Below are 50205 nucleotides of genomic sequence, written 5' to 3'. Positions count from 1 at the left end.
GGGAACGCGCATTCCTCTCCTACTTACTTTCTTTGGTCGTTGAAGTGGGAGTCTTCTGCGCGAAATAGGATGAAAGGGGATGGGAATGATGGTTGTGTTGACCGGACATACATTGACGATTGATGAGGTAAGACGTGTTGTCTATGAGCGGGAGAGGGTGGCGGCTGCGGAGGAAAGCATGAGGGCGGTCGCGAAAAGCCGCGCGGCAGTGGAACAAGCGATCTCCAATGGACGGACGATCTATGGCGTGAATACGGGTTTTGGCAAACTCGCCGATGTGCGCATTGAAGGAAGCGACCTTGAACAGCTGCAAATCAATCTTCTTCGCTCGCACGCCTGCGCGGTCGGCGAGCCATTTGCCGAAGATGTCGTGAGGGCGATGCTTCTTTTGCGGGCGAATGCGTTGTTGAAAGGGTATTCCGGCGTGCGTCCGGCGGTCATTGAGCAGCTGCTCGCGTTTTTGAACGCCGGCATCCATCCGATCGTGCCGCAGCAAGGTTCCCTCGGCGCGAGCGGCGATTTAGCGCCGCTCGCCCATTTGGCGCTGGCGCTGGTCGGCGAGGGTGACGTGATGTACGAAGGGCGGCGGATGTCTGCTCATCAGGCGCTCTCAAAAGCAGGGATTTCGCCGCTTTCTTTGCAAGCGAAGGAAGGGCTGGCGCTTATTAACGGCACGCAGGCGATGACGGCCGTCGGAGCCCTTGCTTACTTAGAGGCGGAACAACTGGCGTATGACAGTGAATGGATCGCGGCGCTGACGACTGAGGCGCTTTATGGCATTGTGGACGCGTTTGACGCCCGCATCCACGCAGCCCGCGGGTTTCAGGAACAGGCCGAGGTGGCGGAACGGCTGCGCCGCTACTTAGCTGGCAGCCAACTCACAACAAGGCAAGGGGAGCGGCGCGTGCAAGATGCGTACTCCATCCGCTGCCTCCCGCAAGTGCACGGAGCGTCGCTTAGGGCGCTTCGTTATGTGAAGGAAACGCTTGAAATCGAAATGAACGCTGCTACGGACAATCCGCTTATTTTTGCGGACGGGACGGTGCTCTCTGGCGGCAACTTTCACGGCCAGCCCGTTGCGATCGCCATGGATTTGTTGAAAATCGCGGTGGCGGAGCTGGCCAACATCAGCGAACGCCGCATCGAACGGCTCGTCAATCCGCAGCTTAGCGAAGGCTTGCCGCCGTTTTTAAGCCCACAGCCTGGCTTGCAGTCGGGAGCAATGATTATGCAATATGTCGCCGCTTCGCTCGTATCGGAAAACAAGACGCTCGCCCATCCGGCCAGCGTCGATTCGATTCCGTCATCGGCCAACCAGGAAGACCATGTCAGCATGGGAACGACCGCCGCCCGCCATGCGCACATGATCGTGCAAAACGCTCGAAAAGTGTTGGCGATTGAGCTCATTTGCGCTTTGCAGGCGGTGGAGGAACGCGGCATCGAGCGCATGGCCCCGTCAACGCGGCGGTTTTACCATGAGGCGCGCCGCATGGTTTCCTCCATTACAGCTGACCGCGTCTTTTCCAATGACATTGAAGCGGTGGCTGCGTGGTTGAGCGAAAGGGCAAAACATCACTCCCTCCGCGATGAAGCGAAAGCTTAGAAGTCTAGTGAGAAAGAGCCAGGAAGTTGTGGGGTTGCAAGGTTTTTCAACTTGAGAAATACTGTTGGGGGACAGCATTTCCCCTTGAATCACCAGCTTTTTCAAGAAGGGCAAAGCATAGTGGGCGTAGAGGCATGGGAGCGTTCAAGGATAGGTGTTTGAAAAAATGGCAGTGATATAGACCTTTTCCGCTAGAGATAGGGAAGCAGTCATCAGTGAAGATGGTTTGCCTCCTTTACTTTTTCTGCGAAGTTCGGACGATGCAGAGAGCCTTTCCCATATTGGTTAGGGCGAGAGCATGGACAGACTATTCGACAGTTGTCCCCCAGTCGAATTTGCAGTATGATGAAGAAGAAAGGCAAAGGGGAGGGGGGCTTTTGTTGACCATTTCTGCCGCGGCGCTGTTGGCGTTATGGAAGATTATTGCAATTGATATCATTTTGTCGGGGGATAATGCGGTCGTCATTGCGATGGCGACGCGCCGGCTGCCAAAAGACCAGCAAAACAAGGCGATCTTTTGGGGAACGGCCGGGGCAGTGATGCTGCGCATTTTGTTTGCGGCGGTCATCGTCTTTTTGCTCAACATCCCGTTCGTTCACTTCGCCGGAGGGTTGCTGCTTGTCTGGATCGCCTATAAAGTGCTTGTTGAGCGGGAGGAGGAGGCCAACGTTCGAGCGGCAGACCGGTTGTTGAAAGCCATCATGACGATCGTCATCGCCGATGCGGTCATGAGCTTGGACAATGTCGTCGCCGTCGCCGGGGCGGCGGAAGGGCATCTGGGTATGCTTGCGCTTGGGGTCGCCATCAGCATCCCGATCATGATTTTTGGCTCAAAAGCGATCGTGCGTCTTATGGAAAAACACCGCTGGATCGCGTATGTCGGCTCCGGCATTTTGGCGTGGACGGCCGGAAAGATGATGGCGGGGGATGAAGGGGTGCTTCATTGGCTTCATCTTTCTTACGGCCCGTTCGTTTATGTGGTTGCCGCCGGCGTGACAATTGTGGTATTGGCGGCCGGCTATATCACGAATAAAAGAGCTGAGCGTGAGGAAGGTACATTGATTTGAACGGTTGAGGGGTGGTTTGACGTCATGGACATCCAACGCATTCTTGTGACAGGAAGGCTTTATGCCGAGCTTGCCGCCCTTCTTCCGGACAAGCGGCCCGATAAAGCGTTTCGCTTTGTGGCGGAAGAAGAATTGACGGCCAATGATTTCGCCTGGGCGGATGCGTACGTCGGCTTTCGTCCGGCCGGGCCGTTTTCGCTCGCCTCGCTCCGCTGGGTGCATTCCCTCGGCGCGGGTGTTGACGCGTTTTTGTGGAGGCGACAATGGAAGACGGACGTGCTGTTGACGCGGACGGTCGGCTCGTTCGGCGAGCAGATCGCCGAATATTGTCTCAGCTACTTGCTGCGCGACGCCCAATGCCATGACGTGTATGCATGGCATCAAGAGCAGCGGCAATGGAAGCCGTTCGCTCCGAAGCGGCTTGGCGAACAGCGGGTTGTCATTTACGGGACAGGCGAAATCGGCCGGCGCATCGCGGAAACGCTTCGTTTATTTGGGGTTTCCCCGATCGGCGTCTCGCGAAGCGGCCGAGACACGCCGCCGTTTTCGGTTGTTTACCGCCATGAAGAGGCGGGGGAAGCGCTTGCCCGTGCTGATTGGGTGATCGCGGCCCTTCCACTCACCAAGGAAACGCATCATCTCTTTGACGAGACGTTTTTTGCCTGTTTGCACAACGCGGGCTTTATCAATGTTGGGCGTGGGGCGACGGTTGATGAGACGGCGCTTGTCGGCGCGTTGGAAAACCGAAATGTGCGCCTCGCCGTGCTCGATGTGTTTGAAGAAGAGCCGCTTCCGCCGCACTCGCCGCTATGGGCCCATCCAAACGCCATCATCACCCCGCATATCGCGGCGCTCACGTCAGCCGAAGACGCCGCCCAAAGCATTTTAGACACGCTCCGTTGCATCGAAACCGGCGAACCGCTTGCCAATGCGGTCGATGTCAGCCGGCAATATTGAAGGAAAAAGGTGTCTCAAAAACAATGGGACGCCTTTTTTCTATAGCATCATTGTGAAAAGAAGAAGGAATGTTAGAAATCCTGTTGAAATTTACAGAAAAAGCCATCTAAAAACCTACGGTTTCAATCGAGGGATGAAAGCCGGCATTGCTCGGCAATCCCTCAAGAGGATGGCTTCGAGCCACCATTTTTCTCTTTCGGTGTGGAATCTCAAAAGAAAAGGGGGCGAAGCCATGCCCACGATTACACTCAGGCTGGAGCGGCACAACCTAACGAAAGTTGCCAAATTTGTTCATGCAATAAAGACATTGCCAAAAAACATCACACGAGCCAACGAACGATAGAAAGACGCTTATCGCGCATCTTCACGAAGCTGCATGTATCTTCGAGGGTAGAAGCCGTGGAAAAAGCAAAACAATTAGGGTTCATTCCAGAACTTCATATGTTGTTAACGTCTTCATCTGATAGGTGAGGGAGTTTTCTTTTTGAAGTCCGCCATTTCGTGTCGGTATTCCGCCAAAAAATGGCGGGGTTCCGACACAAATTGGCGGTGAAAAAATGATCGTGTTGATTTATATTAAAAATTAAACCACTAAGGAAGGGGGATCGATAAATTAGGGTGACTTCGAGATATCTTTTTTATAAACTGACTTGGTGTTGATATGGTGATGAAAAATGGTGTAGAGGGGGAGAGTGAAGGTTATGTTTCACCCATTACACTTGAAACGATTGGTCATTTCACTGATTGTGTTCGTAGGAGGACTAACGAGTCTGTTCATTTCAGGAGGCAGCTTGGCTGGAGCTGCTAACTTAGTGGTAAATCCTTCAAATGATAGTGATCTTGCTGCTGTGAAGCAGAAGGTTGTCCATGCTTTAGAGGCTCGATGGCAGTTGATGATTGATCCGCAAGTGAACGTGAAACGGTTTTATGATCCGAGTGTTTCCGAACAAGAGGAAAGCCGTGAGCGTGCTTACGTAAGAAGGCACTACTTGGAACCTGCTTATCGTGCTGGATTTCGATATTCAAATGTGGAGGTTCACCCTGTTTTTGAAAGTGTTGAGATCAATGGTAAAATGGCTAAGGTCCGGGCCCTGGTTTCTGTTGAGTATGAGTCCGTGTTTCCGGGATCGAATGAATCTGTGATCACCAAAGAGGCTAACATTCCTTATTCGGCTACATTGATCAAACGTGATGGAGATTGGCTGATTGTTGGGATGAACTACCAAGATACGTATTCGAAAAGAGGACAGGAAAACGTGCGGAAGGTTGGGGCATCGGGTTCAGAGACTCCACCTATCTCAATCGCTGGAGGCGATGTTGTCATTCAAGGTTTTTACACCTACTACTCTCGCCAAGGAGCTGTCAACTACGCGAATCGATGGTGGAATGGGCGTAACCCGAAATACCGATCTTTTTCGAATGACTGCGCTAATTTCGTGTCTCAGTCGTTCTACGAAGGAGGCTCCGCTCGGCAAGCTTGGGCGGAACCGTATGTTTGGTGGTACAATACCAAAGGAACTTCAGGGACCGGGGATGACGCATGGACTTACAGCTGGTCCGTGGCCCACGATCAAGCGTATCATCTTTCCCGCAACAATGAGACAGATGAGCATCGCGGCACATACGTTTCCAGGGCAACTGATTTGCAATTGGGTGACAGCATATATTACGATTTTGACGGTGATGGCATCTTGGACCACAGCGCGATTGTCGTTGAGATCAGGAATGGTCAACCGTATGTCAACTATCATACCAATGATACGTACCATCGCTATTGGGATTTGGGGGCCAAGACGACCCGGTTCCTCCATGTGACAGATTACTATTGGGTGAACTAAATGGGAAATCGCGATGGATGATCAATCCATTTGGCCGTCAACGGGCTAATTCCAAAGCTAGTATTCTACGGGAGGGGATGAAGTGCGTATAGGCATCCCGCTAGTTTTGCTCCTTGTCATGATTTTCTTTTCAGGTTGTGAGCAACAACAGACGGTCCCAGGGTATGACGATATTCCCCTGCACCCAAAGGCGAGTGACATTCGTTCGGTGGATGAACGGGTGGAGTTTGTTGTTGCGTCTTCTTCGGCGGAGGAAGTGGCTGACTATTATCTTGACGAATTGGAGAAACGTCAATGGACTCAAGTTGACCGGTGGGGGTCAGCTTTTGTGTATGAGAAGAAGGGAAGGCTGATTTTGCTGGTCGTTACGGATGTGAAAAATCACGCGAAAGTGTCTGTCAGTCCGTTCCATCCGAATTGATCAAGACGTCAAACCGTTGCGAACAACCATTTTCGCTGCATCGAAACCGGCGAACCGCTTGCCAATGCGGTCGATGTCAGCCGGCAATATTGAAGAAAAAACGGTGCCCCATGATCAAGAAAGGGCACCGTTTCGTTTTGGTCAGCGGTCGGTGACGACGATATACGCCGCTTTCATCGGGCCGTGGACGCCGACGACTAAGTTCATTTCAATGTCAGCCGAGTTGCTCGGCCCGGTGATGAAGTTGATGCACGACGGGACGAGGCCGCCTTTTTCAATTTGTTCATGAATGGCCGCCGCCGCTTGCGTCATGCGCGGCACGACCGTGCTTTTCGGGACGATGGCGATATATGTTTTCGGCAAAAAGTGAATGGCCCGCCCTTGTTCATTGCGCGAAAACAAAACGACTGTCCCTGATTCCGCCAGCGTGATGTCGCTGAAGGCGATGCCGACGTTCGCCTGCTCGGCGGCGTCAATGTTTTGGCGGCCGAGCGCCGGATTCCACGTATGGACGGCGGTTTGCTCGGCGGGCCATTCGTCTTGAAGCAGAGCGGACAGCCCATACTCGGCAAAGCGCGGGTCATCCGGCACGATGACCGGGCCGCCGCCGTAGGCGGCCACTTGCCGCCTCAGCGCGCCGGCAAGTTCGGCGCTTGTCGTTTCGATATAATCGGTATGGATCAATCCGCATTGTTTTTGCAGCACGTTCAGCAAGTCGTCTTGGCTATAGCCGGCAAACACTGTCCATTGCGGCGCACAGTCCCATTGCGGCCGGGAGACGCCGGACAGGCGCGGGGCTCTTCCAAGGCGCTCGGCGATGGTTTGCAAAAACGCATCGCGGTTTTGAATGGTGCCACGCGTCATGATGGATTCCCTCCTTTTTGGCGTGTTTGGAACCAGTCACGGAACCGTTCTTTGCTCGGCGCCGGAAATTCGCGGCTTTCCGTCCATGCTTTCAGCGGCCCGGGTCCTTTTGTGACGCGCCCGTCCTCTACAAACGGAGCGAAGGCGCTCGGTGCGAATTTCGTGCCGAAGCGGTAGAGCGACGATGAGGCTGTCCCGAGGCGGAACGCTTTCATCGCCAGTTTTTCTGCGACCGGCGCTTTTCCTTCCCGCTCGACGATGATTTGGCGATGCTTGATGAGCAGCTCGTGAAGCGGGATTTTCACCGGGCACGCCTCGGTACAGGCGGCGCACAGCGAGGAGGCGTACGGAAGCTCCTTGTAGTCGTCGTAGCCGCCCAACAGCGGCGACAATACCGCGCCGATCGGGCCGGAGTAAATCGAGCCGTACGAATGGCCGCCGATATGGCGATATACTGGACAAACGTTGACGCAAGCCGCGCAGCGGATGCATTGCAATATGGGCTGGAATTCCGTCCCTAAAATCGAGGAGCGTCCGTTGTCAACGATGACGAGATGGAATTCTTCCGGACCGTCAGCGTCTCCTTCGTCGCGCGGACCGGTGAGAACGGTGATGTAGCTCGTCAGTTTTTGCCCGACGGCGCTGCGTGTCAACATACTCACAAGCACTTCCATCTCCTCAAACGTCGGAACGATCCGCTCCATCCCCATGACGGTAATTTGCGTTTTCGGCAATGCGGTCACCAAGTCGGCGTTGCCTTCGTTCGTGACGAGCGTGATCGAGCCCGATTCGGCGATGGCGAAGTTGCACCCGGTGATGCCGATGTCAGCGGTCAAATAGTCGCGCCGCAGCATCTCACGGGCATGGCGGGCGAGTTCAACCGGATCGGACGACTTCGTATAGCCGAGCTTGCGGCGGAAGACGTCGCGGATTTGCTCTTTGTTTTTATGGAGCGCTGGACCCACGATATGCGACGGCGGGTCATGGTCATCGATTTGCAAAATGTATTCGCCAAGGTCCGTTTCGACCACTTGGCAGCCGATGGCTTCGAGCACCGGGTTTAAGTTGATTTCTTCGGTCACCATCGATTTTGATTTGACGATTTTTTTCGCCTGTTTTTCCAAGGCGATGCGGCGGATGTAGTCGTTCGCTTCTTCAGCCGTCTGGGCGAAAAAAACGTGGCCGCCTCGTTTGGCAACGTTTTCACTGAGCTGCATTAAATAATAGTCCAAGTTTTCCAGCGTATGCTTTCGGATTTGTTCGGCGAGCGAGCGCCACTCCTCCCAATGGCCGAGCTCTTCGATGACGCCAAGCCGCCGCACATAGCCGCGGTCTTGCATGCCGGCGACCGCCCCGCGCATAAAATCATTTTGCAAGTTTTCCTCGACCCGCTTCCAAAACGGACCGTTTTCAATTTTCATCGGCATGTCCGAGTCCCCCTCTCTTACTTTTGTTGATTGAGCACTTCGGCGATATGCATGACGCGAATCGGTTTGCCAAGCCGCCCGATGCGGCCGCCGATGTTCATTAAACAGCCGCAGTCGGCGCCGATTAAATAGTCTGCTTCCACCTCTTCGATATGCCCGATCTTTTCATCGACCATTTGTTCGGAAATCGGCCCCATTTTGACAGAAAATGTGCCGCCAAACCCGCAGCACTGGTGGGCGTTCGGCAGCGGAACGAGCTCAAGCCCTTTGACATGTTCCAACAGCCGGAGCGGTGCGTCTTTCACGCCAAGAAGGCGGGTCATATGGCAAGACGTATGGTACGTCGCCCGCCCGTGAAGCGAGGCGCCGACATCTTCGACTTTCAGGACGTCAACGAGAAATTGCGTCAGCTCGTACGTTTTCGCTGCGAGCCGTTTCGCCTCCGCTTCCCATTCCGGGTCGCCGTGGAAAATGTGCGGATATTCTTTTAACATCGCCGCGCACGAGCCGGATGGGGTGACGACGTAATCAGCGTGGGCGAACGCGCGCATCATCTGTTTCATGGCTTCTTTTGACTCTTTGACATAACCGCTGTTATACGCGGGCTGGCCGCAGCACGTTTGCGCCTCCGGAAAATCAACCTCGCAGCCGAGCCGCTCGAGCAGTTCGACGGTCGCTTTGCCGGCATTCGTGTAAAAGAGGTCGATGAGGCAAGTGACAAACAACGATACTTTCACTTCTTCTCCCTCCTGTTTTTTGGGGATGGGTGAGCAGGTCATCTGATGACTATATGTCTATTATAAACCATTTTTTCAGATTCGTAGCTCTTTTTTGCAAAAAACGCACTCAGTTTGGCTGCTGAGTGCGAATGTAGCGGCGCAATACGTTTTCGACATTGGTCAAATGTTCAAGCATGCGCGCCCGGGCGGCGTCCGGATTTTGGTCGCGAATGGCTTCGAAAATCGCTTGGTGTTCGGCAAGCAGCTTTTCGGTCGTCGTTTGTTTCGAAAACAGCCAAATGCGGCGCGTTTCCCGCATCGTTTCAACGATCATGCCGGAGACGCTGTTCATGATGCTTGTGAGCATCGGATTTTGCGACGCCTCGGCGATGGCCATATGAAACGCCCAATCGGCCTTCTCCCCAAGCTCACCGCTGCCGATGCCTTCTTTCATTTGCCGAAGCGCTTGTGCCATCGCCTCAAGGTCGCGCTCTGTCCGTTTGGAGGCGGCGAGCGAGGCGGCTCCTGCCTCAAGCAGCTTGCGCACTTCAAGCAAATGCCAAATATCTTCTTTGTTCATTAAGACCGCCATGGATAACGGAAACGTCATCATCGTCGGATCGAACTCACGGACGTACGTCCCCTCTCCTTGCCGCAGTTCGATCAACCCCATTGCTTTCAAGGCAGTGAGCGCCTCGCGAATGGCGGCGCGCCCAACTTGAAATTGCTCAGCGAGCTGCTGGACGGAATCAAGTTTGTCACCGGGTTTCAGCTCGCCGTTTTTGATCATATCAAAAATCGCTTCGGCCACTTCTTCATAGATTTTTTTTCGTTTTGATTCGTTTAAATGCCAATGGTTCCACCTCAATGTTCGGAAGAATGGATTTCCCGTTTTCAAAAGCAATGCATCCGCACTGTCTATTATGATACAGCATAAAGGGGAAGGACAAGCGCTTTTTTGCGGACGGAAAGGAGAAGGGGATAAGAGAAAAAGTTAGAAAAATGAAAAAATACTATTGTCTTTTTTGTTGAGTACTTTTATAATGTGAGACAGACGGCGTTTCTTATCCGGTCATCTGATGACTAGAAGACTAGAATGAAAAGGATGGGCGGACGATCTCGCAAACGCCGCGAAGTCAGGCGCAAAGGGGAGGAGAAAACCGCATGTGGAAGCAGGACTTCACGCCAATCGCCGACCAGCTTTGGTTATCGGCCATTGTTGCACTCATTCCGATTTTGTATTTCTTTTGGGCGCTGGCTGTCAAGCGGATGAAAGGGCATGTCGCCGGGCTGACGACGTTGCTGCTTGCTTTGGTGTTGGCTGTAATCGCTTACAGGATGCCGGCCGGCAAAGCGGTCATGTCGGTGACGCAAGGGGCGGTGTACGGGCTGCTCCCGATCGGCTGGATCATCATCACCTCTGTCTTTTTATACAAGCTGACGGTGAAAACAGGCCACTTTGACATTATCCGCAATTCGGTTGTCTCGCTCACCGAAGACCGGCGGCTGCAGGCGCTGCTGATTGCCTTTTCGTTTGGCGCCTTTTTGGAAGGAGCAGCTGGGTTTGGCGCCCCGGTGGCGATTTCAGCGGCGCTTCTTGCCGGGTTGGGGTTCAACCCGCTGTATGCCGCGGGCATTTGCTTGATCGCCAACACAGCGCCGGTGGCGTTCGGGGCGGTCGGGATTCCGATCATCTCGATGGAAGGGCCGACCGGTGTGCCGGCGATGGAAATTTCGAAAATGGTCGGGCGGCAGCTGCCGTTTTTATCGGTGTTCATTCCGTTCTATCTCGTTTTGATTATGGCAGGATGGAAAAAGACAGTCGAAGTGTTGCCGGCCATTATCGTCTCCGGCGTTTCGTTTGCGCTGACGCAATATTTCACCTCGAACTTTTTAGGACCGGAGCTGCCGGACATTTTGTCCTCGCTCGTTTCGATCGTCGCGTTGGCTGTCTTTTTGAAATATTGGAAGCCGAAAAGCACATTCCGCTTTGCAACGGAGTCGGAAGTGGCGGCCGCTGGTCAAATGGCTCGCATTTCGCATCGCGGCGGGGAAGTATTCCGCGCTTGGTCGCCGTTTCTTGTGCTGACGGCCTTGATCTCGCTTTGGGGCATCCCGCAAGTGAAAGCGGCGCTCACCGGCCATTATGAAGGGACAAACGGCTTGTTGAAGTTGGTCAACGCTATCGGCGTCCACTTGACGTTTATGCCGCCGGTGCCGGGGCTCAACAACCAAATTTTGAACCCAAGCGGCCAACCGATCGCTGCGGTGTATAAGCTTGAGCTGCTCGGCGCGGCTGGGACGGCGATTTTGCTGGCGGCGGTCGTCACCAAGTTCATCATCGGCATCTCGTGGAAAGAGTGGGGCCGCACGTTTGTGGAAACGCTTAACGAATTGAAATATCCGATTGTGACGATCGCTTCGGTCGTCGGCTTTGCCTACATTGCCAACTCGTCAGGCATGAGCACGACGCTTGGGATGGCGTTGGCCAAAACAGGCCCGTTGTTCCCGTTCTTCTCGCCGATTTTAGGCTGGCTCGGCGTGTTTATCACCGGTTCCGACACGTCGTCGAACTTGTTGTTCGGCAACCTGCAAAAAGTGACGGCGGCATCGATCGGCATGGATCCGGTGCTGGCGTTGGCGGCCAACTCATCAGGCGGCGTTGTCGGGAAAATGATTTCGCCGCAATCGATCGCGGTCGCCTGTGCGGCCGTCGGTTTGACCGGCAAAGAATCCGACTTGTTCCGCTTCACGGTCAAACATAGCGTGTTCTTAATCATCTTGATTGGCATTCTTGTTTACTTGCAATCGACGGTATTGTCGTGGATGATTCCGTAACGGCAACGAAGGGGGGACGAGGCTTGGCCGGGATGGAAACGGGCGCCAAGCCCGGCCCCTTTTCCACTGTCGACGAATGCAGACGATGTGGAAAGGGTGAGACCATTGATTCCAAATGAGGCGAAAAAACGGTTGATTCAAGTCGTGGGAGCTGAAAACTACGATGACACGAAAACGGGGCGGCTCGTCTATTCGTATGATGCCACGCCGCAGTTTCAGTCGCTCCCCGATGCGGTCATTGCGCCGCGAACTACCCAGGAAGTGGCGGAAATCGCGAAAATTTGCAACGAGTATCGCATCCCGATCGTGCCGCGCGGGTCGGGCACGAACCTTTGCGCCGGCACGTGTCCGGTCGAAGGCGGGATCGTTCTTCTGTTTAACCATATGAACCGCATTTTGGAAATTGATGAGGAAAACTTAACCGCGACTGTTCAGCCGGGAGTGGTGACGCTTGATTTGGCGAAAGCCGTTGAAGAAAAAGGATTGTTTTATCCGCCGGACCCGGGGTCGATGAAAATTTCAACGATTGGCGGCAACATCAGCGAAAACTCAGGCGGCTTGCGCGGTCTGAAATACGGGGTGACGCGCGACTATGTGCTCGGGTTGGAAGTCGTCCTAGCGAACGGCGATGTCATCCGCACCGGTGGCAAGCTGGCAAAAGATGTAGCTGGCTATGACTTAACCCGTCTGTTTGTCGGATCGGAAGGAACGCTTGGCATTGTCACCGAAGCGACGTTAAAACTTATTCCGATGCCAGAGACGAAGCAGACGATGCTCGCTCTTTATCAAGATTTGGAGGCGGCCGCCCGTTCGGTGTCGAAAATCATCGCCAACAAGATCATTCCAGCGACGCTCGAGTTTTTGGACCAGCCGACATTGGAAGTGGTCGAAGATTTTGCCCGCATCGGCTTGCCGACCAATGTCAAGGCCGTGCTGCTGATTGAGCAGGATGGACCGAAGGAAGTGTAGAGCGCGATATGAAAAAGATGGCCGATATTTGCCGGGCCGAGCAGGCGGTGTCCGTTCAGCTCGCCCGCTCGGAGGAAGAAGCAGAGGCGCTGCGGACGGCGCGGCGGGCGGCGCTGTCGGCGCTGGCGCGTTTGAAACCGACGACGATTTTAGAGGACGCAACCGTGCCGCGCTCGGAAATCGCCAAAATGGTCAAAGCGATCAACGAAATTGCCGAGAAGTATCAAGTAAAGATCTGTACGTTCGGCCATGCCGGCGACGGCAACTTGCACCCGACCTGTCCGACCGACGCCCGCAATCGTGAAGAAATGGAGCAGGTGGAACGAGCGTTTGAAGAAATTTTCGCCAAAGCGATTGAATTGGGTGGCACGATTACCGGCGAACACGGCGTCGGGGTGATGAAAGCGCCGTATTTGGAATGGAAGCTCGGTCCGGCCGGCATCGCTGCCATGAAAGCGGTCAAGCAGGCGCTCGACCCGAACAATATTATGAATCCGGGCAAAGTGTTCGCCAAAAGCACGAGAAAACGGGTGGTGGTGACACGATGACAACGAAGATAGAACGAGCGCTCATTCAGAAAGCGTTTCAAGAACGGATGGATGAGGATGAACTGATGAACTGTATGCGCTGTGGCTTTTGCCTGCCATCATGTCCGACGTACATCGAATCGGGGCGGCAAGAAGCCCAATCGCCGCGCGGGCGGATTGCGTTGATGAAAGCGGTCGTGGACGGTTTGATTGAACCGGACGAGGAAGTGGAACGAGCGCTCCACTTATGTTTAGGATGCCGGGCGTGCGAACCAGTCTGTCCGTCCGGCGTCCGCTACGGCCATCTGTTGGAAGAGGCGCGTGACATTATCGCCCAGCATAAAAAAATGCCGCTTCCGGTTCGCCTCATCCGCAAGCTTGTGTTTGCCGGACTGTTTCCGCATCAAGAACGGATGCGGAAGGCGACGGCGCTTCTCGGTTGGTATCAGCGCTCCGGCTTGCGGACGCTTGCCCGCAAAACCGGGCTGCTTCGCCTGCTTCCGGCCTCGTTCCGGCAAATGGAGCGCGTGTTGCCGGACGTGCCGACCGCAAAAGAGATGAAAAACCGGCCGCATCGCTTCAACCCAGATGATGCGGTGAAAAAACGGGTCGCCTTTTTCGCCGGCTGCTTGATGGATACGATGTTTATGGCGACAAACGATGCGACGCTGCGTCTGTTGCAGCTCGCCGGCTGCGAAGTCATCATTCCGCCGTCCCAAGGGTGCTGCGGAGCATTGCATGGGCATGGCGGGGAGAAGGAGATGGCGAAAGAGCTGGCAAAGCGAAACATTGCCGCTTTTGAGCAGCTCGACGTCGACTACATTGTGACGAACGCCGGCGGCTGCGGGGCGTTTTTGTTGGAATATGAACATTTGCTAAAAGACGATCCCGAATGGCGCGGACGGGCGGCGGCGTTTGCGGCGAAAGTGAAAGATATTTCCGAAGTGCTTGTCGAGCTGGGATTTCATCAACGGCCGCTCCGCGTGGCGCCGCAAACGGTCACCTACCAAGATTCGTGCCATTTGCGCAACGTTATGAAAACAGCGGCAGCCCCGCGCCGTTTGTTGCGGGCGATTGACGGCGTCGAGTTCCGCGAGATGAAAGATGCTGACCGCTGCTGTGGATCGGCCGGCATTTACAACCTTGTGGAACCGGAGATGTCAATGCAAATTTTAGACTACAAAATGGAAATGGCGAAACAAACGAAAGCGACGACGATCGTGACGGCGAACCCAGGCTGCTTGCTGCAAATGAAACTTGGCATTGAACGGGCCGGGCTGTCAGGAAGCGTCCGCGCCGTCCATATTGTGGACTTGCTGCTTGAGGCCGCCGAGGGAGCACAGGCAGCGCAAGGGGAGGAGCGCATTTGGCAGACGTCCTAACACCACAGTGAGCGGCCTCTTGCGCGCCAGGGATGTCCATAGCCGGTCTAACAAGAACCCCCGCGATGACGCGGGGGCTTTGAGTTGCTTCCATGATTGGGAGTTGGAAATAAGCTACAGCGCTGCATCGAGGCGCTTTGGCATCGCCCGAAGCGCCTTCCCTGTGCCGATGGCGACCGCTTCAGCCGGATTGGGCGCGACATGCACGGGCACGTGCAGTTCCGTGCTCAGCCATTGCTCGATGCCATGCAGCAAGGCGCCTCCGCCGGTGAGCACGACGCCGCGGTCGATGATGTCGCCGCTCAGTTCGGCCGGGCATTCTTCAAGAACAGCGCGAATGGCTTCGGCGATTTGCCAAAGCGATTCTTTGATGGCCGTTTGCACTTCGGTTGGGTCCAAGGACACCGCTTTGAGGAAGCCGGTGACAAAATCGCGGCCATGGATCGTCACCGACTGTTCCATGACCGTTCCCGGGGCGCTGCCGATTTCGATTTTCACTTGTTCGGCCGTCTGTTCGCCGATTAGCAAACTGTAGTGCTGGCGGACATATTGCATAATGTCTTCGTCAAGCTGGTTGCCGCCGATGCGAAGCGAGCGGCAGGCAACAACGCCGCCAAACGAGATAATCGCGGCTTCTGTTTTGCCGGCCCCTAAATGGACGACGACATTCGCGACTGGCTCGCCGACCGGCAAATCTGCGCCGATGGCGGCTGCGACGGGTTCCTCAATAAACTGAATATGCTTTGCTCCGCAATGTTTGGCGATTTCGTAAAAAGAGCGGCGCTCGACGGAGGTGGCGTGGAATGGGACGCTCATGACGACGTCTGGTTTTTTGAAAGCGAGGCCGAGCTGTTTGCTTGATTGTTTAAAGACTTGCTGCAACAGCGCCTTGGCGCGGTCAAAATCAGCGATCACGCCGTTTCGCAATGGATACGTCACTTCAACATGGGGCGGAGTTTTGCCGATCATTTGTTTTGCCTTTTGGCCGATTGCCATGAGCTTGTCCGCCTGGCGGTTATAGGCGACTGTTGCTGGTTCGTCAAACAGAAGCCCTTTCGTCTGGCTGAACAGCCTGACATTCATCGTCCCTAAATCAACGCCCAGCTGTGAGGAAGCGAACAACGGAAACACCTGCCTTTGTCAAAAATCGATGAACGGACAACCAGTCATCATCTATACCATTCGACAAGAACGGCGGTTTTATGTCCACATTGTCGAAACGAGAGGGAGAAGCTGTTGCGGCTGGGGATCATAAAAAATTTTTTTGTTTTCATGTATAAAAGACGAAAAGGGAGGAAATGAATAATAGCGTAACGTTTTCCAAGTATTCCCCCGATCCCCTATGAATATATATTGGGCCCTTCGGTTTCGGAGGGCCGCTTTTTTTTTTTGCATAATAAAAACCCCCTGCCTATTAAGCGCGCTTAATATGACAGAGAGCTTTTGCAATGAACCGCTACAGACGCTTGGCTCCGACATATCTTGTTTTCCAATAGCTGCTGTTTAAGCTGTCGATTTTGACACCGCGGGAAACGGCATGAATCACTTGGTTGTTGCCAATATAGATCGCGACGTGGGAGACCCCTTTCGTCTGTTTGGAAGTGTCGAAAAACACTAAATCTCCCGGCTGCAATTGGGACTTATGTACGTATGCACCTTCTTTGTACATTTCTCGCGAAGTACGAGGCAACGTGACGCCGACTTTTTTATGGGTATAGTAAACAAATCCCGAGCAGTCAAATCCTTTTGGCGTTGTGCCACCATACCGATACGGAGTGCCGACCAGTTTTTTGGCCTCGGCGATCAGCCTCGTCTTGTTGGCGGCTGCGTCAGAACTGGAAGTGCTTACAAAGAAGGAGGAAAATAGAACGATCATGGATACGAACAGGAGAGAATACCATTTTTTCATTTCCCCTAACCCCCGACAAAATCTTTTCCGATTCGACGTCTCTCAACTAGAGTATAGCAGAGGAAACTAGACTTGTTTTTTACAGTTGGATTAAATAATGTTACAGCGCCGTTACAAATATAGCACCTCGTCCTAAAGGCTTATACCAATAGATAGATCTTTTCGTTTCGGCCGACCTGGCTTTATGGTCGTAAGCGTGGAAACGGTGTCTCATACCCGAGTCCTATGACCGGTAGATGAATGTCGTAAGCTGTCGAACAAATAGGAACGGTGGAGGGAGGCAGAGCGAAGAATGGTCGTCTTATAATGAAAGCAAAGCGTCGAAGAATCGATGACGGTGATGGAGGATGTCGAATCAACTGGAATATATCTTGTATATTTTTGGCCTTTTTTTAACGGTCGGCGGTGTCTATGTATACGGCCATTGGATGGCAAAACGGCACTGGGGAGGCATCCCATGGCTGGCGGCGCCGAGACTGACTGTTGTGTTTGCCACCGTTTCCTTGCTTTTTTTAGGGGCAGGGATGATCTATATCCATTATGCTGAAAAACAAGAACATCGTGAATATGAGGAAGCCACAAAGCAAATCGCCGGCATGATCGCCGGCGATTTGGCCGCCATGGGGCACGAACGGCTCGATGAAAGGGCGGAACATCTGCCTGCGTATCACACGGTGATGGCGGTGCTGGAGCGTTGGCAACATTATGGCCGCGTGTTGAGCGTGTATACGTTAAAAAAGAATGAACACGGTGAGCTATATTTCGTGGCAGCGCCAGCGACTGACTACAATCGGAACGGCCGCATCGACGGCGAAACGGAACAAGCGGTTCCACCTGGGACAGTTTACCGCCGCCATTTTCCAGAGATCGAAGAGGCGTTCCACGGCCGGTTTGCGATGGAACAGCATCCGATAACGGATGAATGGGGAAGGAGCATCAGCGCGTTTATGCCGATTCGTCAATCGGACGGGACAGTGGATGCGGTTGTTGGCATCGATTTTGATGCCAAAACGTATGAGCAACATTTGCAACGAGGACGGAAAAAGGCCCTGTGGACGATGATGGCCATGTTTTTGGCGTCAGCGGTTGCCTATTTGCTCGCTTTGCATCAACAAATGGAACGGAAGGCGTTGGCTGTCTATAAAAAAACGCTCGCATCCAACGAGCATCGACTGCGGAGGCTGGCGGAAATGACGATGGAAGGCTTGATCGTCTATGCGGGCGGCAAAATTATCGAAGTCAATGAGGCGGCGTGTCGCTTGCTTGGTTATACAGAAAGTGAATTGGTTCATTTGCCTGTAGATGATCTTGTAGTTCAAGGGTCGATGACAGAAGCTCGCTCGGATGGGGAGCGCAAGCGGTTTGAAATCGAACTGCGCCGAAAGGATGGAACGGTGTTTCCGGCGGAAGTGTTGCAGCGCCGTTACGATTACGAATGGCAAAATGTGATGGTTGCTGCCGTCCGCGACTTGACCGAGCAGAAGCAAAACGAAAGGCGGCTGCAATACTTTGCCAGCCATGATGAACTGACCGGTCTCCCGAACAAGGAAGCGATGTATAAACAGATCGAACAATGCCTCGCCGGCGCTAAACGGAATGGCCAAGAAGCGGCTGTCATGTTTTTGGAAGTGAGCGGCATTAAGACGATCAACGATTTTTACGGCTATGCTGTTGGAGATGAGGTCTTGCTCCAGCTGGCCCGCCTTTGGCGAGAACAGAAAGGAATTATGGTTGGACGTTGGAGCGGAAATGAATTTATCGCTGTGCTGCCGGATAGCGCCAATGAAAAAGCGGAGGAAGCAGCGAAACGGTTGATTGAAGCTGCTGACGAACCGATCGTTGTCAACGGCCTTGAGCTATATGTGACCGTGAACATCGGCATCAGCGTCTACCCAAAAGATGGGGAGGATGCAAAAACGTTGATTCGCAAGGCGGATATTGCCCGCTACGAGGCGCGAAAAAAAGCGGCGAGCGATTTTCTCTTTTTCACGGAGCCGATGGCGATTCGTCTCAATGAAAAGATGGCGATGGAACGCGACTTGCGGCGTGCGCTTGAACATGAGGAATTTGAATTGTACTATCAGCCGCAAATTCGGCTTCACGACCGGCAAGTGATCGGCATGGAGGCGTTGATTCGCTGGCGCCATCCGGAAAAAGGGATGGTTTCGCCGTCATTGTTTATCCCGGTTGCCGAACAGACCGGCATGATCATTCCGATCAATGAATGGGTCATCCGCACGGCTTGCCGGCAAACAAAACAGCTGCTTGACCGGTTTCCGCACTTGTCTGTCTCGGTAAATTTGTCGCCATACGAGTTTGAAAGCCGCCGATTTGTGGATAAGCTCGCCGGCCTGCTCGCCGACACCGGGCTGCCGCCGCACCATTTAGATCTGGAAATTACGGAACGAATGACAATGGATACGGAGCGTGCGCTCGATATTTTGTCAAAGCTGAAGGGGCTTGGTGTGACGATCAGCATGGATGATTTCGGCACTGGTTACAGTTCGCTCAGCTACTTGACGGATTTGCCGATCGATCGGCTGAAGATCGACCGTTCGTTTGTTCAGCATATTCAAGGAAAAAAAGATGTCATCTTGCCGGCGATCATCCGACTCGGGCATAATATAGGTGTAAAGGTGCTGGCTGAAGGGGTCGAAACGGAGACCGAAGCGGCTTATTTGCAAGGAAAACGGTGCGATGAGGCGCAAGGCTATTATTTTTCCCCGCCGCTTCCGTATGACGAGCTCGTCCGGTTCTTAAACGAGCAGCGCGTGAGGCGGCAGGCGCAGGAGCTGAGGTAACATGGACGGATTTTGGCGCATCGCCGAGGAGAAAATTCGCGAGGCGATGAAAAACGGCGAGTTCGACAACTTGCCCGGCTTCGGCAAACCGCTTGAGATTGAAGACCTTTCCCGCATTCCAGAGGAGCTGCGGCTCGGGTATTTGTTGCTGAAAAACGCCGGCTATGTGAGGGAAGAAGCGGAGTTGCGCAAAGAACTTTTGACGCTCGAGGACTTGCTTCGTTGCTGCGAGGATGATGAGGAAAAACGGGAGCTGGAGAAAAAGCGGACGGAAAAACAGCTTCGGTTTGCGGAACTGATGAAGAAACGGGGGCAGACAAACTCGAAGGCATTGCGCGACTACGGGCGGCGCATTGAAGAGAAATTTCGCTAGACGATTCCTTCATATCTTGAGGAAACACGATTGTTTTGCGGGTTTCCTCATTTTTTATGCAAAGATGTCCAAAAAACGGGGAAAATAAGGAAGGAGTAAATGATCGGAAAGGAGGCAGCGCAAAGGAGGGAAAATAAAGAATGATTGATCCCAGCTGTCTAGTCGTTGATGGATCGTGAACGAAATGAAAAAAGGAGTGCACATGATGAGAAAATTATGGGTTGCCTTTTTTGCTTCTCTCGTTCTGGCGATGCCGTCATGGGTGTCTGCTCGAAGCCATGCAGGCGGGGGGGCCGATGTGCATTTGCCGGTCGGCCATATGTGGAAGCATGAGGGACTTGACGAGCAAAAGTGGATGGAGATGGTCCAAAAATATACGCCTGAGCAGGAAGAAGAATGGAAAAAAGTGCTGGATGAGCGGAACGCGTTGCGTCAGCAGTTGAACGATGAAAATGTGAAACAGGCCATCAAAGAAAAGTGCAAAAAGATGAAAAAAGAGCGCGAAGCAGCGCTTGACCGGCTCATCGACCAGCTGGCCAATAAAAAAATCACCAAAGAACAGTTTAAACAAGAGCTGAAACAGTTGCATAAAAAGAAACGGTGGATGACGAAAGAAGAAAAACAACAGCTTCACCAGCTTCATGAACAAACGAGGCAAGCGATGGAGAACAACGACCAGGAGGCGATGAAAAAGCTGCTTCCGCAATGGCTTGAGCATATGAAAAAGAAAAATGAACGGTTGGCGAAATGGCTTCAGGAAGTGAAACAAGGATGATATAATGAAGAAAAAGGCCGTGTTCAATGCACGGCTTCTTTTTTTACATTTTGGTTGGAAACGCCTTTTGGTTGTCTGCCAAGGCAGGCAGTCCGGGAAGATTGCGCCTGTTTTTGCGCAGAAACCGACTCAGTCTGCCTGATGCTGGAATGGGAGGGTTGCGCCGTGGGGTATCCGATTGTTCTTCATGTGCGCGGCCGCCGCGCGGTCGTTGTCGGCGGCGGGAAGGTGGCGGCAAGGAAAATTCATGGATTGTTAGAGGCAGGGGCGGAAATCGTGATGATTGCGCCTGAAGCGGAGCCGGAGCTTCAAGCGTTGGCCGCGGGGGGGATGATCGTTTGGAAGAAAAAGCGGTTTGACCCAGACGATTTGGCGGAGGCCTTTTTGGTGATTGCCGCGACGAATGATCGCAAGGTGAATGAAGCGGTGGCGCAAGCAGCAACACCCGGTCAACTCGTAAATGTCGTGGACGACCCGGAGCGATGCGATTTTCACGTTCCCGCTGTTGTCCGCCGCGGTCCGCTTACCATTGCCGTGTCGACCGGGGGGGCAAGTCCGGCGGTGGCCCGCCGCATTCGCCGCCAGCTTGAGGAGAAGTATGGCGAAGAGTATGGGCCGTATCTTCAGTTTTTGCAGCGGGCCCGCGACGTTGTATTGCGCGAAGTGGAGGACGCTGAGGGACGGAAGCTGCTGTTTCAGGCGCTCGCTGCTGATTCTTTCCGGCAGCGCGGCCGATGGGATGAAGAGTTGGCCCAGCTATTGGCGAACGAAAAAGAACGAAATGGGGAAAGAGGGAAAGAGCTATGAACATTCCGATGTATATTGTCGATGCGTTCACTGACCGGCCGTTTGCCGGCAACCCGGCGGCCGTCTGCTTGTTGCCGCAGCCGGCCCGTGATGAGTGGATGCAGCGTGTTGCCGCAGAAATGAATTTGTCTGAGACGGCTTTTTTAGTTCCACATGAGGGCGGCTATCGTCTGCGTTGGTTTACTCCTAAAGCAGAGGTTGACTTGTGCGGCCATGCAACGTTGGCGAGCGCCCATGTGCTGTGGGAGCGCGGGGAACACCGCCGAGATGAAGCGATTGCCTTTTTCACGAACAGCGGGGTGTTAACGGCTGTCAACAACGATGGCTGGATTCGGCTTGATTTTCCGAATGAAGCGCCAATGTTGGACGAGTCGCCTCCTGCCGTGCTCACCGACGCTTGGCGGTAAAGCCGCTGTTTATCGGACGAAACCGGTTTGACTATTTAGTGGAAGTTGATTCAGAACGAATCGTGCATGAGCTGCAGCCGGATTTTCACTTGCTTCAACAAGTGGATGCCCTCGGTGTGATCGTAACAAGCCGCTCGATGACGGAGGGAGTAGACTTTGTATCGCGGGCTTTTTTTCCAACTATTGGTGTTCCTGAAGATCCAGTCACCGGCTCGGCGCACTGCTGCCTTGGGCCGTATTGGGCGGACAAGCTTGGGAAAACGACGTTAGTCGGCTACCAAGCTTCAGCCCGCGGCGGCATTGTGCGGGTGACGATGGCGGGGGAGAGAGTGCATCTGGAAGGAAAAGCGGTCACTGTGCTGAAGGGGGAATTGGCCGAAGAAGCGTATGTTTGGCTATAGATGAAGATAGCAGCTGCCTGGCCGGACAGCGATGTTTGCATGCGTTTGGACAATGGGATCGCACCCAATAGGAAAATAGGGGGGCGGAACAAAGCGCCCCCACCCAAATCGGTGTCCGACCGCTTAATCATCCCACCGATACGTCCAAAACCGCTCCGTTTTCAGCCAGGCAAGCGCATCGCCGCGCTTGGAGGCTGCCTGCATCAGCCCTTCGGTTTGCGAACGGTGGGCGCGAATGGCGGCCAGCTTCGTCTCGATCACCGAGCTGACATCGCGCACGACATCCGGCTGGCCAAGGTCTTGTTCGCAGTTTTTCGCAAACGCAACGCAATGGACGGTTGGCCGTTCTTCTTTCGGCCAGCGCTTTAAGGCGCGGATGACAGCGGCTCCACACGCGTCATGATCGGGATGGACGCTGTAGCCGGGGTAAAACGTAATGACAAGCGATGGATTCGTTTCCGCCACGATGGCGGCGATCCGGTCAGCCAGCTCTTCTTCATCCTCAAACTCGACCGTCTTGTCGCGATAGCCGAGCAGGCGCAAATCATGAATGCCAAGAATGCGGCATGCTTCCTCCAGTTCTTGCTTGCGGATGTGTGGAAGCGTTTCGCGGTTGGCAAACGGAGGCACGCCCATATTGCGCCCCATTTCGCCGAGCGTTAAGCAAACGTATGTCACCGGCGTGCTGTTTTGCGCATGCTCGGCAATCGTTCCCGACACGCCGAACGCTTCATCGTCCGGGTGGGGAAAAACAACGAGCACATGTCGTTCATTCAACGGAACTCCCTCCTTACACAAACGGTTCGTTGCTTAGTTCGAGAGCCACGGCCAATTTCCCTTGATCATCATGGCCTGCTAGCAGCAACTGTCCTTTTTCTGTCCATTCCCAATGGGTCAGCCCTTCGGCGTACACCCAGCCAAGATCAAGCTTCAGTCCGACGCGATATGGCCCAGGGCCGGTAATCTTGCCGCGGGTGAAGCGAATGCAGGCGTTGCGGATGTAGGCGCCGACGGAATAAAAGCCATCGTTATGATGGGAGGCGTATGCTCCGTTCGTCGTTTCCAAATGAATATATACGTCGCGATTGGCAAAACGATTCAGCGCCTCTTGTACGGCGGCCGTGTCGATCGGTTGCAAGCGGCTCCCTCCTTGCTGTTTGTTTTTCTATTATTGTACATGACCGAGGCGTGTGAGCGGAACTATTTCGACTTCTATTGTATAATAAAAAAAGAGACACATCTTGGACTCATCCGCACCTACAAAGCGTTGAATGATGATTCAACGAAAGAAGGGTGATGATCGATGGGGTTTCAAGGCAATGGTGTCACGGTGTTGAATTTTGACGGCGTGTACCGGCCGCAAAAGCGGCTGTTTCAGTTCCCGCACGAATGGGTCGATCTCGCCGACGTGCCGGAGACGAATTTGTATTGCAGCGAAGCGGCGCTTGCTGAAATTGAGCGGCGGCTTGAGCGGCGGCGGAAGCGCGGGGCGGTGCTGATCGGCAGCGGCAACTACCATTATGTCACGTATTTATTGCTTAAAGAAATCAACGAACCGTTTACGCTTGTGCTTTTTGACCGCCATACGGATGCTGAAGGAGGGGATGATGTCATTTCGTGCGGCTCATGGGTCTCCTATGCACTTAAGCATCCGCGGCTGCAAAAAGTCGTGATCGTTGGCCCAACTGCTTCTTCGCATCAACTCCGTTTATCTCCGAAAATGACTGTTCTTCCATTTGATGATCATGATGAATGGCCAAAAGCGCTCATCGAGGCCATCCCGACCGGAAGCATCTATATCAGCATCGATAAAGACGCTCTTCGTCGCGAAGACGCGGTCACGAACTGGGATCAAGGAGTGATTCCGCTATCCCGGTTGCTCGCCTGCCTGCGGTTGCTTTTATTCCATAAAAAAGTGCTCGGCGTGGACATATGCGGCGAATACCCGCCCTCCGCTGTCGACATGTTCGACCCGCTTTGTCGCGAAGCGCGGGGAAAAAATGAGCAGGCGAACATGGCCATCTTGGAGACATATTTCCACTATGCGGCGCCGCATTTGCGGCCGACGTAATCGAGCGGCGAGAAGCGTGGGAAAGGCAGAACCGCTTTTGGTTTGGCGATCAGAAAAGCAAGGAAGACGCTGTCCCTTCGGATTTTGGCAAGCGAGCCGGCGCTTCTGCCGGCTCGATGGCCGAAAAAGCCGGGAAGGCCGCTGCTTGAGGGGATGAGCCTAGTTGTCAAAAGCCGCTCCCGTACATAATGCGAAATTGTTTTTCATCGGAGCGGACATCGCGCGGCTCGATGTGCATGCGGGCGACTTTGGCAAACATCGTTCCGGCTTCAATGGTGTCCAAAAAGAGTTGAAGGGCGCTTTCATCCCCCTGAACTTCCATTTCCACTGTTCCGTCATCATTGTTTTTCACCCAACCGGTCAGCTGCCGTTTTAGCGCTTCGTGTTGGACGAAGTATCGAAACCCGACGCCTTGCACGCGCCCTTCCACGATGACATGAACTCTTTTCACGCCGATGAGTCCTCCTTCATCACGGTTGTTCTGTTTCCATCATATAATAGATGAGGCGGAAAGTACATGAAAAGAGGAGCTTGATGGTTCAAGCTCCTTTTTTTACGGATGATAGCGATAATACTTGTTGTTGAATGAGCAGCACAAGCCGCGGGTGATCGCCTAGGTAAGAGCATAAATGCCACTCTTTGTCGGAAACAGAGAACCCCTGCAACTTCCGTTCGATCGTTTTCATTAAGACGCCGGTAAACAATAAGTACGGGACGACAAACACACGCCGATACGCCGATGCATGGGCCCGTTGGAGCCCTTCATCAAGCGTCGGGCGGATGGCAGCGAGAAAACAAACGTCCACGTGCGGCACGTTCGTTTTTTCTTTTAAAAGCGCAGCGATGGCGGACATGTCGCGCTTCGTGTCTGGATCACTGCTGCCGCGGCCGACAAGAAGGATCATCGATTCGCCGTCAAGCGGTGCGGACTGTTCGCTGATGCGGTCGATCACGATGTCGATCATCGCTTCATGGACGCCGAACGGAGCGCCGCAGAGGATATCAACGGACGGATGGCGCCGTCTCGCGATGTCCAATGCCGCTGGAATATCGTGTTTGGCATGCCCTGCAGAAAGAAGGAGAAGCGGAACGACGATGACGCGTGTCGCCCCTTGGGCGACACAACGGTCAACGCCGGTGACAATGTCCGGTTCCGCGAGCTCGACAAAGCATAGCTCTTGAATCGGAATATCGATGACCCTCCGGCACTGTTCGACGAAACGCGCCGCTTCATGGCGCGCGGCGGCAATGCGGCTGCCGTGGCTGACATATAAAACAGCTTCCATCGCCATCGCCTCACGATGTTGCCTCAGCGGCTGCCGATGACGCAAGCAACCGTTCGAACCATTGAATGTTGGCCCGCAGCCGGACGACGTCTCCGATCATGATCATGCTCGGATTTTGGATGTTTTCTTTGGCGGCGATTCCGGCGATCGTCGCGAGTGTGCCGGTGACGGTGCGCTGAGCCGTTGTCGTTCCCCATTCGATGACCGCCGCCGGCGTCTCCGGCGCTTTGCCGTATTTCATCAGCTGGCCGCAAATGTATGGCAAGTGATGAACCCCCATGTAAATGGCGATCGTATCGATGCCTTTGGCGAGGCTTTCCCATTTGATCTCGTCACGACTTCCGTCGCGCCGATGCCCGGTGACAAAGGCGACGCTTGAGCTGAACGCGCGATGGGTGACAGGGATGCCGGCGTAAGCCGCCGCCGCGATGGCGGAGGTGATGCCGGGAACGATCTCAAATTCGATCCCATGTTTGGCCAGCGCCTCGGCCTCTTCGCCGCCGCGCCCGAACACGAACGGATCGCCGCCCTTTAAGCGGACGACCGTTTTTCCTTTTTTGGCATGCCAGACGAGCGCATGGTTGATCGTTTCCTGCTGCATGGCATGGAAGCCGGGCAGCTTGCCGCAAAAGATGAGTTCGGCGTCCGGCTTGGCATATGAAAGCAACTCTTCATTGATGAGACGGTCGTACAAAATGACATCCGCCTGCTGGATGCATTTTAATCCTTTGACGGTAATGAGTTCCGGGTCGCCGGGGCCGGCGCCGACAAGATATACTTTGCCCATCGTTGTTTCAGCCCCTTCGTGCATGATTCAGCCAGCCGCCGGAAAACGGCATGGATGCTCGGCTGCTTTTATTGTAAATGGTCTGCCTTGGGATGAAAACGACCTTGTCAAATGACCTCCCGTTCTTTTTTGGCAGAGGACGGGGGAATCAGTCTGTTTTCGCATCCGGGATCATTCCTCGCTCGCGCAGGTAGGCGAGCACTTGCTCGACACATTCGTCAACCGAATAACGGTGTGTTTCGATCGTCAGCTCCGGTGCTTCCGGCGCTTCGTACGGCGAGTCGATGCCCGTAAATTCACGGATTTCCCCGCGGCGAGCTTTTTGATACAGCCCTTTCGGATCGCGCTTTTCGCATTCTTCAAGCGGGCAGTTGACGTAAATTTCGATAAACTCGTCTTCTTCGACTAAGCGGCGGACGAGCGCCCGGTCTTCGGCAAACGGCGAGATGAACGCCGTCAGCACAAACTGGCCGCTGTCGACAAACAGCTTTGCCACTTCGCCGATGCGGCGGATGTTTTCCGTCCGGTCGGCGGCGGAAAAGCCGAGATCTTTATTGAGCCCGTGCCGGATGTTGTCGCCGTCTAAGACATAATTCTGAATGCCGAGCTCAAACAGTCGTCTGGAGACGGCATTGGCCACCGTCGATTTGCCGGAGCCGGACAGCCCGGTGAACCAAAGGATGGCGCTATGATGGCCGTTGCGCTTGCGACGATCTTCTTTTGTGACCGATGTGTGATGCCAAACGATGTTCGTGCTCATCGCCATCCTCCTTTAGCGCGCTGACGGGGCGACCGTTTCGCGTTCTTGCAGCCCTTTGATCAAGACGGCGGCCACTTCCGGGCGGCTGAACGTGCTCGGCGGCACTTGGCCGTTGCGCAGCATTTCACGAACTTTCGTGCCGGAAAGGACGACATGGTATTTCGCGTCATGCGGACACGTTTTTGTCGATGCCATCCCTTCGCATTTCGTGCAGTAAAAGCTATGTTCGAAAAAGAGCGGCGTAATGCCAAGCTCTTCAGCCGTAAAGTTCAAGAAGATTTTTTGCGCATCATACGTACCGTAATAATTGCCGACACCAGCGTGGTCGCGGCCGACGATGAAGTGCGTGCAGCCGAAATTTTTGCGCACCATTGCGTGGAAAATGGCTTCACGCGGACCGGCATAGCGCATCGCAGCTTGGAAGACGCCGAGGAAAACGCGGTCTTTCGGGTAATAGTTTTCCAGCAGCACTTGATAGCTTTCCATCCGGATGTCAGCCGGAATATCGTCCGCTTTCGTTTCGCCGACGAGTGGGTTTAAAAACAGGCCATCAACGATCTCGAGCGCGCATTTTTGAATGTATTCATGGGCGCGGTGAACCGGATTGCGCGTTTGGAAGCCGACAACGGTGTTCCAGCCAAACTCAGCAAACTTTTTCCGCGTTTCCGCTGGATCAAAATAAAACGCGGCGAATTGGCCTTTGTCGGTCCGTTTGACAAGCGTAATCTCCCCGCCGACATACACATCCGGCTTTTCAAACAGTTTGCGCACGCCTGGGTGGGCAAGTTCATCCGTTTTATAAACGAGCTTCGCTTCTTTCGTTTTGTCCGGGCGGTAAATGTCAGCAATCTCAATGACGCCGTAGACGTCGCCACGATAAACGAGTTTCGCCTTATCGCCGACGGCGAGCTCTTTCGCTTTTTCTTCTGTTACCGCGAGCGTGATCGGAATGCTCCAGACGGTGCCGTCAGAAAGACGCATGGTTTCAACAACCGCGTCGTAATCCGTTTTCGTTAAAAAACCAGTGAGGGGGCTGTAGGCGCCCGTTCCGATCAGCTCCAAGTCGCTCAGTTCGGCTTTGGAGAGCTCGATCGTTTTGGTCGCCTCATCAAGCGGATAGTCCGGATTCCAACGATTGATCAATGTGCCGCCATGCGGGATGCTTACGCTCATGTTCATAACCTCCTAGATTGATAGATGTTGTGAAATGCCGCTGCCATGTTCATGAGGCAAGCGCTCTTTTTTTAGGCTAATGACGCCAAGCAGACGCTCAAGATGGCGATGACCGTATAGACGTCGCTGTCAAACAGTAGCTTGACGATTCGGAATGGCGTCCGATTCATCAGCGACGCCTATCGAGGCCGCCGCGCCGCTTGCCCCGATGTTCATGGCGAAGAAAAAGGATGCGATCAAAGCAATGGCAAGGAGCATGTCAATGTTCTCTCCTTAGGCGAGATGGAGACCGCATTCCGTCTTTCCTTGGCCAGCCCAGCGCCCGGAGCGCAAGTCGTTCGGATCTGTAGCCGGAGCGGTGCACGGGGCGCAACCGATGCTCGGGTAGCCGCGGTCGTGGAGCACGTTGTACGGAAGGCCGTGTTTATACACGTAATTCCAAACGTCTTTCCACGTCCAGTGAATGAGCGGACAAACTTTAATCGAACGGAACTTGTCGTCTTTGTTAATGTACTCGACATGCCGCCGCGTCGGCGATTGCTCGCGGCGCAAGCCGGAAATCCACGCCGTCACCCCGGTCAGCACCTCGCGCAGCGGAATGACTTTGCGCAGCTCACAGCATTTGTTCGGGTCGCGTTTCCATAACTCGTCGCCAAACTGCGCCTTCTGTTCTTCCAACGTCAAGCGCGGCTGCTTCATCACGATGCGAAGCGACGGATATTTTTCTTTCACTTTCGCGATCGTATCGTATGTCTCTGGAAAATGCAGACCGGTATCCAAAAAGACAATTTCGGCGTTCGGTTTGACCCGAGAGATGAGATCAATCAGCACAATCCCCTCGATGCCGAAGCTGCACGCGTATACGATCTCATCGCCGTATTCGCGATACGCCCAGGCCAGGACGTCAAGCGCCCCTTTTGTTTCATTATCGGACGGAAAAGACGGTTTTTCCGCCGTTTCCCACTGATCATACGTGAGCATCGGTTTCTCCTCCTCACAAAATCAAAGAAAATCCACGTAATTAGTCGGATATATAGCGGCCAAACGGCAATTCGGCGGCAAAAATCCTTCCTTGCATGAATCAGAAAGAGCGGGAGAAAGGGAGCCCCTTATTTTACTAAAGATCTTCTTTAGCTGGAATTGGCACTTTGCTATAGGCGGCAGGTTGTCGGAGTTCATTGAGCCCATTCCTCCCTCACTCTCGAGCAACGTATGCAACGCATGTCATTTAATTGATTAAAATTTTAGCACAATTGACGATAATGTCAATCATAGTTTTTCGATAGGAATTGTTTTTATACGAAACAGCTGCATTGCCTGCCTAACAGCAGATGGGAGCGTTATTTTTTGCGCAGGCTTCCGAGCTCTTCGACAATCGCCTGCATTTCGCTTGGGCTGAACGTCTCGCGTTTCATCACCATCTCGTAAATGTCTCTCAACTCATCGTACCATTCCTCGGAAAAATGGGACGGCTTGATGGCATCCAAGTTCAGCACTTTCAACTTTTGCTTCAACTGTTCGATCATGTAGGCGACGTTTTCCGCCGACCGTTTTGATAAATCCATTCGTTTACTCCTTTCATGGCAAGTTACTATGTATTGTACCATAGGTGCAGGAAGAATGGGGAGAGATTGCATGGCTTGCTTTTCTGATGAAAAACGGATGATGTGGTAAAATGTAGGTGCACATGCATAGTGCCAGTCTAAAAGGTTGGTGAAACACCGCGTTTTCTTCAAAATGGTTGTCGTGAACGCGCGCAAGAGTTGTTGGCCCATTCGCACACGCTCCCCCGCTGGAGTTGTTTTGTCGTGACATCCCCGTCCTTTTAGGGCCAAAAAGGGCTAGATGAAAAGAAATGAAGGAAAACTAACGGTGGAAAGCACCGTGGACATAGAGAGAGGGGTGGCTGTTTGGATGATTAAAGTGCTGTTTGTTTGTCTTGGAAACATTTGTCGTTCGCCGATGGCGGAAGCGGTCTTCCGTCATTTGGTGAAAGAGCGGGGGCTTGACGGTCTGATTGCCGTTGATTCGGCGGGAACAGGCAGCTGGCATGTCGGTGAGCCGCCGCATGTGGGGACAAGAAGGGTTTTGACGGAAAATAAGATCGACTACTCCGGCATCCGCGCCCGGCAAGTGAACCATCGTGACTTGGAAGAATTTGATTACATCATCGCCATGGACGCAGCCAACTTGAACGATTTGCGCCGATTGGCTGGCTCCCGTTCGAAAGCGGTGCTCGCCCGGTTGCTTGACTTTGTTCCCGACCGGGAAAAAGACGATGTGCCTGATCCGTATTATACCGGGAATTTTGCCGAAGTGTATCGCCTCGTCCGCTCAGGGTGCGAGCATTTGCTTGAGAGGATCATCCGCGACCATCGACTTGGTGTGGAGGAAACAAAATGACTTTGAGGGCGGCGCACCCGTCTAGGGAAAAACGGGGAAGGAGGACAGCCGATGGTCGTAAATTTGGCGTTCATCCGTGAGTTGGCCCGCCGTTTTACGGAAGATGAAATCCCGCGCTTGTCGGCGGAATTGGCATATTACTTTCTTCTGTCGCTCTTTCCGTTTTTGCTGTTTTTAATGACGCTGTTGGCGTATTTGCCGATTCCGCATGAAGATGTGCTTGCGCTCGTGCGGCAATACGCCCCGAAAGAGGCGCTTCACCTCATTGAGACGAACGTTCATCGCCTCATCGATGAGCAAAACGGAGGATTGTTGTCGTTTAGCATCATCGCAGCGATTTGGTCAGCGTCTAATGGCATGAGTGCCATTATGAGGGCATTCAACCGCGCTTATGATGTGCAAGAAGACCGGCCGTTTTGGATCGTACGCGGGCTGTCGATTGTGTTGACGCTCGGCATGATCATGGTCATCATCGTTGCCCTCGTGCTTCCGGTCTTCGGGCGGATAATCGGGCTGTTTTTGTTCTCTGCTCTCGGGTTGTCGCAACAGTTTTTGAATGTTTGGAATGCATTTCGTTGGGTGACGAGTTCGCTGTTATTGTTTGCTGTCTTTACTGCCCTTTATTATTTCGCGCCGAACAAACAGCTTCGTTGCGTCAACGTCGTGCGCGGTGCGCTGTTTGCCACCGCCGGCTGGATTGCGGCGTCGCTGGCGTTCGCGTATTATGTCAACAACTTTGCCGATTACACGGCGATGTACGGCAGCCTTGGCGGGATGATCGTGTTGATGGTTTGGTTTTATTTGTCCGGCATGATTCTTGTCTTAGGCGGGGAACTCAACGCCATGTTTGACTGTGAGCGCGAAGGGAAAAGACGGCAGCGTTAGCGTGCATAAACGGTGCCGAGGCGGGATATCGTAACAATGCAAGGGATCTTGGCATAGGGGGGATCAAGATGACGAAACATACGAAAAAAGACGGGGGCACGAAGCAAAAAGGAAAAAACAGACCAAAGCATAAGACGAGTGGCAGCGCCAACGGCCAAAACGGCTATCATTGAAAGAAGCTGTCTCAAAAGGTGGTTCTTCGTTCAACATACCACAACATATTGTAATATTGTGCCCCGGCGGTCGTTTTATGTGTATAGATGGAAATCAAAAAAAGGTGCCCTTCCTTTTTTGAGGGCACCTTTCCTTTCATGCAAACACAGGCACATCGAGCCGCTGCCGCTTTATTCAACGATTTCTTCGTGATGGTGGTAATAGCGCTCATAAATGTATTCAATTTCTGCATCAGTCATATAGGCGAGTTCCTCGCGCGACAATCCCCGCACTTTTTCGATAAACTCGATCATATTTTTCCGTTCCGTTCTGCTCATGATCGCCACTCCTTTATACTGTTTTAAAACAGAAACTTGATATCTTGGTTTTATTATATAACAGAGGGAACAAAATGGTCAACGATTTTTTTGAAAAAATAAAAAATAAAAAACAAAAAAACGGTCAAGCCGCTGTTTCCTGTTCCCGGCGGCTGACGAGGCAAATGGCCGGAACGAGGAGGACAGCGCTGACCGCAAGGAAAAAGGCGCGACTAGAGAGATCCACCACGCTGCCGGCAAGCGGCGGGCCTGTCATGCTGCCGAGACTGTATAGCATCCCGCACAACAAATTGCCGGCGGGAAGCAGTTCTTTCGGCAACAGGTCGGTCATATAGGCGATGCGAGAGAGAAGAGCGAACCGGTAAACATGCCAGCGGTGAACAAACAGGCAGCCAACCCAACCATGGACGCACCGACAGTGAGGGCAATCAAAAAACAACCGGCGCCGGCCAAGAGTGCACCGGTGATGATCTCGCGCCGCCCGAACCGGTCGCTGAGCGCTCCGAGCGGAAGCTGAAAGATGATGCCCCCAAGCGAGAAGCATGGCAAGATGAAGGCGATCTGCTCAGCGCTCATCCGCTCACGCAAGGCGTACAGCGGAAGATGGAATGAACAGCCGCTTCTAAAAAACCGTACGCAAACGGCAACAAAAGCGCTGGCCATGCCTGTTTCCAAGCGCCAATAAACCGACCGGCCGCCGACGAAGAGCGTTCAAGCGGCTTTGGTTTTTCGTTCGGCAGCCAAAAGACGCCGATCCAACCGGCGAAACTAAGGAGAGCAGCTAAATAAAACGGAAGCGCCTTCTCGACCGAAGCGAGTGAAGCCAACAGCGGGCCGATGGTGAAGCCGAGGCCGAACGCCCACCCATACAGCGACAGCCGCCGTCCGCGCTCCGCCGGCGGCGAAAAGTCCGTAATCCACGTTTGCGTCGCAAAATGAAGCATATGATCGCCGATGCCGATGGCAAAGCGAAGAACGAGCCAAAAGAAAAGAGAAGGAAAAAGTGGAAAAAGAATAAGCGAACATATTACAATGAAACCACCAAGGAGAATGAGGAGCCGATAGCCATAGCGTCTCAGCGGCCGTTCCAAAAATGGCGAAATGGTCAAGACACCGATATACAGGGCGGCGGCGTGCGCCCCGTTAACGGACGAAGAGACGCCGTTTTCATCAAGAAGCATCGCCAGAAGCGGCAGCAACATCCCTTGCGACAGACCAGAGACGGCGACAATCCCGGTTAAGATGGCAAAACGCATCGTGCATCCCCATTTCAGTTGAAATCGCCGGCCGATCAAACAAGCGAGGCCGGATGTTTCCCAGGGCGAATGAATGCCCTTATCCATCGTACATAGAAACGGCGGTCAATGCAACGAAAACAATCAAGAGGAAAGGTGGAAGAGAAATGAACAAGGTGTTTGCTTGGATGACATGGATCGGCGTGCCGGTGTCGGTCATCGGCGGGTTTCTTCATTGGCCGACTGTCTTGATGTTTGGGCTGTATTGTTTGACGATCATTGCGCTCGCCAGCTATATGGGGCGGGCGACAGAGAGTTTGGCCATCGTCGCCGGACCGCGCATCGGCGGGCTGTTAAACGCCACCTTTGGCAATGCGGTCGAGTTGATCATCTCGATTTTTGCCTTGCAAGCCGGACTCGTGGATGTCGTGCTCGCCTCCTTGACCGGCTCGGTGCTGGGAAATTTGCTGTTGGTTGCCGGGTTATCGTTTTTTGTCGGCGGTTTGAAATATAAACGGCAAGAATTCAATATTTATGACGCCCGCCATAACGCCGGGCTGCTGACGTTTGCCATTTTCGTCGCGTTTGTCATTCCGGAAGTGTTTACAATGCAAATGGACGGCGGCGAACGGCTTGCGTTGAGCGTCGGCATTTCGATTATTATGATTTTGCTTTACATCGCTGCCCTTTACTTCCGGCTTGTCACCCATCGCGGCGTATATCAGCATAAATCAGAAGAAGTGGAAGAACATGAAGAGCCCGAATGGGGCAAAGGGAAAGCGACCGCCATTTTGGCGCTGGCGACGGTTGCGGTCGCCTATTTATCGGAACGGCTCGTTCACACGTTTGAAACGGTCGCTGAGTCATTCGGCTGGAGCGAGCTGTTTATCGGGATCATCATCGTGGCCATCGTCGGCAATGCGGCGGAGCACGCTTCCGCGGTTATTATGGCGTACAAAAACAAAATGAATGTCGCGGTGGAAATTGCCGTCGGCTCGACATTGCAAATCGCCATGTTCGTTGCGCCGGTGCTTGTGCTCGTTTCGCTTTTGTTTCCGGAAAAGATGCCGCTTGTCTTTTCACTTCCTGAGCTGGTGGCGATGGCTGCTTCCGTCCTTTTGATGATCGTGCTGTCAAATGATGGTGATACGAACTGGTTTGAAGGCGCAACATTGCTCGCTGCCTATACGATCATGGGCATCGGTTTTTACTTGCTGTAAGTGACTGCATCCGGGCGTTCGCCGTCCGGGTGTTTTTTGCGGGTGCGGGAAGTGGGGCGTCAAACGGGGAAAATTTTCGCCGCCGCGGATAAACGGCGCATTTTGAAAGAAACTAACAGTGAATAACGTGGGAAGAAAGGAGTGAAGACGATGAAAAAGTGGGCTGTTTCGCTGTTTGGGAGCGTGCTTCTTCTTTATGCGGCGGCGTTTTCGGCGCTGGCGGCTGCCGGCAAACCGGCGCCCGGTGCGGTGATGGATATATCGAAGGAAAATACGTATCCGAACCCGACTCAAGATTTGCCGCATTTGGAACCGAGCTCGTTTACAAAACAGCTGTTAAGATCGGCGAATGTGAAAATTGAGAATCCCGAATTGATCCATCTCTTTAATGAATCTTCGGCGACCGACACGCCATGGGCCATTGGCTTCAGGGCGACGATTTATTTAGGCCAATGGCCGCTCAATTACCAGTCGATCGAAACGTCGACGAACTGGGAATATCAAAAGGTCAACACGAATTTCCTTGATAACCGCGGCGGCGATACGGCGCAAAAGTTGTACTATAAACAAGAAATGCAAAAATACGTCCGCGGCGGGTTGACGGTGAAAGTGCCGAATGAAGACGCGGTTAAGCGGATGATGTTAAACAAAGCGATGGAAAAGACGAACTTGCCGCTCTCTTTCAGCACGGTTGTCGGCCTTGGCACGAAAAAAGACCAACCGTACAACGTACCGGCGAAAAAAATAGGTTATTTGTACGCGTACGCTCCGGCGGTGAATGAAAAAGGGAAAGTAACATACGGGGAAGTGTACGTCGTGCTCAAAGGAAACAAAAAGAAAATTGTCGTCAAAAACGTGACGACAAGAGGGGTTGGGGCGTGGATTCCGGTGCAGGATCGCCTGTACATGTCATATGTGGTGAGTGAACAGCCAAGATAAAACGTCAAGGAAAAGCTCCTTGACGTTTTTTATCGGCCAATGCGCGCGGACCGCTTCGTAAAATCGACGCCGCGGTAATACGTCTGCTTCACAAGGACGTTCGGTCCGAGGCATCGTGCCGACGGGCAGTGGCAAAGAAGCTCCCTAGCAAGCTTTGAGCGCCGCCATTTGTCATACACGTCTGGCAGCGAATCGTGAATGATGTTGCCAAGCGGCGGTTCATCACCGAAATCGGTGACGATGACATCGCCGGTGAAAATATTGACATTGAGCCGTGAACGTCCGTCTGGATCGTTGCGCACGGTGACGTTTTTGCTTTCATACAGCCGCTTCAATAGGCGCACATCTTCTTCGTTGTCGCTGCACGGGTAAAACGGCAGCGTGCCAAACAGCATCCAGACGTTTTCGTCGCGAATGTCAAGCAAATGGTGGATCGCTTCGCGCAATTCGTTCAAGCTCAACGTCTCTAAAGCGCTGGCAAAATCGCTCGGATACATCGGATGGATTTCATGGCGCCGACAGCCCATTTCCTCGACAACTTGGCGGTGGATCGCTTCCAAGTGGCGGACGGTCCGTTTGTTTAACATCGTTTCCGCGGATACCATCACGCCGGCATTTGCCAGCGCTTTTGCATTGTCAAGCATGCGCTGGAAGTATTTCTCGCGTTGGGCGCGCGTCGGCTTCCGCTCCATCATGGCAAAACCACCTTCGACAAAGTCGTCGACCGTCCCCCAGTTGTGCGAGATATGGAGCACATCCAAATATGGAATCACTTTTTCGTAGCGGGACAAGTCAAGCGTCAAATTCGAATTCAGCTGCGTTCGCACCCCGCGCTCATGTGCATAGCGGAGAAGCGGAACGACGTATTGTTCAACCGATTTTAATGACAGCATCGGCTCGCCGCCGGTGATGCTTAATGACCGCAAATGCGGAATTTCCTCGAGCCGGCGGAGCAACATATCAAGCGGCAGCGCCTCGGGATCTTTCATTGTCAACGTATAGCCAACAGCACAATGCTCACAGCGCATATTGCAAAGCGTCGTTGTGGTAAACTCAATATTCGTCAGTTGTAGTTGTCCATATTCTTCAATATCGACGTACGCTTCCCAAGGGTCATACGCCGGCGTAATGGCCGGTATGGTCGATGAACGCATCACTTTCTCCTCTCTCCATGACAAAGTCCTATCGTTCATTATTAGCCGCCTTAGCAGCGCTTGTCAATCGTTTTGGATGTTTTGCATCTACCCCATTCGTATGATGAGGATGGAACAATCATGAGATCGAAAAGAAAGATTTTTTACACAACGCTGGAAAACGGAGTATAATAGGAAAAGATGGGACAACTGCATATGGACGATAAACAGGGGAAGGGGCGTTTAGACAAATGGAAAAATTCCAGCAAAGCATGTATGACTTGATTGTGGAAACATCTACGAAGCTGCCAAAGGATGTCCGTCGAGCGATCGCTCGGGCGAAAGCGCGCGAAAACGCCGGCACGCGGGCGGCCATGGCGCTCAATACGATCGTCGAGAATATTCAGATGGCGGATGAAAACGTGTCTCCCATTTGCCAAGACACCGGCTTGCCGACGTTTAAAATCAAAGTGCCGGTCGGCGTCAACCAAATCGAAATGAAAAAAGCGATTCGGGCCGCCATTGTCGAAGCGACGAAAAACGGCAAACTGCGCCCGAACTCGGTCGATTCGCTCACCGGCAAAAACAGCGGCGACAATTTAGGGGAAGGCGTGCCGGTCATTAAATTCGAACAATGGGAAAACGATTACATTGACGTTCGCCTCATTTTAAAAGGCGGCGGCTGTGAAAACAAAAACATCCAATACAGCCTTCCGTGTGAACTCGAGGGGCTCGGCCGCGCTGGCCGCGATTTGGACGGCATCCGCAAATGCATTTTGCATGCGGTGTACCAAGCGCAAGGGCAAGGATGCAGCGCCGGCTTTATCGGCGTCGGCATCGGCGGCGACCGCTCATCCGGCTATGAGTTGGCGAAAGAGCAGCTGTTCCGTCCGGTTGATGACGTCAACCCGATCGAAGAATTGCGCCAACTCGAAGAATACATGATGGAAAACGCCAACAAACTTGGCATCGGTACGATGGGCTTTGGCGGCGAATCGACGCTGCTTGGCTGTAAAATCGGCGTCATGCACCGCATCCCGGCGAGCTTCTTCGTTTCGGTCGCCTACAACTGCTGGGCGTTCCGGCGCATGGGCGTGAAAATCGATCCGGCGACCGGTGAGATCATCGAATGGCTGTACCAAGACGGCGAAGACGTCGATTTTGCAAAAGAGTTGGAAAAAGCGGAAGCCGCCGCGGCGCTTGAACAAGGCGACACGCGCGTCATCGACCTTGTTCCGCCGCTGTCGGAAGAACAAGTGCGCCAGCTTCGCGTCGGCGACGTCGTCCGCATCAGCGGCGTCATTTACACCGGCCGCGATGCCATTCATAAATATTTGATGGACCATGACGCGCCGGTCGACTTGAACGGGCAAATCATTTATCATTGCGGCCCGGTCATGTTAAAAGATGAAGAAGGCCGCTGGCACGCCAAAGCTGCCGGCCCGACGACAAGCATCCGTGAAGAGCCGTACCAAGGCGACATCATGAAAAAATTCGGCGTCCGTGCTGTCATCGGCAAAGGCGGCATGGGCGCGAAGACGCTGCAAGCGTTAAAAGAACACGGCGGCGTGTATTTGAACGCCATTGGCGGCGCGGCGCAATATTACGCCGATTGCATCAAATCCGTGGAAGGCGTTGATTTGCTGGAGTTTGGCATCCCCGAAGCGATGTGGCATTTGCGCGTCGAAAACTTCACTGCTGTTGTCACGATGGATTCGCACGGCAACAGCTTGCATGAAGATGTGGAAAAATCGTCGCTTGAAAAGCTGGCCCAGTTCAAAGAGCCGGTGTTCAAGTAAGAGGGAGAGCTGAATTTCAAGCACATGGCTATTGGTATTCACAAGCTGATCCCGTTTTCTTCTCTGTCCCCAAAGCGCTCGCTTTTGGGGCTTTTTTTTGCAAAAAATGGCGCGCGTAAAGCGGTCAGGGGTGAAAACAATAAGAAAGAGGAAAAGATGGCGGCCAAGGAGGAACTAGGCATGAGATGGCTCATTTCTCTCGTTTTAGCGCTCGCGCTTTTTCCCGCCCCTGCTTTTGCCATAAGCAATGCGCCGATCCATTGGGGATTGAAGCGAAGCGAAAACCATGAGCCCCCATCGGCGGGAAAAGAGCTCGATGAACTGCTCGCCAAATATGACGCCTTTTATTTAGGCGACACGAGCGAAAAAACGATCTATTTAACATTTGACAACGGGTATGAAAACGGCTATACGGCGCAAATTTTGGACGTGTTAAAGGAAAAACATGTGCCGGCCGCCTTTTTTGTCACCGGTCATTATTTGCAAACAGCGCCCGATTTAGTCAAACGGATGGCGGCGGAAGGGCATATCATCGGCAACCATTCGTGGCATCATCCCGATTTAACAACTGAAAGCGATGAGCAGGTGCGCGAAGAGCTGGAAAAAGTCAAGGAAAAGACAGAAGAGTTGACCGGGCAAAAAGGGATGATGTACCTTCGCCCGCCGCGCGGCATTTTCAGCGAGCGGACGTTATCTCTCGCCCGCGACCTTGGCTATTATCACGTCTTTTGGTCGCTGGCGTTCGTTGACTGGCAAACCGACCGCCAGCGCGGCTGGCAATATGCTTACGACCAAATCATGAAACAAATCCATCCGGGGGCGATTTTGCTGTTGCATTCCGTGTCCAAAGACAACGCCGAAGCATTGCCGAACGTGATCGACGACTTGCGCAAACAAGGGTATACGTTTGCCAGCCTCGATGACCTTATGGCCAAAAAGGCCGGCCTTCATCCGTGGCTGTTTCGCCCATAAGCCGCTTTCATCACTTGAGCACAAAAGCGGTACGAAACGTTGTGTGTTGGACCATTCGAAAACCCGCCTCGTTCTGTCAACCGAACCATATGCCGCTGCCTCGTCCTGCCAACAAGTTGGTTCGACGGGGCGTTTTTCGTTATAATAGGGGCACGGACAAATGAGAAAGGTGAGAACGATGTGGAAACGAACGATCACTGTGCCGGCGCCGTATGATTTCGCCCACGCGCTTGAACGGCTTGCATTGGATCCGCTCCTGGCGGTCGATTTAGAGCGGCGGCGCATCACCGTGCCGCTTCATCTCGATGGTTTAAAGGTGCCGGTCGTGATTGAAAGCATCGGCACAAAAGACGATCCTCGCTTTGTCGTCTCGGCGCCGCATCCCAAGCGGCAGGAAGACATCATCGAGCGCGTCTCTCATTTATTTCAATGGCGGACGCCGCTCGTTCTGGTGTATGATCATTTTCGCGCGACCGAGCTGGCGCCGCTGTTTGCCGAGTATGAGGGGCTGCCGCTTGTGCTCGATTTTGACTTGTATTTTTGCCTAATGAAATGTTTGATCCACCAGCAGCTTCATCTTAAAGTCGGTTACCGGCTCACAGAGCGGTTTGTGAAAGCGTTTGGCGAGGAGCGGGACGGCGTTTGGTTTTACCCGCGCCCGGAAGAAGTGGCCGCCCGTTCGTACGATGACTTGCGCGCCTTGCAGCTGAGCGGGCGGAAAGCCGAATATATCGTCGATGTGTCGCGCCTCATTGCCGAGGGGAAGCTGCGGCTTGATGAACTCGAGCAGATGGAAGACGGCGAGGTGATGGAGAGGTTGACCGCCGTGCGCGGCATCGGTCCGTGGACCGTGCAAAATTTCCTCCTCTTCGGCCTCGGCCGTCCGAACGTCTTTCCGCCGGCGGATATCGGTTTGCAGCGGGCGGTCGAAAAATGGTTCGGGCTTCCGAAGCGGCCAACTGTCAAAGAGATGGCGGCGCTTAGCGAGCGGTGGAAGCCGTACGCCAGCTATGCGGCGCTTTATTTATGGAGAAGTATCGAATGAGAGGGACCGATATGGCAAAGCAACAAATGAACATCAAAATCAAAAAAGGCGAGCAATTTCCGGTGACGATTCAACGGATCGGCATTAACGGCGAAGGGGTCGGTTATTTCCAAAAACAAGTCGTCTTCGTCCCCGGTGCGTTGCCGGGGGAAGAAGTCATCGTTGAGGCGACGGACATCCACCCAACCTACGCCGAGGCGAAAATCAAGCGCATCCGCAAGCGCTCGCCAAACCGCATCAAGCCGCCATGCCCGCTCTATGACCAGTGCGGCGGCTGCCAGTTGCAGCACTTATCGTACGAGGCGCAGCTCGAGGCGAAGCGCGACATTGTCATCCAGGCGCTCCGCCGCCATGCCCGGCGCCTCGATGTCGACAAGCTTGACATCCGCCCGACGATCGGCATGGACAACCCGTGGCATTACCGAAACAAAAGCCAGTTTCAAGTTGGAATGAAGGAAGGAAAGGTGCTCGCCGGGCTGTACGGCATCAACTCCCACCGGCTCATCGATTTATCGGAATGCCGCGTCCAGCATCCGCAAACGACGCGCGTCACGAACATTGTGAAAACGATTTTGCAAGACTTGCGCATCCCGATTTACAACGAGCGGACAAGAACGGGCGTCGTGCGGACGATCGTCGTCCGCGTTGGCTTCCATACGGGCGACATCCAGCTTGTGCTGGTGACGGCGACAAAAGACATCCCGCGCAAACAGCTGCTCATTGACGAAATTCGCCGCCGCCTCCCAGAAGTGAAATCGATCGTGCAAAACATCAACGGCGAAAAAACGTCGCTTATTTTCGGCGACGAGACAGAAGTGCTCGCCGGCGACGAATATATTCAAGAAACGCTCGGCGATTTGTCGTTTGAACTGTCGTCGCGTGCCTTTTTCCAGCTCAACCCGTTGCAGACGGTGAAATTGTACGACGAAGTGAAAAAAGCGGCCGCCCTCACCGGAACGGAGCGGATCGTTGACGCTTACTGCGGCGTCGGCACGATCGGTTTGTGGCTTGCTCGCGATGCCAAAGAAGTGCGCGGCATGGACACGATTCCGGAAGCGATCGAAGACGCGCAAAACAACGCCAAAAAGCATGGTTTCACCAACACGCACTATGTCGTCGGCAAAGCCGAATATTGGCTGCCAAAATGGGTGAAAGGAGGCTGGAAGCCGGACGTCATCATCGTCGACCCGCCCCGCGTCGGCTGCGACCGGGCGCTGCTTGAAACGATTCTGCGCTTCCGCCCGCAGAAGGTCGTTTACGTCTCGTGCAACCCATCCAGCCTCGCCCGCGATCTCGATGCCTTGGCCGCACAATACCGCGTCGACTACATCCAGCCGGTCGACATGTTTCCGCATACGGCGCATGTAGAAAGTGTAGCTCGATTAGTATTAAAGTTGTAAACACCAAATAAACTCGTTCCATTACAAAAATAGCCGTTCATCGTAAGAAAGAAAGTTGAATATTGGAAGATGTTTACTGGAAAAAGAAAGCGCCCTCTTCCGTTTCATTGGAGGGGAAGGGGAGAGGAGGAAAATCAGAAGAAAAAGCGGGGGAATCATGGAGAAATCAAGAGAAAAGCGATCAAGAGGCGGGGAAGATGAAAAGGGCGAAGCGGGGGAAACGCCCGCGCTCGTCCTTTTTCTTTTTCCAAAAATCGAAATAAAGTGGGTCTATTTGGAGGAAAAAAGCGGGAAAAAAACGGAGAAAAAATCCGCAAAAAGCGGGGGAGGAGGAACGAGTTTATTTCAAATGGGAAGAAATGGGGACGGAAGAATAAGGGTTGGAGCGAGGGGAGGGGGAATGAGTTTATTTAGAATGGATAGGGCTAACTAGGCGGGACGGGACATCCGGGCTCATTGTTTGAAGGGGAGTTTGCCGGAAGCAGGGGTCTAAGGAGAAAGGCATGAAATGAATTACGAACATAATGGTTTGGAAAAGCGAGGCCGAAGCGAAAAAAGAGTTTTTGCGTGTGCCTGTCCGTCCTGAACTTTCTAGCCGTCTTGACTATGAGTGACAAGATTGGCAGCGAAGCAGTCCGCACCCTTGGAATAGGGGCTAAACCGCTTCGCTGTCGTTTATTTAAGGATGGAATACACCTGACAAGGTGTGGATGGCGCCGATCTAAAATTCCAGGCCAAGTGTTTCCTCGAAAAGCCGCCTGCCAACTTTCTTATACCGAAATTTAGGAAAGATACCATACTTCCGCTGTATATGAAGGTATGTATTTAAGCAACAGGAATTTCTGACATCAGGAATTCCAAACTGTCATGATTAGCGCGCATTCCTAGCCCAATGTGTTCGATAGGTATTTAACGCCCCGGCTGGAATGACTCAGTGAACCATTAGCTTAGACAGGGAACGGCGTTATGAATTGCTGCGGCTAAGCATTTCTTTTTTTATGATTTGAAAATTAAAAAAAATAAATCTATGAACATAAATGTTCCTTTTTATAAAAAATGATTTACAAAGTTCCGTTTGTTTAGTAATATATATCCAAAGGCAAATTGTTATGAATTTGCAGAATTTATTGAATTAAGAAATTAAACTAGGGGGGATAAAAATGTATAAACCTTTCGGAATGATCCCGGCTTTACCTACGCCGATGAAAGAGGACAACAGTATAGACTATAATGGGCTGGAGCAACTAATAGAACACCTGATAAGCGGGGGGATGAACTGTCTTTTAGTGGGGGGAAGTACTGGAGAATACTCATTAATGACCATGGAAGAAAGAAAAGAAGTAATTAAATTTGTGTGTGAAAAATCAAATGGTAGATTACCTGTTATGGCAGGGACAGGATGCCATAGAACAGAAGATACGATTGAGCTCACCCAATACGCAGCTGAAGTTGGGGCAGATTGTGCTTTGGTCATCACCCCTTATTATATGAAAACTAGCAAAAAAGGAATTATTGACCACTACAAGGCAGTAGCAGAGAACTCTAGCATTGGAATTGTCATTTACCATTATCCAGATGCCACAGGAGTTGAGCTTGAACCGGAACTAATCTATGAATTAAGTCAAATAGATGGAATTGTCGGTATTAAAAACACTGCTGATGGAATCCATACTTCTAAACTTATTGCATTAGTAAAAGACAATCCAAACTTTAAAGTGCTGACTGGATTTGAACATTTGATCTTACCTACTTTAGCACTAGGGGGACATGGTGCTGTTGGGGTAGTCCACAACTTGGTTCCGAAAAAATTAGCAAAGTTATACGATTTAATTGTAAATAAAAACAACTTGAAGGAAGCGATGAAGTTAAATCAGGAACTATTAGAGTTATACGATGCTATTGAAGAAGAACCTATTCCTGGAACAGTTAAGGCAGGCCTAGAAGTTCTCGGATTATCAGGTGGACCAAGTAGATTACCATTAGTGCCTGCCTCTGAAAAATTCAAATTAAAAATTGGAACGATATTAGATAAGTTAGGGGAACTAAGATTTGAACGAAATTAAATAAAATCAGGTAAATAGGAAGCATTAGGAGGAACTCCAATGAAAGATGTAATTATAGTAGGTGGTGGGCTTGCTGGTTTGTCTGCCGCATGGCGTCTTCGATTTCGCGATATTTTGTTATTGGAATCGGAAAAGCGTGTAGGAGGGAGAATTAAATCAGAACGTCGGGGGAATTACTGGCTAAATTGGGGAGGACACGTATTTGCCGGTCCTAATACCGCCACTGACGCTTTGCTTCGTTCCGTAGGGATAGATGCTTTGCCGGTCCCTGGAGTTGTGACGGCAATGGCGATGAATGGAAAAATCTTAGTCGATGGACGAGTTGAATGGTATCCTTTTAGAATTCCTATGTCATGGTCTTCTCGTTTTGCTTTAATACGGGCGGGGGCAAAGGTTCGTCTTGCAGTTAAGAAGTACGGAAAGATCGCTACGCGACGTCCGGGGGAAGATTATCGAATTCATCAGCAACGGATTTATAATTTCTTGGGCGACCGTACTTTTACTGATTTTGTGGGTGAATTACCAGAAGATGCTGACGCTATTTTTCGTCCAACGGTTAGCCGTTCTACCGGGAATCCGGAACAAATAACTGCAGGGGCTGGAGTAGGATACTTTCATTTAATATGGAACAAGAGCGAAGGGCTTTCTAGAAATATCGTTGGTGGGCCGTCCACTCTTACAGATACTATTGCGGCAGCACTAGGTGACCGGATACAACTTGGTGCTGTTGTTCAGGAAGTAGAACAGAAAAAAAAACTCTGTCGTCGTACGGTACACCCAAAATGGAGTTTCTCACGAAGAGGAAGCACGCTATGCGATTCTTGCAACTCCTGCTCCTATTACACGCAAAATCGCTGTCAATATCGACCCTGAAGTTGGAGCAGCTCTTGATCAAATAAAATACGGGCCTCACGTTAGTGCCGCATTTTTGACTAATGAAACGGGCCCGCAAATTTGGGATAACGTATATTCCATCGCCACACCTAAGAGATCATTTGATATTTTAATTCATAGCTCTAATCTTATACGTTCTTTTGAAACCGTTAGACAACCAGGCAGTAGTTTTATGGTCTTCTCACCAGCGGATAGAGGGCGTCAACTTCTAGACAAAACAGATGAAGAAATCATCCAAAGGTATCTAAAAGATCTTGATGATATATTCCCTGGATTCAGCCGTCACGTAGTAGAAGCCAGTGTAAGTCGTTTCCCTCTTGGATCCGCTTACGTTTTTCCTGGTCGCCATAAACTTCAGCCTATTCTGACGCGACCTTCTGGAAGATTGTACCTAGCTGGAGACTACTTAGGTACCTTTTATACGGAAACAGCTATTCAAACTGGTTTTAGTGCAGCACAGGATATTTTGAGTTTTCTAGGAACTGAAGCTGTGAACATCGGTAATGAAGCTTCAAAGGCATTTAGAATGACGGGGATTTGATGTATGATATCTCCATTTTTGTGATTAAAATTCCTATGTAGCTGTTTGGCTTATGAAGATTCATCTATTCCTAGCCAATCTTACAGTTTGGAAAAACGGGTTTTTACTGTTATTCTCAACGTGATGTTAAGAAATCTTATAAAAGAAAGAAATCCTTGTGACTTTTACCTAACTATTTATCTTCTCCCATCGCCCAATAGGCAACAGTTGTTTGCGAAGCAGAAATCAGTGTATCAGTTGAGGCGATGGGAGAGTGAACTAGGCCATGTCATTCCGGCGATCATTCAAAAATGAATAGTGAAAGTGATCCCAGCTATTATAAAGGGGAGAAACATGAAACATAATTTTATTTGAAAACGCTTACCAATAACACGGTTTGATATTTGTAAAGTAACCACAAGTACGCAAGGGGGAGATTTGATGAAAGCAGCAGTACGTACTATGGAGGAAATGCCATTAAGTGGATTTCATTATAAAATGTTTGCCTATTCCGCTGGAAGTGCATTTCTCGATGGGTATATTATTGGAATTATTGGGGTAGCCCTTTCTGTTATGAAGACTCAGTTCGATATGTCTTTAACCATAATGGGCCTGCTTGGAACAGCTACTCTTGCAGGAATGTTTGTCGGTGGAATAATCGGGGGCTATCTTACAGACCTTATTGGCCGGAAGAAAATGTTTCTCATCGATATGTTTGTCATGCTTGTCGTGTCAATACTACAATTTTTTATTAAAGATCCTGTACAGTTGATTATTTTACGATTTATTTTAGGGATTGCGGTAGGAGCAGATTACCCGATTGCAGGAGCCTTGATGGCAGAATTTTCACCGAAAAAAAATCGCGGTGCCCTGCTTGGAGGAATTAATTCGCTCTGGTATGTTGGTTACGCTAGTTCCTTTTTGATCGGATACTTTATGCTTTCTATCGGTGATACAAGCTGGAGATGGATGCTTGCAAGTAGTGCAGTCCCAGTACTTTTCTTGCTCCTCGCACGTTTAAATATGCCAGAGTCTCCTCGTTGGTTAGCTAGCAAAGGTAAGGAAAAAGAAGCAAACGCTATTATCCAGAGAATATTCGGAGAGCATGTGGTCATGTCAGTCGAACCAGTGACCAAAGCGAAAACCTCTTTCCTTGATATATTTCGAAATGGGAATGGAAAATGGACATTTTTCGTTTCAGTTTTCTGGTCACTCCAAGTTATCCCGACCTTTGGAATAGGTACTTATATTCCTGAGATCCTCGCAGAATTTGGTTTCGCCGATGGAGCAAAGGAGTATCTGGGATCAGCAATTATTAATATATTCTATCTCGCAGGCTTGGTTCCTTTTCTTTATTTAGTTGAAAAGTGGGGCAGAAGACCGACGCTTATTTGGCCATTTTTTGTATCTTCCATCTCTTTATTCATACTAGGAGCATTCTCGGGATCGGATATGCCATTTGTTTTTGTCCTTGTGCTCTTTATTATTTATGGAATATTCAATAACGCAATGGGCATGCATGAATGGATCTACCCGAATGAGCTTTTCCCAACCCATATTCGAGGTACGGCAGTGGGATTTGCTACAGCCGTAAGCCGTTTCGCTTCTTCTGTAGGTACGTTCCTTTTCCCATCTATTTTGGCGAATTATGGGTTGGCAGTTACATTGTATATTTGTGGTGCATTGTTTTTCATCGGTTTTGTCATCTCGCTTATCATGGCACCGGAAACAAAGAATATGAGTTTAGAAGAGGCAAGTTCCATCAATAAAAAAAGCAGTAATATGGGAGTAGATATTCACCAAGGAATTTAACCGTTTTATTATTGACTGAAAATTATGTGATTATTTGGATTAAGGTAATCTAGTCATCCATGATTTTGATTAAGCCAATGTGTGACGGTATGTATACGGGAACTCTTGATCCGTTATGGAGCAGAGTCCGTTTACATACCGTTTTTTGTCTTTTTGGCGTAGTGATCATGACATGAGAGTCTGCCCACGATGGGGCGAACCATTTTGTCCCTTGTCATTTGCGAAAATGGGTTCAAAACTATCGAAATAGAGTTTTCATTAGGTTTTTTTTGAACATGTTATATAATGGACTCAAGGTAGATCGACAATGTTGACAGATCATTGATAAGGAAACGAGGAGGGATATAAATGGAATTAGATAATTCAAAAACAACAATTGATAAAATAGTTCATATTAAAGAGTCCTTGCCAAAAAAACAAAGACAGTTATGTGATTATATTTTAAAAAATTATCAATCAATAGGCTTGATGACAATTAAAGAACTTGCCAATAATGCCAAAGTTGGGATCTCAACTGTAATGAGAACAATCAATGCCTTAGGTTACGAAAATTTTAATGACTTGCGAAAAGATCTCTACGATGAATCATTCTCTTTCGAATCAAAGTGGACATTAAAAAAATCCATTGAAGATATTAGAAAATGGGGAGGGGAAGCCCCCACCCTAGTACAAGTTTGGAATGAATCGGTAAATTTGTTAAACAAATCTTTGGACTCTAGTTTAATGGAGAACTTTGGGGTTGCGATTGATCTCATGGAAAAATCAAGCCATATCAACGTGTTGGGTACCCGGCCTTACAAAGCAACTGCATTATATTTTGAACAATTGCTTGGAGAATTTTATCCAAAGATAAGGCAACTAAGTCATGATACGGAGGTTATTTATGATAGGATTTTGCAATTTGAAAAAGATGAGATTTTAGTGGCTTTTGCATTTGAACCATATACTAACCGGGTTATCGAAGCGGTAAAACTAGCCCATGAGTTAGGCAATGATATTATATTGATCACTGACTATATTTCATGTCCGGTTATTTCATGCGCGTCTGTGACACTGAGAGTAGAAGTTAGCAAAGAACATTTTTCAATAGTTCCCCTTGTTGCGTTGATAGAGGCATTGGTAATTGAAATTGGTAAACGGTCATCAGAGGAATCAATTAAAAAATTTAAAAGGCTCGAAAAGACACTAATCGAAAAGAATGTGCTGTTTTCTTATTAAGAACGTGTTGCAAAACGCATAATGATGCATAAATGCACATAAAAAGATCCACCACCTTGTAAATCATATACAGTGACCAAAACCAACTACCAAGAGGTGGACACCATCATGATTTCCAATTTTAAACAAAGAACATGCATGGTCTTATGAAATGGATCCACTTTTAACATCCTTATTTCGATATATTGACTTCACCGCGAGATTGAACGGGTATTCAACGAGCTAAACAGGGTAGCGTCAAAAGTTCTATGAAAACTCCACACAGGCCATCTCATTGAGCGTCGCGAGACATCCTTGGAGCCGGATTCGCCCTTGACCAACACCCGCCAAAGGCGAGAAAGAGTCGTCAAGGGCGACGGGGACAAAAAAGAAGGTAATCAAAAAGCTGCCCTTGCCTTTACCGCATTTTACTTTTGGTGGTGTTCGGTTGGTCAAGGGTTCGCTTCGCCGAATCCGGCAGGTTTTCTCTTCAAAGGGCTCCAGCGGACAAAAAAAGTTAGGCCGTCTCTTGTTGGAGAAACGCTTGTGCCATAGCGATCCGTTTCGTCCACCGGGCGAATATTTGCGAGAATACATTCAGATGATTGAAAGCTACATATCGACAACGACGGAAGAAGAAGCGGTGTATTTGTATGTGCAGTTGGAAAGCGTCACGAAAGTAGTGCAGGGACTCAACAAAAAGAGCTATCGGATCGGAAATCGGAAGCTGACGACGGTGGATGTATCCAGCATTATTCGAAGCAAACCGAAAGATAAAATGCATGGAATGGGCAAGTGGATGTTTATGAAGAACAGGAGGTTGGGCAAATTCCGTGGCGTTTGAGATCATGATCGATTATAATTAAAAGTAATCAGGGACATGCTGTTACCGTATATTGTTTTAGGGGTGGTGATAGCATGTACGATTGGAAGAGGGAAGAAGAAATGGACCTGTTGCAGAAAGAATTGAATCAGAAGAAAAAGAACATCGATACACGTAAAATTCAATCCATTTTAAAACAAGGGATTAAGCGCTATGATAAAGCGCTAGAAAAGTTAGCTAAAAACTGAGATGATAGAAAGACTTTATCCTGAAGAGTTGCGCTACATCCATGATGAGATGTTGCGTCGCTATGGAGGGTTACCTGGGGAAAAAGACCCTGGCATGATTGAATATGTATGTCAAAAGCCATTCACAATTTTGTTCGGAGAAGAACAGTATCCTTCCTTAATTTGAAAAGGCTGCTGTTTATATGATAGCTATAGCAACAGGACATTATTTCTCAGATGGTAACAAGCGAACAGTGGTGATGGCTGCATATTCTTTCCTAATGAAGAATGGCTATGAGTTAATTGTTTCGGATGATGAATTATTTGAAATGTGTATCAAAGTTGCCAAAAAGGAAGTATGTCAGAAGAAATTGGCAAGTTGGTTATCAAAGAACTCACGTGTATCGATTGGAGAGGATAATGAAGAGTAGTCGGTTTCCAAGGATGAAATAAGAAACCGGCTGCTCGTTTTTTGATTGAACAAAATCAATAAAGGCGCCATTTCGGCAAAAAGATGGCACAACGTTTTGGTTTAGAGGTGTTATGATGATAACGTGAAAGACTTGGGTTGAAGCGGGACGCTACTTCATTTGACTCACCTTTCGCCCCCCTCCCGAACATACGACAGGTGACACGCAAAAACAAAGATGGAACGACCGTGGCGCATCTCCAGCTTGCTCACGACGAACAGGATCCGAAGGCTAAATATGCGAAAGCGAAGGTGATGGATTCGTTTGGGCGCGAAGACGAGGTGTTCAAAGCCATGGCTGACGGCTCCATTCATGATATTGACCCGGCGCTGTATGATGCCATTCCGGAGGCTGACAATCGCATCAGTGATCCAACAACAAGGATGATCAACACTTCTAAATGGATGGGAATTGTTTCTGAAACTGGCAGTCATGTCAACATGGCTGTCAGTTTTATTTTTTAAGGCCTCGTGAAATCTCACATTTCGCACCCTAACAACTCACATTTCGCACCC

45 protein-coding genes, 6 pseudogenes and 1 riboswitch are annotated in these 50205 nt (G+C 51.4%); of the genes and pseudogenes, 33 read left to right on the top strand and 18 right to left on the bottom strand.

The genetic code is table 11. The annotated features are described in order from the left end of the window. The first annotated feature begins 88 nt into the window (after positions 1-88). The 6 genes and pseudogenes from hutH (at position 89) to I656_RS11140 (ending at position 5886) form a co-directional block, all read left to right on the top strand. Positions 89-1603, top strand: a complete 1515-nt coding sequence (gene hutH / locus I656_RS11120; protein ID WP_033005047.1) for a histidine ammonia-lyase — start codon at positions 89-91, stop codon at positions 1601-1603. A 380-nt stretch (positions 1604-1983) separates the two neighbouring features. Then, positions 1984-2670, top strand: a complete 687-nt coding sequence (locus I656_RS11125) for a TerC family protein (RefSeq protein WP_033005053.1) — start codon at positions 1984-1986, stop codon at positions 2668-2670. Positions 2671-2694: 24 nt separating this feature from the next. Next, complete coding sequence (locus I656_RS11130) at positions 2695-3627, top strand: D-2-hydroxyacid dehydrogenase (protein WP_020754369.1); 933 nt, start codon at positions 2695-2697, stop codon at positions 3625-3627. A gap of 294 nt (positions 3628-3921) precedes the next feature. Continuing rightward, positions 3922-4098: pseudogene (locus tag I656_RS19865) on the top strand (response regulator transcription factor); the annotation flags it as partial. A 230-nt stretch (positions 4099-4328) separates the two neighbouring features. After that, positions 4329-5465: an amidase domain-containing protein gene (locus I656_RS11135; protein ID WP_033005045.1), complete on the top strand. Its 1137-nt coding sequence runs from the start codon at positions 4329-4331 to the stop codon at positions 5463-5465. Positions 5466-5547: 82 nt separating this feature from the next. Continuing rightward, complete coding sequence (locus tag I656_RS11140; RefSeq protein ID WP_020754366.1) at positions 5548-5886, top strand: hypothetical protein; 339 nt, start codon at positions 5548-5550, stop codon at positions 5884-5886. Positions 5887-6027: 141 nt separating this feature from the next. Here the strand turns inward: I656_RS11140 and I656_RS11145 are convergent, their stop codons facing one another. From I656_RS11145 to I656_RS11160, 4 genes are all read right to left on the bottom strand, one after another. Beyond that, a complete protein-coding gene (locus tag I656_RS11145) occupies positions 6028-6750 on the bottom strand; it encodes a lactate utilization protein C (RefSeq protein ID WP_020754365.1) in 723 nt (240 codons plus the stop codon). Further along, on the bottom strand, positions 6747-8177 hold the full coding sequence (locus tag I656_RS11150) for a LutB/LldF family L-lactate oxidation iron-sulfur protein (RefSeq protein ID WP_020754364.1): 1431 nt from the start codon (positions 8175-8177) through the stop codon (positions 6747-6749). The genes I656_RS11145 and I656_RS11150 overlap by 4 nt, the downstream gene beginning before the upstream one ends. A gap of 17 nt (positions 8178-8194) precedes the next feature. Beyond that, positions 8195-8914: a (Fe-S)-binding protein gene (locus I656_RS11155; protein ID WP_015373915.1), complete on the bottom strand. Its 720-nt coding sequence runs from the start codon at positions 8912-8914 to the stop codon at positions 8195-8197. Positions 8915-9023: 109 nt separating this feature from the next. Beyond that, entirely contained in the window at positions 9024-9686 is a 663-nt protein-coding gene (locus I656_RS11160) for a FadR/GntR family transcriptional regulator (protein WP_235048600.1), read from the bottom strand. A 374-nt stretch (positions 9687-10060) separates the two neighbouring features. Between I656_RS11160 and I656_RS11165 the strand changes: the two genes are divergently transcribed. The 3 genes and pseudogenes from I656_RS11165 to I656_RS11170 all read left to right on the top strand — a co-directional run bounded on the left by I656_RS11165 (position 10061) and on the right by I656_RS11170 (position 14612). Continuing rightward, positions 10061-11734 carry an L-lactate permease gene (locus tag I656_RS11165; protein ID WP_020754360.1) on the top strand — a complete coding sequence of 558 codons (1674 nt, stop codon included), beginning with the start codon at positions 10061-10063 and terminating at the stop codon, positions 11732-11734. A 105-nt stretch (positions 11735-11839) separates the two neighbouring features. Continuing rightward, a pseudogene (glcD, locus tag I656_RS0115010) lies at positions 11840-13251 on the top strand (glycolate oxidase subunit GlcD). Beyond that, positions 13248-14612: a (Fe-S)-binding protein gene (locus I656_RS11170; RefSeq protein WP_020754357.1), complete on the top strand. Its 1365-nt coding sequence runs from the start codon at positions 13248-13250 to the stop codon at positions 14610-14612. The pseudogene glcD and the gene I656_RS11170 overlap by 4 nt, the downstream one beginning before the upstream one ends. Positions 14613-14726: 114 nt before the next feature. Here I656_RS11170 and mreBH read toward each other — a convergent pair whose 3' ends face one another. After that, a complete protein-coding gene (gene mreBH / locus I656_RS11175) occupies positions 14727-15734 on the bottom strand; it encodes a rod-share determining protein MreBH (protein ID WP_015373920.1) in 1008 nt (335 codons plus the stop codon). A gap of 334 nt (positions 15735-16068) precedes the next feature. Further along, positions 16069-16521: a C40 family peptidase gene (locus I656_RS11180; protein WP_020754354.1), complete on the bottom strand. Its 453-nt coding sequence runs from the start codon at positions 16519-16521 to the stop codon at positions 16069-16071. A 347-nt stretch (positions 16522-16868) separates the two neighbouring features. Between I656_RS11180 and I656_RS11185 the strand changes: the two genes are divergently transcribed. The 5 genes and pseudogenes from I656_RS11185 to I656_RS0115005 all read left to right on the top strand — a co-directional run bounded on the left by I656_RS11185 (position 16869) and on the right by I656_RS0115005 (position 22085). Further along, the gene (locus I656_RS11185; protein ID WP_020754353.1) at positions 16869-19322 is read left to right on the top strand and encodes a bifunctional diguanylate cyclase/phosphodiesterase; all 2454 of its coding nucleotides are present in this window, start codon (positions 16869-16871) and stop codon (positions 19320-19322) included. Between the two features lies 1 nt (position 19323). Next, on the top strand, positions 19324-19695 hold the full coding sequence (locus tag I656_RS11190) for a DnaJ family domain-containing protein (protein ID WP_013144260.1): 372 nt from the start codon (positions 19324-19326) through the stop codon (positions 19693-19695). A 205-nt stretch (positions 19696-19900) separates the two neighbouring features. After that, positions 19901-20470 (top strand): hypothetical protein, encoded by a 570-nt coding sequence (locus I656_RS11195; RefSeq protein WP_015373923.1) that lies wholly within the window; start codon positions 19901-19903, stop codon positions 20468-20470. 165 nt (positions 20471-20635) lie between these two features. After that, positions 20636-21277 carry a bifunctional precorrin-2 dehydrogenase/sirohydrochlorin ferrochelatase gene (locus tag I656_RS11200; protein ID WP_033005042.1) on the top strand — a complete coding sequence of 214 codons (642 nt, stop codon included), beginning with the start codon at positions 20636-20638 and terminating at the stop codon, positions 21275-21277. Beyond that, positions 21274-22085: pseudogene (locus tag I656_RS0115005) on the top strand (PhzF family phenazine biosynthesis protein). Before I656_RS11200 ends, I656_RS0115005 begins: the two are co-directional and overlap by 4 nt. 123 nt (positions 22086-22208) lie before the next feature. Here I656_RS0115005 and bshB2 read toward each other — a convergent pair. Further along, positions 22209-22862 carry a bacillithiol biosynthesis deacetylase BshB2 gene (gene bshB2 / locus I656_RS11205; RefSeq protein ID WP_015373926.1) on the bottom strand — a complete coding sequence of 218 codons (654 nt, stop codon included), beginning with the start codon at positions 22860-22862 and terminating at the stop codon, positions 22209-22211. A gap of 13 nt (positions 22863-22875) precedes the next feature. Further along, positions 22876-23223, bottom strand: a complete 348-nt coding sequence (locus tag I656_RS11210) for a YojF family protein (protein ID WP_013146358.1) — start codon at positions 23221-23223, stop codon at positions 22876-22878. Positions 23224-23388: 165 nt separating this feature from the next. Between I656_RS11210 and I656_RS11215 the strand changes: the two genes are divergently transcribed. Then, positions 23389-24156, top strand: a complete 768-nt coding sequence (locus I656_RS11215) for an arginase family protein (RefSeq protein WP_020754345.1) — start codon at positions 23389-23391, stop codon at positions 24154-24156. Between the two features lie 166 nt (positions 24157-24322). Here I656_RS11215 and I656_RS11220 read toward each other — a convergent pair whose 3' ends face one another. The 7 genes from I656_RS11220 to I656_RS0115000 all read right to left on the bottom strand — a co-directional run bounded on the left by I656_RS11220 (position 24323) and on the right by I656_RS0115000 (position 29727). Further along, complete coding sequence (locus tag I656_RS11220) at positions 24323-24607, bottom strand: acylphosphatase (protein WP_013146356.1); 285 nt, start codon at positions 24605-24607, stop codon at positions 24323-24325. Between the two features lie 88 nt (positions 24608-24695). Beyond that, on the bottom strand, positions 24696-25442 hold the full coding sequence (locus I656_RS11225; protein ID WP_033005041.1) for a sirohydrochlorin chelatase: 747 nt from the start codon (positions 25440-25442) through the stop codon (positions 24696-24698). 10 nt (positions 25443-25452) lie between these two features. Then, the gene (cobA, locus tag I656_RS11230; RefSeq protein ID WP_015373929.1) at positions 25453-26229 is read right to left on the bottom strand and encodes a uroporphyrinogen-III C-methyltransferase; all 777 of its coding nucleotides are present in this window, start codon (positions 26227-26229) and stop codon (positions 25453-25455) included. A 148-nt stretch (positions 26230-26377) separates the two neighbouring features. Further along, a complete protein-coding gene (gene cysC / locus I656_RS11235; RefSeq protein WP_015373930.1) occupies positions 26378-26989 on the bottom strand; it encodes an adenylyl-sulfate kinase in 612 nt (203 codons plus the stop codon). Positions 26990-27001: 12 nt separating this feature from the next. Next, entirely contained in the window at positions 27002-28162 is a 1161-nt protein-coding gene (gene sat, locus I656_RS11240) for a sulfate adenylyltransferase (protein ID WP_015373931.1), read from the bottom strand. A gap of 273 nt (positions 28163-28435) precedes the next feature. Continuing rightward, complete coding sequence (locus tag I656_RS11250; RefSeq protein WP_015373933.1) at positions 28436-29143, bottom strand: phosphoadenylyl-sulfate reductase; 708 nt, start codon at positions 29141-29143, stop codon at positions 28436-28438. A 125-nt stretch (positions 29144-29268) separates the two neighbouring features. Then, a riboswitch (SAM riboswitch) is annotated at positions 29269-29373 on the bottom strand. Between the two features lie 129 nt (positions 29374-29502). Next, the gene (locus I656_RS0115000; RefSeq protein WP_011229922.1) at positions 29503-29727 is read right to left on the bottom strand and encodes a DUF1128 domain-containing protein; all 225 of its coding nucleotides are present in this window, start codon (positions 29725-29727) and stop codon (positions 29503-29505) included. A 349-nt stretch (positions 29728-30076) separates the two neighbouring features. Here I656_RS0115000 and I656_RS11255 point away from each other — a divergent pair, with 349 nt between their 5' ends. Together I656_RS11255 and I656_RS11260 are read left to right on the top strand one after the other, a co-directional pair. Beyond that, positions 30077-30565, top strand: a complete 489-nt coding sequence (locus I656_RS11255) for a low molecular weight protein-tyrosine-phosphatase (protein WP_013146347.1) — start codon at positions 30077-30079, stop codon at positions 30563-30565. A gap of 51 nt (positions 30566-30616) precedes the next feature. Then, complete coding sequence (locus tag I656_RS11260) at positions 30617-31450, top strand: YihY/virulence factor BrkB family protein (RefSeq protein ID WP_015373935.1); 834 nt, start codon at positions 30617-30619, stop codon at positions 31448-31450. 344 nt (positions 31451-31794) lie between these two features. On the opposite strand, the gene I656_RS11265 is transcribed toward I656_RS11260, so the two are convergent. Beyond that, the gene (locus I656_RS11265; RefSeq protein ID WP_011229925.1) at positions 31795-31941 is read right to left on the bottom strand and encodes a BH0509 family protein; all 147 of its coding nucleotides are present in this window, start codon (positions 31939-31941) and stop codon (positions 31795-31797) included. A gap of 124 nt (positions 31942-32065) precedes the next feature. Continuing rightward, positions 32066-33197 (bottom strand): annotated as a pseudogene (locus I656_RS0114995) (MFS transporter). A gap of 146 nt (positions 33198-33343) precedes the next feature. Between I656_RS0114995 and cax the strand changes: the two are divergent. Continuing rightward, a complete protein-coding gene (cax, locus tag I656_RS11270; protein ID WP_033005040.1) occupies positions 33344-34396 on the top strand; it encodes a calcium/proton exchanger in 1053 nt (350 codons plus the stop codon). A gap of 150 nt (positions 34397-34546) precedes the next feature. Further along, a complete protein-coding gene (locus I656_RS11275; RefSeq protein ID WP_015373938.1) occupies positions 34547-35335 on the top strand; it encodes a YfkD famly protein in 789 nt (262 codons plus the stop codon). Between the two features lie 29 nt (positions 35336-35364). On the opposite strand, the gene yfkAB is transcribed toward I656_RS11275, so the two are convergent. Then, the gene (gene yfkAB / locus I656_RS11280) at positions 35365-36489 is read right to left on the bottom strand and encodes a radical SAM/CxCxxxxC motif protein YfkAB (RefSeq protein ID WP_033005036.1); all 1125 of its coding nucleotides are present in this window, start codon (positions 36487-36489) and stop codon (positions 35365-35367) included. 230 nt (positions 36490-36719) lie between these two features. Between yfkAB and I656_RS11285 the strand changes: the two genes are divergently transcribed. The 14 genes and pseudogenes from I656_RS11285 to I656_RS0114985 all read left to right on the top strand — a co-directional run bounded on the left by I656_RS11285 (position 36720) and on the right by I656_RS0114985 (position 50154). Then, the gene (locus I656_RS11285) at positions 36720-38267 is read left to right on the top strand and encodes a fumarate hydratase (RefSeq protein WP_020754329.1); all 1548 of its coding nucleotides are present in this window, start codon (positions 36720-36722) and stop codon (positions 38265-38267) included. 180 nt (positions 38268-38447) lie between these two features. Continuing rightward, positions 38448-39239 (top strand): delta-lactam-biosynthetic de-N-acetylase, encoded by a 792-nt coding sequence (pdaA, locus tag I656_RS11290; RefSeq protein WP_033005034.1) that lies wholly within the window; start codon positions 38448-38450, stop codon positions 39237-39239. Positions 39240-39417: 178 nt separating this feature from the next. Further along, entirely contained in the window at positions 39418-40284 is an 867-nt protein-coding gene (locus tag I656_RS11295; RefSeq protein WP_015373942.1) for a DNA-3-methyladenine glycosylase, read from the top strand. Beyond that, on the top strand, positions 40281-41684 hold the full coding sequence (gene rlmD, locus I656_RS11300; protein WP_033005030.1) for a 23S rRNA (uracil(1939)-C(5))-methyltransferase RlmD: 1404 nt from the start codon (positions 40281-40283) through the stop codon (positions 41682-41684). Before I656_RS11295 ends, rlmD begins: the two co-directional genes overlap by 4 nt. Before the next feature lie 55 nt (positions 41685-41739). Further along, positions 41740-42117 (top strand): hypothetical protein, encoded by a 378-nt coding sequence (locus I656_RS11305; RefSeq protein WP_020754325.1) that lies wholly within the window; start codon positions 41740-41742, stop codon positions 42115-42117. A 727-nt stretch (positions 42118-42844) separates the two neighbouring features. Beyond that, a complete protein-coding gene (dapA, locus tag I656_RS11310; protein WP_020754323.1) occupies positions 42845-43747 on the top strand; it encodes a 4-hydroxy-tetrahydrodipicolinate synthase in 903 nt (300 codons plus the stop codon). Between the two features lie 39 nt (positions 43748-43786). Continuing rightward, complete coding sequence (locus tag I656_RS19695; protein ID WP_020754322.1) at positions 43787-44620, top strand: FAD-dependent oxidoreductase; 834 nt, start codon at positions 43787-43789, stop codon at positions 44618-44620. After that, positions 44562-45182: pseudogene (locus tag I656_RS19690) on the top strand (FAD-dependent oxidoreductase); the annotation flags it as partial. The gene I656_RS19695 and the pseudogene I656_RS19690, both read left to right, overlap by 59 nt. 420 nt (positions 45183-45602) lie before the next feature. Beyond that, positions 45603-46973, top strand: a complete 1371-nt coding sequence (locus tag I656_RS11315) for an MFS transporter (protein WP_033005026.1) — start codon at positions 45603-45605, stop codon at positions 46971-46973. Positions 46974-47321: 348 nt separating this feature from the next. Beyond that, positions 47322-48191 carry a MurR/RpiR family transcriptional regulator gene (locus tag I656_RS11320; RefSeq protein WP_020754320.1) on the top strand — a complete coding sequence of 290 codons (870 nt, stop codon included), beginning with the start codon at positions 47322-47324 and terminating at the stop codon, positions 48189-48191. Between the two features lie 511 nt (positions 48192-48702). Further along, positions 48703-49014 carry a hypothetical protein gene (locus I656_RS11325; protein WP_223810868.1) on the top strand — a complete coding sequence of 104 codons (312 nt, stop codon included), beginning with the start codon at positions 48703-48705 and terminating at the stop codon, positions 49012-49014. A gap of 74 nt (positions 49015-49088) precedes the next feature. Continuing rightward, positions 49089-49241: a hypothetical protein gene (locus I656_RS18590; RefSeq protein WP_020754317.1), complete on the top strand. Its 153-nt coding sequence runs from the start codon at positions 49089-49091 to the stop codon at positions 49239-49241. A 173-nt stretch (positions 49242-49414) separates the two neighbouring features. Further along, positions 49415-49651, top strand: a pseudogene (locus I656_RS17730) (type II toxin-antitoxin system death-on-curing family toxin); the annotation flags it as partial. Between the two features lie 227 nt (positions 49652-49878). Next, the gene (locus tag I656_RS0114985; RefSeq protein WP_033005023.1) at positions 49879-50154 is read left to right on the top strand and encodes a hypothetical protein; all 276 of its coding nucleotides are present in this window, start codon (positions 49879-49881) and stop codon (positions 50152-50154) included. Positions 50155-50205: the final 51 nt, after the last annotated feature.

Source organism: Geobacillus sp. WSUCF1 (assembly GCF_000422025.1).
Lineage (GTDB): Bacteria > Bacillota > Bacilli > Bacillales > Anoxybacillaceae > Geobacillus > Geobacillus zalihae.
Note: the sequence above shows the minus strand (reverse complement) of the source record. Positions and strands in the feature narration are given on the sequence as shown.

Bases quoted from the DNA above. Each gene is read 5' to 3' on its own strand.
- I656_RS19695 (WP_020754322.1), top strand. From the start codon at position 43,787: ATGAAAGATGTAATTATAGTAGGTGGTGGGCTTGCTGGTTTGTCTGCC.
- I656_RS11145 (WP_020754365.1), bottom strand. From the start codon at position 6,750: ATGACGCGTGGCACCATTCAAAACCGCGATGCGTTTTTGCAAACCATC.
- I656_RS18590 (WP_020754317.1), top strand. From the start codon at position 49,089: ATGTACGATTGGAAGAGGGAAGAAGAAATGGACCTGTTGCAGAAAGAA.
- hutH (WP_033005047.1), top strand. From the start codon at position 89: ATGGTTGTGTTGACCGGACATACATTGACGATTGATGAGGTAAGACGT.
- I656_RS11195 (WP_015373923.1), top strand. From the start codon at position 19,901: ATGAGAAAATTATGGGTTGCCTTTTTTGCTTCTCTCGTTCTGGCGATG.
- I656_RS11190 (WP_013144260.1), top strand. From the start codon at position 19,324: ATGGACGGATTTTGGCGCATCGCCGAGGAGAAAATTCGCGAGGCGATG.
- I656_RS11165 (WP_020754360.1), top strand. From the start codon at position 10,061: ATGTGGAAGCAGGACTTCACGCCAATCGCCGACCAGCTTTGGTTATCG.
- I656_RS11225 (WP_033005041.1), bottom strand. From the start codon at position 25,442: ATGGAAGCTGTTTTATATGTCAGCCACGGCAGCCGCATTGCCGCCGCG.
- I656_RS11135 (WP_033005045.1), top strand. From the start codon at position 4,329: ATGTTTCACCCATTACACTTGAAACGATTGGTCATTTCACTGATTGTG.
- I656_RS11275 (WP_015373938.1), top strand. From the start codon at position 34,547: ATGAAAAAGTGGGCTGTTTCGCTGTTTGGGAGCGTGCTTCTTCTTTAT.
- I656_RS11315 (WP_033005026.1), top strand. From the start codon at position 45,603: ATGAAAGCAGCAGTACGTACTATGGAGGAAATGCCATTAAGTGGATTT.
- rlmD (WP_033005030.1), top strand. From the start codon at position 40,281: ATGAGAGGGACCGATATGGCAAAGCAACAAATGAACATCAAAATCAAA.
- cobA (WP_015373929.1), bottom strand. From the start codon at position 26,229: ATGGGCAAAGTATATCTTGTCGGCGCCGGCCCCGGCGACCCGGAACTC.
- yfkAB (WP_033005036.1), bottom strand. From the start codon at position 36,489: ATGCGTTCATCGACCATACCGGCCATTACGCCGGCGTATGACCCTTGG.
- sat (WP_015373931.1), bottom strand. From the start codon at position 28,162: ATGAGCGTAAGCATCCCGCATGGCGGCACATTGATCAATCGTTGGAAT.
- I656_RS11150 (WP_020754364.1), bottom strand. From the start codon at position 8,177: ATGCCGATGAAAATTGAAAACGGTCCGTTTTGGAAGCGGGTCGAGGAA.
- I656_RS11160 (WP_235048600.1), bottom strand. From the start codon at position 9,686: ATGATCAAAAACGGCGAGCTGAAACCCGGTGACAAACTTGATTCCGTC.
- I656_RS11255 (WP_013146347.1), top strand. From the start codon at position 30,077: ATGATTAAAGTGCTGTTTGTTTGTCTTGGAAACATTTGTCGTTCGCCG.
- I656_RS11130 (WP_020754369.1), top strand. From the start codon at position 2,695: ATGGACATCCAACGCATTCTTGTGACAGGAAGGCTTTATGCCGAGCTT.
- cysC (WP_015373930.1), bottom strand. From the start codon at position 26,989: ATGAGCACGAACATCGTTTGGCATCACACATCGGTCACAAAAGAAGAT.
- I656_RS11320 (WP_020754320.1), top strand. From the start codon at position 47,322: ATGGAATTAGATAATTCAAAAACAACAATTGATAAAATAGTTCATATT.
- I656_RS11170 (WP_020754357.1), top strand. From the start codon at position 13,248: ATGACAACGAAGATAGAACGAGCGCTCATTCAGAAAGCGTTTCAAGAA.
- I656_RS11260 (WP_015373935.1), top strand. From the start codon at position 30,617: ATGGTCGTAAATTTGGCGTTCATCCGTGAGTTGGCCCGCCGTTTTACG.
- I656_RS11250 (WP_015373933.1), bottom strand. From the start codon at position 29,143: ATGCTCACGTATGATCAGTGGGAAACGGCGGAAAAACCGTCTTTTCCG.
- I656_RS11285 (WP_020754329.1), top strand. From the start codon at position 36,720: ATGGAAAAATTCCAGCAAAGCATGTATGACTTGATTGTGGAAACATCT.
- I656_RS11215 (WP_020754345.1), top strand. From the start codon at position 23,389: ATGGGGTTTCAAGGCAATGGTGTCACGGTGTTGAATTTTGACGGCGTG.
- I656_RS11185 (WP_020754353.1), top strand. From the start codon at position 16,869: ATGTCGAATCAACTGGAATATATCTTGTATATTTTTGGCCTTTTTTTA.
- cax (WP_033005040.1), top strand. From the start codon at position 33,344: ATGAACAAGGTGTTTGCTTGGATGACATGGATCGGCGTGCCGGTGTCG.
- I656_RS0115000 (WP_011229922.1), bottom strand. From the start codon at position 29,727: ATGGATTTATCAAAACGGTCGGCGGAAAACGTCGCCTACATGATCGAA.
- dapA (WP_020754323.1), top strand. From the start codon at position 42,845: ATGTATAAACCTTTCGGAATGATCCCGGCTTTACCTACGCCGATGAAA.
- I656_RS11295 (WP_015373942.1), top strand. From the start codon at position 39,418: ATGTGGAAACGAACGATCACTGTGCCGGCGCCGTATGATTTCGCCCAC.
- pdaA (WP_033005034.1), top strand. From the start codon at position 38,448: ATGAGATGGCTCATTTCTCTCGTTTTAGCGCTCGCGCTTTTTCCCGCC.
- I656_RS11265 (WP_011229925.1), bottom strand. From the start codon at position 31,941: ATGAGCAGAACGGAACGGAAAAATATGATCGAGTTTATCGAAAAAGTG.
- I656_RS11180 (WP_020754354.1), bottom strand. From the start codon at position 16,521: ATGAAAAAATGGTATTCTCTCCTGTTCGTATCCATGATCGTTCTATTT.